Source organism: Clostridium magnum DSM 2767 (genome assembly GCF_001623875.1).
GTDB lineage: Bacteria > Bacillota > Clostridia > Clostridiales > Clostridiaceae > Clostridium_AM > Clostridium_AM magnum.
Genome location: NZ_LWAE01000001.1, coordinates 576596 through 631818 on the forward strand (window position 1 = coordinate 576596; position 55223 = coordinate 631818).

The following is a 55223-nucleotide window of genomic DNA, read 5'->3' on the forward strand; positions in this document are numbered from 1 at the left end:
ACTAAATGAATTTGAAGGAGCCTGTTACCTAGGGATAGATGCAGGGTCCACTACAACAAAAGCAGCAGTCACAGACGAGGATGGAAATTTGCTTTATTCTTTTTATGGCAGCAATGAAGGAAGCCCTCTTAAATCTGTAATAAAAATATTAAAAGATTTATATAGAAAGTTACCTTCAAAAGCAAGAATAGTAAATTCTGCTGTTACTGGATATGGTGAAGGACTTATAAAAGCTGCTCTTTTAGTAGATATAGGAGAAGTTGAAACAGTTGCTCATTATAAGGCAGCAGAATTCTTCCAGCCAGGAGTAGACTTTATTTTGGACATAGGTGGGCAGGATATGAAATGTCTAAAAATAAAGGATGGAGTAATTGATAGTATAATGCTGAATGAGGCATGTTCTTCTGGTTGTGGATCATTTATAGAAACCTTTGCTCATTCATTAAATATGGATGTAAAGAGTTTTGCAAAGGAGGCAATATATTCTGAAAAACCTGTAGATTTAGGGTCTAGGTGTACCGTATTTATGAATTCAAAAGTTAAGCAGGCACAGAAGGAAGGTTCTGCTGTAGGAGATATATCTGCAGGGCTTTCTTATTCAGTAATAAAAAATGCTATTTTTAAAGTTATAAAAATAAGAAATCCTAAGGATTTAGGAAATAAGATAATTGTACAAGGTGGAACTTTTTATAATGATGCTGTTTTAAGAGCATTTGAGATTTTATCTGAAAGAGAAGTTATAAGGCCGGATATAGCTGGCATAATGGGAGCCTTTGGTGCAAGTCTACTTGCTAAAGAAAGATATAAATTAGGATATCAAAGTACTTTATTAGGTATTGAGGACTTAGATAAGTTTACTAGTGAAATATATATGGGCCGTTGTAGCAAGTGTGCTAACAATTGTCTTCTAACAACAAATAGGTTTTCTGATGGAAGGGCTTTTGTTTCAGGAAATAGATGTGAAAAGGGTGCGGGGTTAGAACAGAAAAATAGTGATATACCTAATCTTTATGACTATAAGTACAAAAGAATATTTCAATATGTTCCGCTAAGAGAGGAAGAGGCAAAAAGAGGGCAGATAGGAATACCAAGGGTTCTTAATATTTATGAGAATTATCCATTTTGGTTCACTTTTTTTACTAATTTGGGGTTTAGAGTAGAGTTATCACCAAGATCCTCTAAAAAAGTGTATGAACTTGGAATTGAGACCATACCATCTGAATCAGCATGTTATCCTGCAAAGATAGCTCATGGTCATATAATGAGCCTTGTAAATAGAGGTGTAAAGGCAATATTTTATCCATGTATACCTTATGAGCAGAAGGAATTAGAGGAAGCAGAGAACCATTATAATTGTCCTATGGTTACTTCTTATCCAGAGGTTATTAAGAATAACATGGATGTATTAAGAGATGAAAACATTAAATTTATGAATCCTTTCCTACCTATAGATAATAAAAATAGGCTTATTAAAAGGCTCTGTGATGAACTCAAGGAATTTAATATACCTAAGGGTGACATTAGTGAAGCTGTTGAAAAGGCATATAAAGAGGATGAAAAAGTCAAACAGGATATAAGGGCAAAAGGTGAAGAGGTATTAAAGTATTTAAAGGAAACAGGTAAAAAGGGCATAGTACTTGCAGGAAGACCTTATCATATAGATCCGGAAATAAATCATGGCATACCTAATATAGTTACATCCTATGGTATGGCTGTGCTTACAGAGGATTCTGTAGTTCATCTTGGAGAGGTGGAAAGGCCTCTAAAAGTAGTGGATCAATGGGTATATCATTCAAGATTATACGCTGCCGCAAGTTTTGTAGCTACTCAAAATAACTTAGAGCTTATACAGTTGAATTCTTTTGGATGTGGTTTAGATGCAGTAACTACAGATCAAGTTCAAGAAATATTGAATTCTTATGAGAAAATATATACAGTCCTAAAGATAGATGAAGGAAGTAATTTAGGTGCTATAAAAATTAGGATCAGATCCTTGAGAGCTGCTTTGGAGGAAAGAGAAAGTACTGGATTTATTGCACATAAAAACATTTTGCATGATGAGAAAGTTATTTTTACAAAGAGTATGAAAAAGAAGCATACTATTTTATGTCCTCAAATGTCTCCAATTCATTTTCAATTTCTACAAGAGGCATTTAGATCTACAGGATATAATTTAGAAGTGCTTCCATCAGTAGACAAAACAGCAGTAGATGAAGGCTTAAAGTATGTAAATAATGATGCCTGCTATCCATCTATAATTGTTGTAGGCCAATTGATTGAAGCGTTAAAATCTGGTAAATACGATTTGAATAATACCTCTGTAATGATATCTCAAACTGGAGGAGGCTGCAGAGCTACAAATTATATAGGATTTTTAAGAAAAGCGCTAAAAGAAGCTGGTATGTCTAATGTACCGGTAATATCATTAAATGCAGCAGGTATGGAGAAAAATCCAGGATTTAAAATTACTCTTAGTCTTTTAAATAGGGCAATAATAGCTTTATTATATGGGGATTTATTTATAAGAGTATTGTATAAAGTAAGGCCATATGAAAAGATTCCTGGATCTGCCAATATCCTATATGAGAAATGGATTGAAAAATGTAAAAAGAATGTGGAAAGCGGAAACCATAATGAGTTTAAGAAGAATATATATTCTATAGTAGAGGATTTTGATACTCTAGAAATAAATAATGTTAGCAAGCCTAAGGTTGGTATAGTGGGAGAAATTCTTGTGAAATTTCACCCTACGGCAAATAATAATATTGTAGATATAATAGAAAATGAAGGTGCCGAAGCTGTAGTTCCAGATTTAGTAGACTTTTTCTTATACTGTGCTTATGATGCTAAATTTAAGTATGAATATTTATCGGGAAATAAAAAGAATAAAGTTTCAAGGAATATATTTATAAAAATTATAGAGTACTACAGAAGGCATATGAAAATAGCACTATCCAATAGTAGTAGATTCTCTCCACCTTTAAATATTGAAAAGTTAGCTCAAGGAGCATCACCAATAGTATCATTAGGAAATCAAACTGGAGAAGGTTGGTTTCTAACGGGAGAAATGGTAGAGCTTATAGAGAGTGGAGTGAAGAATATAATATGTATGCAGCCTTTTGCATGTTTGCCTAACCACGTTACAGGTAAAGGTATGATAAAAGAACTAAAAAGAAGATATCCAGGAAGCAATATAGCAGCTATAGACTATGACCCTGGAGCTAGTGAAGTTAATCAATTAAATAGAATAAAACTTATGCTGTCGGTTGCGTTTAAGGCTATGGAAAATGAAGCTTTAAGACTTGAAAGAGAAGCAAAGGCGGAACTTGCGGCAGAAGATGGATCAAATAAATAATAGAGAATGGGGAAGCCCATTCTCTATTATTTACTTAATATCCTTTATTGCTTTTTCACCAAAGGTATTATTTACGATCTTATCGAAGGCTGGTCTTTGAGGGATTAGTTCAGTTTTATAAGATTGGATTATATCCATAAGTCTACTTAGATTTTCAGATTTTAATATAGGAGTTGGTGCAAAAGCGTCTATGCTCCTATAATTTTTTGTAACAGATACTAGAATACTTTCATCAATACCTGGGAAGAAAGATTTTATAGATTTTGCAACCTCTTCATCACTGTGCTTTTGAACCCATAGCTGTCCTTTATAAATAGCTCTTGTGAATTTCTCTATGATCTGTGGATTTTTATCCATATAGGATTTAGTTGAGAAGAAGCAGGTGTAAGGAATAACTCCAGCCTCTTCTCCTACAGAAGCTACCACGTAACCAGAATTATCTTTTTTTAACATACTTGCATTAGGCTCAAATAGAGCTGCATACTCTCCAGTACCGCCTTTAAATGCACCAGTAGTAGCAGCAAAGGCAATATTAGTTATAACATTTAAGTCTTTTCCAGGTTGAAGCCCATGATTTTTAAGTACATATTCAAGAGCCATTTCAGGTACTCCACCAGGTCTTCCACCAATTAGGGTTTTACCTTTTAAGGATTCCCATTTAAAGTTTTTTTCATCTTTTCTTGAAACAAGGAAAGAGCCATCTTTTTGGGTAAGTTGTGCAAAAAGAACAGGATAATCTTCTTTTTTCTGATTATAGATATAGATTACTTGTTCAGGGCCACAAAAACCAATATCTACGCTGCCGCTTAATACTTGTTGCATGGTTTTATCTGCACCCTGTCCAGTGGTTAAATCTATGTTTATGCCTTCTTCTTTAAAGAATCCCTCGCTTATTGCAACATACATTGGAGCATAAAAAACAGAACGGGTAACTTCATTTAGTTTAACAGTTGTTAAATTTTCATTAGTAGTTTTAGTACCACCACATCCAGCAAACAGGGCAATAATAAATATGAAACATGAAACAAGAGAATAAATAGTTAGCTTACTTTTTTTCATATATATCCTCCAATAATATTTGTATACTAATTCATAATATGATAAAGGTAGGATTTATGTTAAATTTTTTATTAATGTAACTTCAAGGCATTTTTGTAGTATTTCGTTACCTTATGAGTTTCTGTAAAGAAAAGTATAACAATTTGTTACATAACTGTAACATTCCAATGTTAAAGTTATAGCATAAAAAGGTAATGCAGGGGGGATACGGATTATATGTTAAGTAAATTAAAAAACTTTAGACTTAAAACTTTGATTATGTCTCTAACAATATCAGCAATTATAGCTACACTAGTTATAGGATTTATAGGTTATTTCAATATGATGGCTTTAGATAAATGTATAAATGAAATGTATTCAGAACGTTTAATTCCAGTAGCTGATGTTGGAAACATAAGAAGTAATTTTTATCAAATTAAAATTGAAGGTATTTTCACTAGCCTTACTCATTCAAATGATGGAGATGCAAAAACAAAAACTTATAAAGAGAATATTGATAAATATTTGAAGGATTATGAAAAATCTACAATGGATGAACGTGAGGCAAAATATATAAATGACTTTAAGCTAACATATAATTCATTTCTAGAATTAGTAGATAAGCTTAATAATAGCAGTTCTGCAGAAAATATCAAACAAATTGAACAATTGGAAACTGAAATAGAAAGTATTTTAAGTGATCTACAAAGTTATGATGAAGAACTTGCAGCCACTCAAAAGAAAAATGCTTATGATGCTTATAGAGCTAATGTAAAACTAATGGGGATTATATACATATTGGCGGTAGGAATATTTACTATAATTTCATATATAATAATTTTGGTTGTAGATAAATCATCAAAAGAAATGATAACAAAATTAGAACGTGTTGCAGATGGAGATTTTACAATAAGCTTAGATAACAACAGCAAGAATGAATTTGGGCTAATGACTAGAGCACTTGATAAGACTAGATCCAATATATCTAATATGATTAAAAGTATAAAGAGTACTGCAGATAATATAAATGTACAAGCAGAAACATTATCTTCAGTATCAGAGGAAATGACATCATCATCACAAAATGTTTCAGCAGCTATTTACGAGGTTTCAAAATCAAATGAAGCTCAATCATTAGATTTATATAGTATCAGTTCAGAATTAAATAAATTTGGTGAAGAAATTGAACGTATAGTAAGTGATATAAAAGAGATTGATGATAATTCAAGAGATATAGATGCTATGGCTAAGGAAAGTGATGTAAAGCTAGGGAGTTTAGTTAGATCTGTAAATAACCTAAGTATTTCATTTGATAATTTTACAGAAAAAATGAATGCATTAGGTATTAAGCTTGGAAAAATAAATGATATTACAAACTATATAAATAATATCTCAAGACAGACTAATCTTTTACCTTTAAATGCAGCAATTGAGGCAGCAAGAGCTGGTGACCAAGGTAGGGGCTTTGCTGTTGTTGCAGAGGAAATAAGAAAGCTAGCAGAAGAGAGTAAGGAGTCGTCAGAGAATATAAGCAAGATAACTATAGATATAGTAAATGATACTACTGAAATAGTAGATTCAACTAATATGATGAATAATGAGCTAGTTGAACAATCAGAAGTAATTCACATGGCATTAGGTTCATTCAAGAAAATTATTTCAGCTATAGAAATAGTAATTCCCAAAATTGATGAGGTAAATTTATCAGCTTTAGGTTTACATGAAGAAAAGAATAATATCATAGAAAAAGTGAGCTCTACTTCTGCAGTAGCGGAAGAAATTACTTCTTCTTCACAGGAGATAGCAGCATCATCAGAAGAACTAAATAACTCCACTGATGAAGTATCTAAATCTGCATTAGCTTTAAATAGTGTTACAATAAAAATGATAGAAGAGGTAAATAAATTTAGGCTACAGGAAGTTTCAGTTTAGATAACTATGTATTTACTATTTATAAGGGTATTGACAGTTTATGAATTAACGTTATAATAATACTTAAAAGTCAAATATATTAAAAATGACTGTGAAAAAGAGGAGTAGAAGTAAGAATAGTATTAAGAGAGGAAAGTTTATTAGCTGAGAGACTTTCTATACGAATCACTTTGAAGGTAGCTTTGGAGTTTCTTTACTGAATTTATAGTAGGTAAAGACGGTTTTCTTAACCGTTAATTGTATTAAGAGCCTGTAACTTTACAGGAAAAAAGGTGGTAACGCGGGTCTTCGTCCTTTTATGGGATTGAAGGCTCTTTTTATTTTTATTATGAATGCTAAATATGCTAATGAATATATAGTGGCAAGATACAAAAACATTTAATAACTTAAGGAGGAAGAATGATGTCAGAAAAAAGAGAAATGGCTACAACTTACAATCCAAAAGAATTTGAAAAAAAACTTTATAAAAATTGGGAGGAGAAAGGATATTTTACTCCAGAAGTAGATGAGAATAAAAAGCCTTATACAATAGTATTACCTCCACCAAATATTACAGGAAAGCTTCATTTAGGTCACGCACTAGATGATACTATCCAGGATATAATCATAAGAACAAAAAGAATGCAGGGTTACAGCACTTTATGGCTTCCAGGACAGGACCATGCAAGTATAGCTACAGAGGTTAAGGTTGAAAATGAACTTTTAAAGCAAGGTCTTAAGAAAAAAGAAATGGGAAGAGAAGCATTCCTAGAGAAGGTTTGGGAATGGGCTGATGAGTATAGAGTAAGAATAATGGATCAGGTAAAACAATTAGGATGTTCTGTAGATTCTACAAGAGAATGTTTTACTATGGAAGAAAAGGCAAACAAAGCTGTTAGAGAATTCTTCGTTAGACTATATAATGATGGATTAATTTATCAAGGAAATAGAATAATAAACTGGTGTCCAAAATGTCAAACTGCTATATCTGATGCAGAAATTGAATACAGTGAGCACGAAGGTCATTTCTGGCACATTAAATATCCAGTGGTAGGAAGTGACGAGTATTTAGAAATAGCTACTACAAGACCAGAAACAATGCTTGGAGATACTGCTGTTGCAGTTAACCCTAAGGATGAGAGATATGCTCATTTAGTAGGAAAAACTTTAATGCTTCCACTGGTTAACAGAGAAATTCCAATAGTGGCAGATGATTATGTTGATTTAGAATTTGGTACAGGTGCAGTTAAAATAACACCAGCTCATGACCCAAATGATTACCAAGTAGGTAAGAGACATAACTTGCCAGAACTTATAATAATGCACGAAAATGGAAATATTAATTTACCAGGAAGCAAATATGATGGGTTAGATAGATATGAAGCTAGAAAGCTTATAGTTGAAGATCTAAAAAATGAAGGCTTCTTAGTGAATGTAAAAGATCATTCTCACAATGTAGGAACTCATGATAGATGCAGCACTGTTATAGAGCCTATGGTTTCAAAGCAGTGGTTTGTAAAAATGGAGTCTTTGGCAAAACCAGCTCTAGAGGTTGTAAAAACTAAAAAGATTAAATTTGTACCTGAAAGATTTGAAAAAACTTATTTCAACTGGATGGAAAATATTCAAGATTGGTGTATTTCAAGGCAGTTATGGTGGGGCCACAGAATTCCTGTTTGGTATTGTCAAGACTGTGGAGAAGTTATTGTAGCTTCAGATGAGCCAACAAAATGTACAAAATGTAATTCAGAAAAACTTCAGCAGGATAAGGATGTACTTGATACATGGTTTAGTTCTGGATTATGGCCTTTCTCAACTCTTGGATGGCCAGAAAAGACACCAGACTTTAAATATTTTTATCCAAATAGCACGTTAGTTACTGGATACGATATAATATTCTTCTGGGTAGCGAGAATGATATTCTCAGGACTTTATTGTGCAGATGATATTCCATTTGAGAATATACTAATTCATGGTATAGTAAGAGATGCTAACGGAAAGAAGATGTCTAAGTCCTTAGGAAATGGTGTAGATCCACTTGAAGTAATAGAACAATATGGTGCTGATGCTTTAAGATTCACACTTATAACAGGAAATGCTCCAGGAAATGATATAAGATACTATCCAGAAAGAGTTGAAGCAGCTAGAAATTTTGCAAATAAGATATGGAATGCTTCAAGATTTGTTCTTATGAATATAGACGAAGAGATAATGAACAAATATAAAGACTGTAAGAAATATACTGCTGCAGACAAATGGATATTATCTAGAATGAATACTTTAGTAAAAGAAGTAACAGATAATATAGAAAAATTTGAATTAGGAATAGCATCACAGAAAGTTTATGACTTTATATGGGGTGAATTCTGTGACTGGTATATAGAACTTTTAAAACCAGTAATGTATGGTGAAGATGAAGAGGCTAAAGGTGTTGCATTTAACGTATTAAACAAAGTGTTAACTACAAGTTTACAGTTATTACATCCAATTATGCCATTTATAACAGAAGAGATATACACTCATCTTTACACTGGTTACGAATCAATAGTTATATCAAAATGGCCTGAATATGATGAAGCACTTAGGGATGAAAAAGCTGAAAAGGATATGGAATATATAATAGAAGCTATAAAATCCTTAAGAAATGTAAGAACTGAAATGAACGTACCACCATCAAGAAAAGCTAAGGTAATGGCTTATGTAACTGAAGAAGCTGCATTAGAAGCGTTTAAGAGCGGAGAAACTTATTTCCAAAAGCTTGCTTCTGCTAGTGATGTAGAATTCTTAAATACTAAGGATGAAGCTCCAGAAAATGTAGTTTCAGTAGTTACAAGAGGCGCAGAAATGTTTATGCCTTTACTTGATTTAGTAGATCTTGAAAAAGAGCTTGAAAGACTAAATAAAGAAAAAGAAAAACTAGAAAAAGAAATAGACAGAGTAGAGAAGAAACTTGCTAACGAAAAATTTGTAGCAAAGGCACCGCAAGCAGTAGTTGATGAAGAAAAAGCTAAAGGTGACAAGTATAAGGAAATGCTAAAAGCTGTTATTGAAAGACTAGAAAGCTTAAAATAATAATATAAAGGAAGAACCTTCAGGAAGGTAAAACTGAAGGTTCTTCCTATTTGATTAAATAGTAAAATTTTGATAAAATAAAGGAAAAAACGTGGGGATGTGACATTTATGAACTATGAAGAAACGATGAGCTATATAACCAATACAGCTAAGTTTGGAATTAATTTAGGATTAAGCAGAACAGAAAAAATATTAGAGCTCTTGGGAAATCCACATAAAAAAATTAAATCCGTACATGTAGCAGGTACAAATGGAAAAGGCTCAACTACAGCAATGATTACAAAAATATTAGTGGATGCTGGATTTAAAGTGGGTATGTATACTTCGCCTTACCTCGAAGTATTTGAAGAAAGAATTCAGATAAATGGAGAAAATATTTCTAAGGATGATTTAAGCCAAGTAGTTACAGAAGTATCTAAGGCAGTAGATAAAGTTATAGAGCTAGGATACGATGAACCAACGGAATTTGAAATAATTACATGTGCAATGTTTTATCATTTTGCTAAAGAGAAAGTTGATTTTGCAGTTGTAGAAGTAGGATTAGGGGGAACATTGGATTCTACAAATGTGATGCAGGCATTTTCAACAGAAGAAGCTGGCGGAGTGATGGCTAGTGTAATTGTTTCAATAAGTCTTGATCATACACAAATTCTGGGAAATACTCTAGAAAAAATTGCTTGTGAAAAAGCTGGAGTAATAAAGAATGGTGTTCCTGTAATAATGTATCCGCAAGAAGAAGAGGCGGAGAAGGTTATAGAAAGGGTATGTAAAGAAAGAGGTTGCCAATTAATAAAAGTTTCTCACAGTTCAGGAGAGTACATAGAAGATAATAAGATAGATAAAAACAGCTTAACATATACCCAAAGAGTTAGAATTAAAACAACTGAGAATATTTACGATGTTCAGTTAGCGCTATTAGGAAAACATCAGGTTTTAAACTGTGCTACGGCAATTCTTATTATAGAAGAACTTATAAAACAGGGAGTAAAGATAAAAAAGGAAAATATAATTAATGCATTAAAAGAAGTTAAGTGGATTGGAAGACTGGAAGTAATCAAAAATAAGCCTTTAGTAGTGATAGATGGGGCACACAACATTGATGGTATAACAAAGTTAAAGGAAAATGTAGAACAGTATTTCAATTATAATAAGATGGTTCTAATCCTTGGAATACTTGCTGATAAGGAAGTAGAAGAGATGGTAGCAACTATTGTTCCTTTGACAGAGAGGGTTATTGCAGTTACTCCTAACAGCTATAGAGCAGAAAGTGCTGAGGAGTTAAAAAATGTTATACAAAAATATAATGAAAAATGTGATGCTGTGGACAGCTATGAAGAGGCATATGAACTAGCTCGTTCCTACTGTCAAGAAGATGACATACTGCTTATTTCTGGCTCTCTATATATGATTGGAGATATGAGAAAAATTATAAGAAGTATGTAGATGGGTAACTACATACTTCAAATTAATAATATTAAACAAGTGAGGATATCTTTTGAAAAAGGTATCCTTATTTGTTTGATATAAATAAGTCAACTTTCGTCCGTGTTTATTTATATCAAATTAAGATAACTATTTTCCTATTACTAATTCTTGAAGTGCTGTTGCAAACTGGTCAGGGCAAGATGTAGCTTTTCCACCACAGGGAATGCCTTTTAATTTTTTCACAGCTTCATTTACATCCATACCTTCTAAGAGACTAGACAACCCTTGAAGATTTCCATTACAACCGCCTTCAAAGCTTACGTTAATTACTTTATTATCTGCTATATCGAAATTTATTGACCTAGAACAAACACCACTAGTTTTATATGTATACATGAGAATACCTCCCCCCCTATATAAGTTTTCAGTTGACACAAATATTATATACAATATGTCCATATTACTCAATACGAAAAAACTATATAATTCTTATTACCCATTTTAGCTAACTTTCATATTATATTTGTAAGGAGGTGATAATGTTGAACTATTTGTATGTGTGTAATACTTCTTCTGATTGTATATCAAAGGTTAACTTAAATAACTTTACTGAAGACAAGAAAATTTTTTTAAGCTCAAATAGTATGAATGGAAGAGTTGGACCACATGGTGTGTGTGAGAATAATGACAGGCTTATAATAGCTAATAATTATAGTGATAGCATATCTATATTAAATATATCGAAGGAAGTAGAGGAGAATAATTACTATATAGGAATACATTGCAACGATGTGGTGGTTTTTGAGAACAATGCTTATATAATATGTGGTGACATTAATAGCTTAGTAGTTTTTGATCTTATAAGTAAGAAAATTACTGAAGAAATTCCATGCGGAAGCTTACCACATAGTATATGTTTGAATAGAGAAAAAAAACTTTTATTAGTGTCCAATATGGAAGACGATAGCATAACATTAATCGACTGTGCTAATCATGAGAATATCAAAAGAATACGAGTAGGAGCATATCCTACAAAGGCATTATTTACAGTAGATGGACAATATTTTTTGGTATGTGAGAGTAATATAGGATCCGATTGTAAAGGAAGCATAGCGATAATGTCTTTAAAGAATCACAAGGTTATTAATAGAATAACTGTTGGAAATTCACCAATAGATATGTATTGTGATGAAAATTTTGGATTTATATCTAACTTTGGTGATGGAACTATAAGCATAATTGACATAAACCGTTATAGAGAGAATAAAAAAATAATTGTTGGAGGTATGCCTAGAGGAATAATAAAATGTGGTGGAAATATTTATGTAGGGGACAACTATAATAATTTATTAATAAAAGTAAATATACAGGATGAAAATAAGAAATATATACCTATAGGAGGAGAACCTACAGGTATGATCTTAGTTTGAATCAACAGAAGTAGATCACTCCTGTATTAATAATTGAATAATACTGTTGTAAAGATCAGAGGAATTGCTTTTCCACTTTTCACATAAACTTCTTGCTTGCTTATTAGAACCTACATTAATTTTGATATCTATAAGAATAGAATCATTTTCTATAGCTTTTAAGTTTACAATAAAATTATCTTTATTTTCAATAGTATAATCAGCAGTTACAGTAACTTCCTTTTTTATACTCTCCATTTGATTGTCTAAATAGTTATCTACTATATCGGTTTTAGTATTAGAAATTCTGTTTCCAAATAAAGATAGAACCTTGATACCTCTATCTGTTATTGTGAATCTATGATTACCTGATTCATCTGTATACTTTATAAAATTAGAGGTAACTAGTTCAGTTAAATATTGCTGAAGAGTAAAATAGTTTATAAGATTATTTTCTAAAATAATCTGTGTTAGATGGTTGTTGGAAACAGGAAATTTAATTTTGTTAAATATATATAGAATTAATAATTTATTTTCTGCTAATTCTAAAGTATTATCAAACATTATTTATCCTCCCCATATGAATAAGTTACTAATTTATATTATAACATAAAATATATGAAAATAAATAAAGCACTGAATATGCTGGGTGCTTTATTTTTTTCACATGTTTTTCCATGGATTGAGGGATATGAAAATAAAATAAAATCCGTAAAAAATATTTAATTTGTGTAATATTTGTAAAAAATACTATATAAGTTTATAATGGTAACTATATTTTGGAGGGGGAACTTTGAATCTGAGAATATCAAAAAAGATTATAATTATTTTTAGTTTGCTTTTTATTGGAGCGGCATCTTCTGTCTTTATGAATTATAGGAATACAACTACATTTATTAAAATTGATAGAAGCTTGCCAATTTATTGCATTGATACAAAAGAAAAGAAAATCGCTTTAAGCTTTGATGTAAGCTGGGGAAAAGATAATACTGAAAAGATTTTAGAAACCTTAGATAAATATAATGTAAAAGCCACATTTTTTGTTGTTGGTGGATGGATAGATCAATATCCCGATAAATTAAAAGAAATATACAAAAGAGGTCATGAAATAGGGAATCATTCTAACATGCATCCAGATATGACCAAGCTATCAAGAGAAAAAATTATTCAAGATATAGATATTGCTGATGCTAAAATAATGCAGGTAACAGGTGAACCTACAAAGCTTTTCAGATGCCCTTCAGGTTCATATAATGATACAGTAATAGAAATAGTAAAGGAAACAGGACATTATTGTGTGCAATGGGATGTAGATAGCGTAGATTGGAGAGAAGAAGGTTCTGATTTAGAATATAATAGGGTTATTAAGAATACGAAATCAGGATCTATTTTGCTATTCCATAATAATGCCAAATATACACCAGATAATCTACCTAGAATTATAGAAAAGCTTCAAAGTGAAGGATATAAATTTGTAAAAGTAGGAGATTTAATTTACAAAGACAACTATAAAATAGATTATTCTGGTAAGCAAATTGCTAATTGAATTAATATTTTAAATATTTGAGCTAATTATAGTCTTTGACATATAACAATTATTGAAAGATAGATCAAATCTGTATTATAATGGAAAAGAGGAGTGGCTTTAAGGAGGAGATTCATTTTAGGATAGCCAATGATGTGGTATAAAAAACTATAGCCTGCTAAAAATAATTTTAAATCAATTATTTTTATCAGGAGGTAAAGAAATGAAGAAAATAGCTATTATTGGTGATAGTAAAACATTTCATTCTTATTTACTGAAGATTTTTAAGTTAACAGGTGTTGAAGCTGAGTTTTTCACAAAATATGCTGTGAAAAATGAAAAACAGTATGATTATGTAATATTTGAATCCACGAGCAATATTAAAGATATATTGATAAATGGTAGTTACTGTTTAATTAATATGGATTTAATAAATTTTAAAAATAATAATAATATAAATATTTACGGGAATTTAATAACTTATGGATTAGGAGGTAAAAATACAGTTACAGTTTCAAGCATGGAGGATAATAACAGTTTTGTTTACTGTTTACAAAGAGATGTTAATCATAATGCACTAGGAATAATTGAACCAGAAGAAATACCTGTAAATATGACTTTTGGTAATGATCAAGAATTATATGCAGCAATGGTAGGAATTACAATAAGCCTAATTGAAGGAAAAGATATAAGTTTTTTAAGTAAAGGAAAAAAGCTTACGGTATTAAGTTAAATATAAGGATTTAAATTTTAATAAGTATATTTTTCGGATTTTTTGAATAATTATATGTTGATAGATAATATAAAACTAAGGGAAAGAGGGGTTATGATGGATAATTTAATGTTAAATAACAAGATTTACCTAGAAGGAGAAGTTGTTTCAGAGCTAGAGTTTAGCCATGAAATGTATGGGGAAGGATTTTATAATTTTTATATTGAGGTTCCAAGATTAAGTGATGCAAAGGATGATTTATTTGTCACTGTATCAGAAAGACTTATAGGAGGCATGGATATTAAAATTGGCTCTCCGCTTATAGTAGAGGGCCAATTGAGGTCTTATAATAAATTTGTGGATGGAGCCAATAGGTTAATATTAACGGTATTTGCCAGAAATATAACTGTTTGTGAGGAGAAAAGTAAAAACCCAAATCAGATATTCCTAGATGGATTTATATGTAAGGAACCGGTATATAGGACAACTCCCTTTGGAAGAGAAATTTCAGACATGCTTCTAGCAGTTAATAGGTCTTATAACAAATCAGACTACATACCAACGATTGCTTGGGGAAGGAATTCAAGATTCTGTAGAAGCTTGGTAGTTGGTGATAATATAAGGGTCTGGGGAAGGTTGCAAAGTAGGGAATACCAAAAGAAGATTTCTGAAACAGAAGTAATTAAAAAGATAGCATATGAAGTTTCTATATCAAAAATGGAAAAGGCAAGTAAAGATGAAGAGGGAAAAGCTGCAGATGAAGACTATATAAATAACAGTGAAAATTATATATCACAAAAAGAAGAAAACGATGGTAACCTATCAGAGGCTTTATAAGGTGTAAAGATATTTTAAGTAATTATAAAAGCAGTGAATAGTAAAAAATTACCTCACTGCTTTTAATTATAATATGTATTCTATTTTCTTAAATCGTCAAGTATTTGAGTTTTGTCCTTTGTTTTATCATCTACGTTTTTTATGATTTTAGCAGGTACACCAGCTACAACAACTCCTGCTGGTACATCTTCAGTAACTACAGAACCTGCTGCAACTACAGAACCTTTGCCTATTTTAACGCCTTCAAGGATAACAGCATTTGCTCCTATTAAAACGTCATCTTCTATTATACAAGGTGACTTACTAGGTGGTTCTAAAACTCCAGCAACAACGGCTCCAGCACCAAGATGAACTCTTTTACCAAGAGTACCTCTTGCCCCTACAACAGCATTCATGTCCACCATAGTGCCTTCTCCAATTTCAGCACCTATATTTACAACGGCACCCATCATTATAACAGCATTTTTCTCTATTTTAACTTTATCTCTTATAATTGCACCTGGTTCGATTCTTGCCTGAATGTTTCTTAAATCAACAAGAGGAATTGCCGAATTTCTTCTATCGTATTCAACTCTAAATTGATCAATTTTATCTTTATTAGATTCTAGAAAACTTGATACTTCGTCAGACTCACCAAAAAGTACATAGAAGTTAGATCCATTATAACTTTCAATATTTCCTAATTCACAGTTTGAGATGTCACCCTTAAGGTACACCTTAACAGGAGTTGATTTCTTAGCTTCTTTTATGTATCTTGCAATTTCATACGGATCAGTTAAATTATAGTTCATATATTGAACCTCCTAAGTTAAGTATTTAAATCAATAATAACATTATAATAAATATGTTTCATGAATTAAAGGGGTAAAGTGAATTTTTTAGTAACAAAATGATGAATAGAGAAATATTCTAATAGTAGAGTGCTTTAGGAGGTAGTTAAATGGACTATGAAATAAAGGATTGTATTGATGCTGGTAGTGCTTACTGTCCTTGTCATTTAGCAGAGACTGGAGATTGTATAGTATGTTCTCAACTATCAGGGAAAACTTTTTGCGATTGTGTAAATTGGAAAGGTGTTTGCATGTACCAAGAATATATATTGAACAACAAAAAAGCCAAAGAAGGAAGAGATAGTTGCTTATGCACTATAATTAAAAAAGAAGTATGCGAAGATAAACTATGTATTTTCACAATAAGTGCTTCTCGAAGCTTGGTACATGAACTTATATATCCAGGCAGTTTTATATTTGTAAGAAACCCTGAAACTTCAATTTATTATGATACACCAATTTCTATCATGGAAGCAGATACAAAAGATAACACTTTAAAGATAGCAATAGAGATAAGAGGAACAAAGACAAAATCTATATGTAAGCTAAAAGAGTATGAAAAGTTACTTATAAGAGGTCCGTTTTGGAATGGAGTTCTGGGTTTGAAAAATATTTACAAAGCAAAGGAAGGAGTTTCTATTGTTATAGCAAGAGGGATAGGAACTGCACCTGGAGCACCAGTACTAAAAAAACTATATGCTAATGGAAATAGAATTATTTCTATAGTGGATAAAACTCCTTTTACAAATATTTTTGGAAAAGAACATTATGAAATGTGTAACTCTGAAATTCTACAATGTAAGATGCTGCAAAATGGAGAACTTAGCAGTGAGTTTAAAACAATATTACAACAAATCTTGAAAGTAGAAAATGTTAACCTAATTCATTGTGATGGTCCTGACATACTAATTTATAAGCTATTAGATCTTATAGGAGATTCAATAAACTTCTCATGTTGCAACAATTCCAAGATGTGTTGTGGGGAAGGAGTATGCGGCACTTGCAGCACTAGATATAAGAATCGTGTAGTTAAAAGGCTGTGTAAAGTTCAAATTGATCCTAAGCATGTATTTAAGGAAAGAAGGCTTATATAGTTAAAAGTTATGTAGATGGGAGCTTTCAAAATCAATAGCTAAATTTAAGGAGGATATTTGATGAAGGTAATAGTAATTGGTGGTGGATGGGCCGGATGTGCTGCGGCAATAGCTGCTAAAAAGGCTGGAGCTCAAGTAGTACTTTATGAAAAAACTGATATGCTTTTAGGTCTCGGAAATGTTGGAGGAATAATGAGGAATAATGGGAGATATACTGCAGCAGAAGAACTTATTGCACTTGGAGCAGGAGATTTAATAAATATTACAGACAGCAATACTAGGCACAAGAATATAGACTTTCCAGGACATAAACATGCTTGGCTTTATGATGTAAACAAGATTGAACCTGCAGTTAGAAGATATTTAAAAAACATGGGAATTGAATTAAATATGATTTCAAGAGTAGTGGATATACAAAAAGAAGGGGATAAAATAAAAGGTTTATATCTAGCTGATGGAAGTTATGAAGAGGGAGATGTATTTATCGAGGCTACAGGATCTACAGGCCCTATGGGAAACTGTTTAAGATATGGTAATGGCTGTTCTATGTGCGTATTAAGATGTCCAGCCTTTGGACCTAGAGTTAGTATAAGTATGAGGGCAGGTGTTGACGACCTTCAAGGCGAAAGAGAAGACGACATATTTGGGGCATTTAGCGGCTCATGCAAACTCTGCAAGGAAAGTTTAGATGAAGATATAGTGAAAGAGCTAAATGAGAAGGGCAGTGCTGTTATAAAAGTTCCTGAAGAAGATGTAAATATGGATAAATTAAAAGCAAAAGTATGTCAGCAGTATGCTTTAAAAGAATTTGCTGAAAATATAGTTTTGCTTGATACCGGACATGCTAGAAGAACTAAACTGCAACATTTGTTGTTGCAGTTCATCATCTGGCAACTCAACTTCCTCAGAGTCTTCATCATCAGTTCCTATAAATTTAATTTTAATCTTTCCTTTACCATTGCCTGAACCATACCAATAAATACAGTCTATTAAAACATCAATTATTTCTTTTTGCTCATCTTGTGTAAGAGTATCAATTATCTCACACTTATTAATAATTGATTCGATCAATTTCAGATTTATATTTTTAACCTTTTCATGCTTTGCTAAATCTTGAAAATTTTCAATTTTAATTTCTATATCAGCACATTCCTTTTTCAAAGTTTTTATTTTGTCTAGAATTATATCCTCTATACCTTCGCTTTTAGATAACGTTGTAACCAAAGTGTCAATTTGTTTTCTTTTTTCATTTAAAGATTTCTCTAAAGAAACTTTTTCAATAGAAGTCTTATTTGTTTTTAAGGTAGATGTGTATGCGTCTTTTAGTTTGTCGATAAAATCTCGTTTTGATGTAGCCAATAGCTTTAGACTCTGGATAACTAGATCTTCTACATATTTAGCCTTTGCGTTGCCATTGCTGCATAATTTTTTATGAGATTTTCTTTTTAATGAACATGAATAATAAAATATTTTTTCACCAGTATTTTTAGAAATTCTACCATGTTGAACAAGCATATGTTCTTTGCAGTTGCCACATTTTAATTTACCCACCAATAAGGCGTTATGTGTCTTTCCAAGGCGCGGAAATGTATCTCTATTCTTATCGAATTGTCTTTGTACCTGTAACCACAAATCGGCATCCAAGGCCCCTTTTATATTACTTACAGCTGCAAACCTTTCAGTTTTAGGTTTTAAGGATTTGGTGTATTTACCATTCTTAATATTTTGCTCCGTCTTATTATAGGTTAAAAGAGAATGTAAGTTATCAGGCTTGCCATAAATATTCCAATTATTTTCTTGTAAATAATCAGTTACCTCTAGGGTGGCTTTTACATAAACAGGATTTTGAAGTATTAATTTTAAACTGGATTTCTCAAACATTATGCCATTTCTGGACTTTAATTGGTTTTTTGTTATATATATTTCTAACTTGTGTAAACTACCTAATTCTAAATATTTTTTATATAAAAATTCTACAAAGTCCATTTCTGTCTTATTAATTTCTAATATTGGATACTCCCTTTGTAAACCATCAGGATCATTATATTTTACCCTTTTTGAGATAAAGCCTAAAGGTATTTTACCACCAGTCCATTTGCCGTTTTTCGCAAGTTCAAGCATATTATCTTTAACACGCTCTGCTATTGTTTCTCTTTCTAATTGAGCAAAAACGCTTGCTATATAAATCATTGCGCGTCCCATTGGTGAGGTAGTGTCAAATTCTTCTTTTATGCTTATAAAATCACAATCATTCTCTTGTAGTATAGCCAGTGTAGAGGAAAAATCAGCAACAGTCCTTGAAATTCTATCAAGTCTATAACATACTAAAGCACTTATTTTTTTAGATTTTATATCTCTAATTAATTTTTTAAATTGAGGTCGCTCTATTGTGGCACCACCAAAACCCTCATCTTCATATATTAAAAATTCAACATTACCTATTTTTTTTAGTATATATTCTTTACACATCTCAATTTGATTTTCGATAGAATCACCCTTACCAGTGAATTTAGATTTTCTACTATATATTGCTATAGTTTTCATTTAACTATTTATTCCTCCTTCTTCTTCTTATGTTATTTATAGCCACTGCAAACAAATCTTTTAATTCTTCTTTTTCATCAGAATTTATTAAGACACCATCTAATTCTAATTCATCTGATTGAAAAACTGCATCTAATGTTTCTTCTAAATCAATAACGGTATATTCAACTACATCAATTCCTAGCAACTCATTTGTGGTTACATCTAGAGCTTTAGCTACTTTTTCAAGATTTGAAGAATTTAAATTTTGGCTTTTACCATTCTCTATATCATGAAGTGTTGCATAGCCAACTCCACTTTCTTGCTTCAATTTGTTTAATGTCCAGCCTTTTTGATCTCTAACTTTTTTTATATTTTGACCTAACTCTGATATGTTCATTTTTTCACCTCAATACAAATATTTAACTATTTATATTATATCGGTAAACTGATAATTAGTAAAGTGCAAAGATGCTCGGTTTACAGATAAATTATCGGCATATTTATCTATAAACCGATAAAAAACTAAGAATTATGTAGAAAATACAAGTATTTGGAATTTATTTTAAGCAAATAAGATAAAAAGGCGGGAAATTACAGTTTGAATTATCGGTAATGTGATATAAAATTAAAATATAATCGCTTAAGCGATAAGGGGGCGATAAGATGAATGTAGAAAAAATAAAGCAAAAGATGAAGATAAAAGGATTTTCTTTGTACAAGCTATCTTTGGAAAGTGAAATATCGTATTCAACGTTACACGACCTAATAATAACTAAGAAGGCGAAAAATCCTAGAATAGATACATTAGTTAAAATTGCTGAATCTCTAGAAGAAAAAGTTGAAAATTTAATTTAAATGAGGGGTGGAAGATCTGTGAAAAGGATAGTACTTAAAATCAAATATAAAAGTGGAGAAAAAGTGACAACAAAAAAACATGATCAGAATATTATAAAATGAGGAATTATTTCGAGGTAGGTGCTTTATGAGTATAGTAACATTAATTCTTCCTAAAGACAAAACTTCCTTAAGGAAAAAATATGCAGAAAAGTTAGCGGAAATAGTTAGTAGAAAACTAACAGCAGATGAACTTCAGTATTTAATTACAGAGCTTGAAAAGAAAGATGTAGATGATAAGTAATTACATTGTTTCTTATCAAAGAGTATTTGGATAAACATACATATGATGAATAGGCTGAAAAGCCTTTTTATAAAAACTATTTTTCATAAAAATAGAAACACCACACAATTTATTATATGTTCTAGATTTTAGAATAGAACAGTCAAGTAGTACAAGCTTACAAAAGGAGGTAGTAATTTTGAAACCAATAAGAGGGAAAAGATTAACGTTAGCGGAGAAAAAAATAATAAAGCAGCAGGGATATGATCCAGGGGATTTTTTAAGACGTAAGAAGACTTCAGAGTGTTATATATTTATTCACAGAATTACAGGTGTGGAATTGCTAATTAAGAAGATAGGTTAAATGAATACAAAAGCAATTTGGTAATATGTCAAGAACAAAATGAAAAGAAAATCAAATGATTTCTTTAAAAATGGGTAACCTTAATAAACATACAGTCCAATGAGAAAGTATGTTCGTATAATTTATATAGATTAATCTACTCTATTTGAAGAGTAGAGCTGATTTTTAGCCAGCAATCCAAAAATCATACGAATAAGTTTACGAGATGTTAGCGCGAGTGCTCGTTTGTGCTGATGTGTAGTTACTTCAGCAAATTTCTTCTGATAGAACTCTTGATATTCAGGAATATGGCAAACAACACTTCCTGCAGCTTCTATGAGATAATAGCGTAAATAACGGTTACCAGCTTTGTTCATAGGTGTATTTTCAGCTTTAAAACCTCCAGATTGATTTTCTTTCCACACGATGCCAGCGTATTTAGCAATAGCATCATTACTAGGAAATGCATGCACACTTCCTAATTCAGCAAGAATGCCACTGGAGTAAACAGGGCCAAAACCAGGAATAGACATTAATATTTTGTATTCCACAGGATTCATTCCCATAACAGCTTTTTCAATGGCTTTGTTAATACCTTTAAGTTCTTTATCAAAAGCCTGAATACAGTTGAAAGAACAAGCAATAGAGGTTGTTAATGGCTCATACAAACATTTATCAAGACGGTATGAATTACGTGCAGCTTGCTGCAAAATTTCAGCAGTCATCTGAGGATTAGAAATCCTTTTCCGACTTTTTCTATTGACGAAGTCAACAAGTTCTTCAATTGATGTATTTGCAATATCTTCGGAAGATAGAAATTCAGTAAGTATTGAAGATGCGGTAGCACCGTATTTATTAGAAAAAGGATGATCTTCTCCCTGTAATAATGCAAATTCGCTGAACTTAAGAAATACATTGGATAACATGTAAGTTTTTTCTCTAGTTAAGCATTCAACAATATGAAGTCTGTGCCTTGTAAGTCTTTGCAGAGCAAGATATTGAGAACCACGCCAAGGTTCAATATGAATTCTGCCAACTCTTGCAAAGTCAGCAATAACAAAAGAGTCAATGCCATCATTTTTATCAAGAGAATTAAAGGATTCTTTGTAGTTAGCAACTTCCTTAGGATTCAAGCAGTAAACATAAGGTTTGTAAGTCATAAGTTTTTCACTAGCAGATAAAAAATTGGCTATATGTACTCCATAAAAGGAAGTAGATTCTAAGCCGATTATAACAGCTTTAAAAGTATTGTTTTCTAAAACCTTAACAAGCATGGATTCAAGTTGCTCTGCACCAAATTGCGTATTAGGAACAGGTTTCATCTTAATCAAGAATTCCTGTTCAAAATTAATAGCAGAGACAACATTTTGTCTCGCACCAATATCGATACCAACAAATAGAGTTGATAAGTAATCTAATTTCTTCATGAAATCACCACCTTTCAAAAATAATGAGGAAATTAGAAAGGATTATCCTAATCCAAAGTACTAACTGCAACCTCGCGTAATTAGCATTCATCCAGACGCAAAACCTTGCTGGTGGCTGCGAAAGGAGATGCAACATTTGTGTAAGCAGAATATGATACTTTGGTCAGGCTGCAAGCTTTACAGGCAATAACACAATGTGTTTTGCAGGAGGAATACAGCAGTAACCTTCGCTAAAGTTCCGTTATGACTATTTTAGCATTAGAAAATCCTTTAATAAATAGTAGGTTAAAACAGTATAGATCGGAAAGTATAAGAATCAGCAATACTGAATTGGGAGAATCCCCACTAGAAAAATTGAGATGCTTTCTTAATCTATACAAAATATAAAAAATAAATAAGTTTATAGGCAGTAAATAACTGCTATAAACTTATTATACGAGGAGGAATAGCATGCTGAAAAAATTTTTAGAGAGCAAAATTGGACAACCTATTTCGGATGTGGAATTTAAAGAAATTAGGAAGATGACAGCTGATGATATAAAGTTTAATTTTAAGAGCTTTGGCAAAAAGCCTAGTCATAATGATGCAAAAATAATTGCTGAAAGATGTGCTATAGCTCTAAAAAGATGTTCGTAGATAGGAGCGTAAAATGGTAAATGTTTATGATTTTTATATAACTCCTGAAGAATATGAGATGGCTGAAGCTAATGGAATAAGTAAAGCTCTATTAGAAGTAAGAATCCGTAGATTAGCGTGGAATAAAGAAAAAGCAATTAGTATTTCGCCGAGTAGACATAAAAGATTAGGATCAGATTGGATAAAGTTAGCACAAGAAAATGGAATTTGCTACAGTACTTTTAAATACAGAGCAAATGAACTTGGATGGGATTTAGAGAGAGCTGCGACTCAGCCGTTACAAGATAGAAAAGCTCAGGCAAAGCAGGCATATGAAAAAAGTCGAAAATATCCAAAAGAGTTTAAGGAACTTGCTGAAAAAAATGGGATTAGTGAAAGAACGTTTCATAGAAGGTTAGAATCAGGATGGGATATTGAAACAGCTGCTACAAAACCAATAATGACACCTAGAGAAGTAGGGCTACTTACAAAAGAAAAACGTCAAAAGAGTTTAACTCGAATATTTTGTCATAAGAGAGGAGTGAATAAACTATGTTTGGTATAACTGCAAAGCATAAAGTTCTTAATGGTATGGAGGTTGGAAAGTGATTCCGATTGAGTATGACAAAATGGGAAGAATGAAGTATCATCCAGAGTTTCATAGTAAACATGGTCAACCTTGGAGCCAGGAAGATTTGCAATATTTAATTGATTGGTATTATATCATAGGCCCAGAAGAAATGAGCCTAGCCTTAGATAGAAGAGCAACAACAATATCTAGTAAAGCTACATATTTAACAAAAATAGGAGTTATGAAGAAGCCATCTACTAGGTACCATCATAAAAGAATGTGGAAAAGATGAATGTTGAACTAGGGAGATCATGGCAGAATAAGGAATCGTTAAAGGGAATAAAAATGGTTTTCATAAACAATAAAAATGGTAAAGAAAAACGCTTTGCATATATCCGGCCAGATAAATGTAAGGCGTTTTAATAAAAATTCATCGCTTTAATAAAAAATCTCTATTCCCATTATATCAAATTAAAGCGGTGAAGGTCAATAAAATACGGACTTTAATCAATCTTTTTACGGCTTGTATAGGGTATTAAGATTATAACGATACTATCTAATTATATATATTAAGAAATACTAATAACTAATTAATAAGAGATAGGGACTGAAAGTATATAAGAGAGAGGATAGATATTGTTTATAAGATACATACTCCTTAGTTGACAGAAAGGAGAAGAGAGAAAAGACATGAAGACTTTCACAAGAGAGAAGAAGATATATTGTGGAGAAAAGTATTTAGAAGTAGATATATATACTTACACAAAAAATCAGGAAGAGGTAAGTAGAAGAGGCAAGAGATCTAAGAGAAAAAAAGAGAGTGAACCAAAGCAGAAGAATCTGAATGATAAAAATGCAAGAAGATATTTAACACAGTTAGCAAATACAAATTTTGGAGAAGGTGATTTACACGTTGCTGTAACATATAAAGATAAGTTTTTACCAGAAACAATAGAAGCGGCTGAGAAGGAGATATCCAACTATTTACGCAGAATTAGTTATAGAAGAAAAAAAGATGGACTGGATTCCTTAAAGTATATACTTGTGACAGAATACAGCGTTGAAAAGGATGGAGAAAAACCTGTAAGAATACATCATCATATTTTTATGAATGGTGGTCTTAGCAGAGAGGTCATAGAAGACCTTTGGAGCAAAAGAAAACAAAAAGGACAAAAGAAGGGTGAAAGCATAGGCTATATAAATGCAGATAGATTGCAGCCAGATGAAAATGGAACTGCAGCTCTATGTAGATATCTTACAAAGTATAAGAATAGAAAAAAGCGGTGGAGTTCGTCACACAATTTGAAAAAGCCGTGGTCCCGAACTAATGACCATAAATACAGCAGAAGAGAAGTTGAAAAAATATGTAAGGAAATACCTAGCAGGTCATACTGGGAAAAGAAATACCCAGGATGGACCCTTACAAACAGTGATTATGGATTTAAAGCTGAATATAACGATATAACCGGATGGTCCGTATATTTAAAGATGAGACGACTAGAATGAGAAATACACACAAACTATTAACAGGTTATACACAGGTTATCAACAAAAAAAGAAAGGAGGGTAAGGGCAAAATGAAAAGTGTAATTATTGAAAATTTTCTCGATGAAAATTATGAGTGTGTTAGTAAACTTTATAAATTTAATAAACGTAATGTAGGATATATTAATTTTCCTATGTTTGCTGTATATGAAAATCCTATAGATTTTCCTAACAAAAAGGAAAGAGCTCGAAGCTATTGAAAGTAAAAATAAAGAGGAACTAACAAATAGAGAAGTAGAAATTGAGAATCTTAGAACTCATATTAAAAGTATAAATGAGCAGCTAGCCAAGGCTCAAGTATCTGGAAACAATGAGGATGTTGAAAAGCTTCAAGCATCTCTTCATGAAGCTGAGGATAAGCTATTAGATGCAAGTAAAAAGATAGAAGATTTAGAGAAGGCACTTAAGGAAAAACCTATAGAGGTTGTTGCTTCTCCAGAGGTTATTGAAAAGATTCCTGAAGAAGTTGAAAAAGAGCTCCAGGATCTTAGAGAAAAGGTAAAACAAAGTTCTAGTAATAATGAGCCGGTAGTTAAATTTTCAATATATTTTGAGGAATTAGTCAATACATTCAAAGCATTACTTGGTGCTTTATCAGATATAGAAGAGGATGAAGTTAAAGAAAAGTATAAAAAAGCGGTTATGGGTGTTATAGGCAAGATGTCTGAAAAGCTGTAAATGAGGTGATAACGTGGAAGACTATAAGCAGGATGCAGAAAACTATATTAATTTAGTTAATGAATTTAATACCTTACAAGATGTAGAGTACGCAAGGGCATATAAGATGCATAAAAGTGCCCTTGCCCAGTATGAAAGATGGAGCAACATACTAATTGAAGTCAGAGACCTTGAAAAGGTCACAAAAACTAAGCAAACAACTTTAAAAGGCAGAATAGAACACATTATGAGAGTATTAAATAATATTTACACAAGCTGCAGGATGATCTGGAATAAAGGTGAGCAAGAGGAAAGGATAAGGTAGTTTATAAGTAATCGAAATATCCCATTTGAAAATAAGGGGGAAAGAATATGCCAGGGCTGATGATAAAAGTTATATGTATTAGGTTTAGAAATTTTAAGGAGAAAATTAGACTAGTAAAAATGTATGAGCGTAAAAAATATAAGGTGGAAATAATAGATGATAAGTTCGTTTATGCAGAAAAAATAAGATATGAATGATTGGATAGAGGAGGATTAAAGATGTTATTAAACGTTATTTTAATACTAATTGCTTTAGAAGGTGCAGCTAATATAGGACTAACATATAAAAATTACAAAGAAGTGAAGGAACTTAAAGCTAAAATTAATGGATCCACTGAAATTGTACAAGAAGTAAAAATAACAGTAGATGGAGCTGGTAAAAGCATCTCTGAAGAGATAAGAAAGCAAATTTATAATTTATCATTTATGGGGATAAAGATGAAATAACTCAAAAGGAGTTGATATTTTGCCTAATGTACACTATTTAAAAACATGGACACCATTTTTTAATGATATTAAAAGCGGAATTAAGCAGTTTGAAGTACGGAAAAATGATCGAGATTATGAGGTTGGTGACACATTAATATTAGAGGAGTTTGAACCAAACAAAGAAAGGTATACAGGAGCATGGATACCCAAATTAGTAACTTATAAACTTGATGATATTCGCTTTGTAAAAGAAGGTTATGTAATTTTGGGAATGGTAGATATTAAATTTTGATGTTACGCAAAGTAAAGGATCTGTAAGAAAGATGGTGATAATCATAGTTATTAAAGAGTTAACGCCAATAGAACTACTAAAACTATCGCTTGAATACAGCATATCAAAGAAACATCAAAAATCACTGATTGAGAGAATAAATAAGCTGGAAAGAAAACCAGTTAAAGAAGATAAGCCTAGGAAAAAAGTACAAGCCACTCAGGAGAGTTTTTTATAAAAAAAAGAAGGGTGATATGATTGAAAATCATAATAATGAACTGTAGCAGGGAAGGGATTTGGTATAAAAATAAGATAGGAAAAACTTATACTGTTCAGAAAGAAAATACAAAAGACTATATAGTAACTACTAAAGATGCTGGAGGAAAACTTGGGCACGTGTTAAAGCAGGATGCTGAAGTTATAGAAAAGTAGATAAAGTGAAGAAAATACGACAGAAAGTTGGTGAGAAAATGAAACAGATTAGTATACTAGATGAAATAATAGTGGATAATTTTGCAGGCGGCGGGGGAGCATCCACTGGAATAGAGTTAGCCATAGGGCATAGCGTAGACATAGCTATCAATCATGATCCTGCGGCTATAGCAATGCACAAAGCTAATCATCCAACTACAGAGCATTATCAGGAATCAGTTTGGACTGTAGACCCAATTAAGGCTGTAAGAGGTCGTAAGGTAGGTTTAGCTTGGTTTAGTCCAGATTGCAAACACTTCTCAAAGGCAAAGGGTGGGAAACCTTGTGATAAGAAGATAAGGGGATTGGCATGGATTGTTCTAAAATGGGCAGCACTTGTTAGACCAAGAGTGATTATGTTAGAGAATGTAGAAGAATTTCAGACTTGGGGGCCTTTAAATAGGCGCAGACATCCTATAAAAAGTAAGAAGGGTCAAACATATTGGAAATGGAGAGGACAACTCGAAGCATTAGGATATCAAATTGAATCTAGGGAGCTTGTGGCAGCTGATTATGGAGCACCTACAAAAAGAAAAAGATTCTTTATGGTTGCGAGGTGTGATGGTAAACCTATAGTATGGCCTAAACCTACTCATGGAGATAGACATAGTGAGGAGGTTAAGGATGGATTATTAAAGGCATATGTACCAGCTGCTGAAATTATCGATTGGGATATCCCTTGTAAAAGTATATTTGGCAGAAAGAAGCCACTTGCGGAAAATACCATGAAACGTATAGCAAAAGGAATAAAAAAATTTGTAATTGAAAGTCCAGAACCTTTTATAATGCAGATTGGTCAAACTGGGTTTACAAAAGATAGGAATAAATCAATTCATGAACCATTAACAACAATAGTAAGCAAAGCTGAACATTGCCTGGTAACTCCGTATTTGATTCAATATCACTCTGAAACAACAAAGGATGGAGTGAGGGGACAATCTATTAAAGAACCAATTATGACATTAGATAGCTCACCTAGATACGGATTAGTAAGTGCTTTTATTATACAAATGAATAAAAACATGATAGGAACAGATATGAAAGAACCATTGAATACAATAGTTGCTGGACCTGGTCATATCGGTGAGGTAAGAGCATTTCTAATTAAGTATTATGGTCAAGGAGTAGGGCAGGATATCAAGGAGCCTTTAGATACTATAGTGAGCAAAGATAGATTTGGATTAGTTACGATTTATGGCCAAGATTACCAGATAGCTGATATAGGAATGAGGATGTTAGAACCTCATGAACTATTTGCAGCTCAGGGATTTCCAAGCAATTATGTTATAGATCGTGATTATGAAGGGAAAAAGTATCCCAAAACGGCACAGGTAGCACGTTGTGGTAATGCGGTACCTCCACCATTTGCTGAAGCACTAGTGAGAGCGAATTTACCAGAGTTGTGTGAAGGTAATGGAAAGTTTAGAGAAGCAATTTAAATATTATTTTATCTGTATATAAAGATAAAACGATAAACAGATAATTCAAAAATATACATCAATAAAAAAGATATTTTATCAAGACAAATTATGTAAATAATGCGTATTAACAAATAAGAAAGGAATGATTGGTTTATGGGAAAATGTAAGTATTGCGAACAGTATCCAAGAGAATTAGTAGATAAAAAAATAGAGGTGTTAAGTTCTGATTCAACATTGCATCTAGTGAGTTCAATATGTGGGGATAGGTTTAATGTTACTTTACTAATTGACAAATTTGGCAAGAGGTTTATAGGCTCTGGAGTTGAAGAAGCATGTGATGAACAAGGGAATTTAAATGTTGAAAGTTCAATACCTATTAAGTTTTGTCCTATGTGTGGCAGAGAATTGAAATAGTCGCATTACAAGATATAGCTGAAGATCTTGATTATATTAATTGATATCAAGGAGAGAAAAATTATGAATGAAGATCAGAATAACTTAGATGAATTTGAAAGAGTTGGGCTATATCTAACCGAAGCACAAAAAGACTACTATAGATATGTGGGGATAACACCTCAGATGATTATACAAGCTATGGTAGTTGATTTGGAACCTTTGAAGAGTTTAGGAATTTTTATAGAAAAACAAGAAGTTGCATTTAAAAACTTACATAGGAAAAAAACAAACAGAGTTGGAACAAAATAAGATTCTTTGATTAGGTTTCTAGAAAAGTCAAAATGCAAATACCAGGTGAAGATCTTGAATATTATGTGACTTATTTAAAGGAGTGATTTTATGGGGTGTAAATTTTGTTTTTTAGGGTGCGACATAATAAATTCCGACAAGTGTTGTTTTGAATGTGAAGAACAACAAAAATGTGATAAGGATTGCAAAGGTATGCCAAAAGAATATAAAGACTGTGAGTATTACAGGGATTAGTTCATAATCCAACTAAGTATTACCTGGCTATTGTAAATTTATGATAGATGGGTGATGTGAAAATTATAAATTCTTAAAGAGGTAAGTCTAATGACAAATAAAGAAAGGTTTATGGAATATGCCAAGAAAAGACTTAAAGAGAAAGAATATAAAAGAAGAAAGTTTTTAGTTGATTTAGCAGATACACAAAATAGCGGGATTGAAAAGTGCGCCAGAGGTAGGTGGAGACGTGGACAACCATAGATAAACTCTCTTAAAAAATAATCGTATAGAAGTGATTGACGTAGGAGGTAATACAGTATGGGAAAAAACAACATAAATGTGGACGAGTTAATAAGTAAGGCTACAAAGGAAGCTATAAAGGAATATGATAAGGAGAAAAGACAGGAGCAGAGGAAGAAGGTGTTTCACAATACAAGATTACTTTTAAGTCATTACAATGATTTAAAAAGCCATGTAAAAAATGCAATAAGTGATGCTACTAGGCTAGAAACAGATTTGATAGATATAGGAGAAATAGATCGTGATGAATTGTATATTCTATCTATAAAGAAAAGTAAGACTAAAACATTAATTATGATTGCTCATATAGATGTATCTATGGAAACTCTTGGAAATAAACAACGTAAACTATGTTCTCCAGAAAAATATGAAGCTTTAAAGATGTTCTTTATAGACGAAATGACATATGAAAAAGTTGCGGAACAGTTAAGCTGCAGTGTAATAACTGCTCGAAGGTGGATAAACGAAATGATTAATGAATTAAGTATAAATCTATTCGGTATAGATGGCATGAAATTAGATATGATATAAAAATGATAAAAAGATGGTATTTTAATGATAATATGGATATGCTAGAATGATAGTATGAAAATATTGGGGTGTGCCACAGCAGGGATTACAAACTGGTGGCACAGTAAAGAGCACTTGGTTAATTCTAGTGCTCTTTTTATTTAATGAGGTGGAATAACAATGAGCAAAAGAGATGAAAGCATAGTTAAAATGAGAGACTTGTTTAGAGAGACGGCAGATATTATAGATGAGATGTTAGAGTTAGAAACAAAAGAGGCAGCGGGTCAAGATGTAAGTAAAGAAGCGGAGAGTGTAGCAGGTAGGTTTATGTTTAAGATGATGGAAATAAGTAGCCTTGGTGATTAGTAATGCTAAAGAGTTGCAAGTATTGTGGTAAGATACATGATAGTAAGTATGATTGTGGTAAGAAACCACAGAGAAAAAAACAGAATAATCATAAAGATAAATTCAGATGGACTAAAGCTTGGCAAAAGAAAAGGGAAGAGATAAAGCAGAGGGACAATTTCTTATGTCAGGTGTGTATTAGAAAGCTGTATGATACATATAAACAATATGCATATGATAATCTTGAAGTTCATCATGCAATAGCACTTGAAGAAGACTTTGAAAAGAGGTTAGATAATGACAATCTTATTACAGTATGTGGACATCATCATGAGATGGCAGAGAGCGGAGAGATACCGTTAGATGTTATATTAAAGATTATTATTGAACAGGAGAATAAAAGTTTATGAAACTAGATTTTATTATTAAACAATGCCAAAAGCATCCCCCCTAGTGGCAAGGTCAAAAAATAGCAGGGGTCAGAACACCACATGCCCCCATCTGTAAATAAAATATTCCCACATCAACTTTTTAAAAGGAGAAAGTATGAAAATTATTATTCAGCAAATAAGGTTAGAAGAAATTTATTCTTCAATAAATGATATATATAGGACACATAGTCGGAAAATAAAGAAAGTAAATAGGACGAAACGTGAAATAGAATTTATGAACGGTGATAAGATAAAATTTACTACTACAGAATCTAAAAATGTAGATGGACTAAAATCAGATGTAGCTATAGGACCAGATGCAGAATGTATTACTCTTGCTTCAAAACATGAGAAACGAATCTGGGGTTTTTCTGATTTATATAATTATTTGAGAAATCTATAATTGAAAGGAGGCTTTATTATGCCTACACCACCCAAACCTTTTTCGGTTTTAAAAACTGAAAAGAAATCTCATAGAACTAAAAAAGAATTAGCGTTACGAGAAAAAGGAGAAGCTGCATTAGCTACTGGTGTAGCTATAAAAGAGCGTCCAGAAGTTAAGAATAATCCTGTAGCACATAAAGAGTTTTTAAGAATAAATAAGCTACTTAAAAATATAGAAAAGAATGATTCTATTTATGAGCCTGTTATAAATAGGTACTGTATAATTCAAGCCGAGTGTGCAGATTTTGAAAAGAAAAGGGAAGAACTATATAACCTTATTGAAACGTTAAAGGAAACTTTTTATTCGGTTATTGATGAATTGGAAGGAAAAGAAAAATCAAAGGAACTTAAGAGCTTCAGCAATAATATGGCTTGCCTAGCAGGAAGCATGATAGAACTTGATAAGCAAGTGCAATCTAAAAGAAGAATGCTTTTAGATATAGAAAAGGAAAATGTAATGACTATAGCTTCAGCACTTAGAAGCATACCTAAAAAAGAAGAAAAATCAACTAATAAATTGTTGGAAGCACTAAATGGAAGTTAAAGAAAGTAAGGCTTACAAATATGCTGAATGGTGTATTGTTGAGCCTAATAGAAAGGTTCCAAGGTATGTAAAAAAACAAGCTAAAGAGTGGCTAGATATTGCCGATGGGAAAAGTAATGAAGCTTATGTGGACGAAAAAGAACTTAATAAAATAAATAAACTTTTAAAGTTAATGGTGCATCCTGATCTAATGTGTCCAATGGATGAAGGATTAGAAGATTATGCCTGGTTGCTTATAGTAGCAACTCTATGTACTAAGTTAAAAAATGATGAAAACAAGGATATAAGGTACTACATTACAGCTGTATTAGAGATAAGTCGTAAAAATTTTAAGACTTTCAATAGTGCGGTTATTTTTATACTTTTATTACTTACGGATAAGCCCTTTTCACGTTTCTTTTCGGTTGCTCCAGATTTAAAGCTATCATCAGAACTTAAAATTGCTATAAGAAAAATAATAAAAGTTAGTCCTTTATTGGCAGAAGAAGATGTATTTAAAGTACTTAGAAGTGAAATAAGATGTTTATTAACAGATAGCGAATATGTACCTTTGGCATATAGTGAGGACAGAATGGATGGTAAACTTGCTAATGCTTTCCTTGCTGATGAAGCGGGTGCAATGGACAGTTACCCTATTGAGGCTATGAGATCCTCTCAGATAACTTTATTCAATAAGTTAGGAATTATAATAAGCACTCAGTATCCTAATGATAACAACGCCATGATAGATGAAATTGACATATCTAAAAAAACATTAGATGGCCTTATAGATAATAGACGAAGATTTGCATTACTATATGAGCCAGATGATGAATTTTTAGTTGAAGATAAATGGCAAACAGAAGATTTAGTAATATATCAAAGTAATCCTGTTGCTGTAGCACATGATTATATATTTCAGGCCATAAAAGATATGCGAATAATGGCTATTTTATATGAAAATAAAAGAGAAAATTACCTTTGTAAGCATAACAATATTAAATATAAAGGGCTTGGAGTAGAAGGATATATCGAAATCACTAAGGTTAGAGAGTGCAAAATCAAAGAAGATTTGTCCTTTTGGGAGGGCAAAAGAGTATATTTAGGATTGGATTTATCACAAACTGATGATAATACCTCAGTTGCAATGGTTACTGAACATGAAGGAAAGATTTATGTTAAAGTATGGGGGTTTATACCTAGTGATAAAAAGGATTATAAGAGTAAAAGAGAAAATGTTGACTATAATAAACTGATAAAACAAGGTGTTTGTTTTGAATGTGGAGATGAGGTAATAGACTATGGATTTGTTGAAACATTTATAACTGGAGATAACGAGCATGACTTAAAAGGACTTGAAGAAGAATATGGTGTAGAGATAACGCAAATAGGATATGACAGATACAATGCAATAAGTACAGTGCAAAAGCTTGAAGCAGCGGGATATGAATGTGTAGAAATAAAACAACATTCAAGTGTGTTGCATATGCCTACAAAGCTAATAAAGGAACATATACTTAGTAAAAATTTCTGTTATGATGAAAACCTTATGCTTGAGATAAATTTTCAAAATGCACGTTGCACAGAGGATACAAATCTAAATAAATACGTTAATAAAAAGAAATCTGCAGGGAAGGTTGATATGGTCGTATCAACTATAAATGCGGTTTATTTATTGCAGCAAGATATGCTATTTGGAGAAGATGATTTTGGAGCGCAAGTCATATAGAAGGAGGTGATAATATGGGGTGGTTTAATCGAAAAAAAGAGAGTAGAGCTGACGAAACAACAGTAACTCCTCCAGCGGATGATGTATTATTAAAGGCGTTACTAGGTTCAACTACTATTACTAAGGAGCAGGCACTGAATATTCCAGCTTTAAAAAGTTGCATAAACTTTGTAGCGGATGCAGTATCAATGTTACCTATTAAATTGTACAAGCAGGAAAATGGAAAGGCTATTGAGGTAAAAGATGATATAAGAACTAAGCTATTGAATGATGATACAGGTGATACATTAGATGCTGTGCAGTTTTGGAGAGCATTGTTATCTGATTATTTTCTTGGTAAAGGTGGATATGCCTATATAGGCAAAGAAAAAAATCAATACAGAGGGTTATATTATGTTGATGAAACTAACATATCTATTATAAAAAACGTAGATCCTATTTTTAAAGATTATGATATTTTAGTTAATGGTAAAACATACAAGCCTTATGACTTTATAAAACTACTAAGGAATACTAAAGATGGTGCTCAAGGGATAAGCATTATTGAAGAAAATAGCTTAATTCTTAGTGTAGCTTATAATTCGCTTGTATATGAAGAAAATCTAGTTAAAAAAGGTGGGAATAAGAAAGGATTCTTAAAATCACAAAGAAAACTGGGAGAAGTAGCTATAGAAGCATTGAAGACAGCATGGAGGAATCTATATAGTAATAATAGCGAAAACGTAGTTGTATTAAATGATGGATTGGAGTTTCAAGAAGCTTCTAATACTTCTGTTGAAATGCAGTTAAATGAAAATAAAGAAACTAACTCAGCAGAGATTTGCAAATTATTTAATATTCCAGTTAACATCATAAAAGGGACTGCATCATCTAAGGAATACACTAATGGTTTTAAAATGGGAGTTATGCCTGTATTAATAGTAATTCAATGTGCTTTAAATCGAGAACTACTTCTTGAAAAAGAGAAGAGTTCTTTTTATTTTGCTTTTGATACTAAAGAAATGCTAAAGGGAGACATTAAGGAACGATTTGAAGCTTACAAAACAGGCATTGAAGCTAATTTCCTTCAAATAGATGAAGTTAGATTCATGGAGGATCTTCCAGCATTAGGTCTAAAGTGGATTAAGCTAGGGCTGGATTCGGTTTTATATGATGTTGAAACTAAAACTATTTATACACCTAACACTAATCAAACTTCAAGTATTGATAATTTGAAAGGGGGTGAAAATGATGCGAATAGAAATAAGGAATGATAGTGTCCTTTTGGATGGGTATGTGAATGCTGTTGGAAGAGATTCAAAGCCTATTATAACTGCAAAAGGGAAAATGGTTGAGCAGATAGAACCAAGAGCTTTCGATAGAGCATTGGAAAGAGCAGATAATGTTGATTTGCTACTTAATCATGGTAAAGAATTAGGCTCATTTAAATATGGAAATTTGCAATTGTTTGAGGATAATATTGGACTTAGAGCAATATGCACTGTTACAGATTCAGAAGTTATGCAAAAAGCTAAAGATGGAAAGCTTAAAGGCTGGTCTTTTGGAATGTATGTTAATAAAGACCGGATTGAAGAAAGAGCCGGAGATATACCACGGAGAATTGTTTCGGATTTGGATTTATTTGAGGTATCTATAATAGACGATCGAATGTCTCCTTGTTATGTTGGTACTTCTATTGAGCAAAGGGCAGACCAGGAAGTAATATCAGAGCAAAGAGGTGATGAATTTAGAGCAGTTGTTGTTGATGAAACCACAAAGACACCAATCGATTATTCGGAATTTGAAAAAAGAATTCAAAAAGTGAAGGAAAGAAAGGAAGATTAATAAATGAAAAACGTAAAAAAAAGAATTGCAGAATACAGAGCTAATTTAAAAAGTCTAGTTGAGCAAAGAAATGATAAAGTAGTAGAAATGCAGGCGATTGTCGATAAGGCAAAAACTGAAACAAGAGCTATGAATGATGAAGAAATGACAAAATTTAATGTACTTGAGAAGGAAATAGCTAACATTGATGCAACAATTAAAGCAGAGGAAAGAGCAAGAGACTTAAATCTTAATGTTGTTGACCCTAAGAAAAAAGAAGAGCTTAGGGCAGAAGAAGCAGAGGAAAGAGCTTTTGCAAACTATATCAAAGGAGTAGTTGAGCAAAGAGCGGACATTAATTTAACCACTGGCGATAATGGAGCCATTATTCCTTCATCTATAGCAAATAAGATCATAAAGAAGGTATATGATATCTGCCCTATATACCAACTTTCAACTCGTTACAATGTTGGCGGCACTTTAAATATTCCTTACTATGATGAATCAACTCAGACAATAACAATGTCATATGCTACTGAATTTACAGAGTTAGAATCTACTTCTGGAAAACTTAAGAGCATTGAATTAAAGGGTTTCCTAGCTGGGGCGTTAAGCAAGGTTTCTAAGTCTCTTATAAATAATTCTCAATTTGATATTGTTAACTTTGTTATAGGGGCTATGGCAGATGCTATATCAAAATGGATAGAAAAAGAATTACTAAATGGTACTGTAGATAAGGTTGCAGGACTTAGCACTGTTACTCAAAAGGTGGATGCAGCAAGTTCCACTGATTTGACTGCAGATGAATTAATTGATGTTCAAGAAGAAGTTCCTGATGTATATCAAGGGAATGCTATCTGGATCATGAATAAAAAAACCAGAAAATCAATCAGAAAATTAAAAGACAATGATGGAAACTACCTATTGAATAAAGATGTATCTGCAAAATGGGGATATACTTTACTTGGTAAAGATGTTTATACATCTGATAATATGTCAGAAATGGCAGCTGGAAAAACTGCAATTTACTATGGAGACATGAGTGGCCTCGCTGTTAAGCTATCTGAGGATATATCTATTGAAGTGCTTAGAGAAAAATTTGCTACTCAGCACGCTATCGGTGTAGTTGGATGGATAGAAATAGATTCAAAAGTTGAAAATGCTCAAAAGATATCTAAGTTAGTAATGAAGGCAGCGGTTTAATTAGAGATGGGGGTAATCCACCTTCTCAGTTCTATGAGGTGATCAATTTGAAGGTTAGTGAAATAACAATAGAAAATTTAAAAGAATATATAAAAATTGATACTAATGAAGAGGATGTATTTTTACAAAGTATTTTATTAGGTTCAAAGGCTTATATAAAAGGCTATACAGGATTAGATGATGTTAAGGTTGATGAAAAAGAAGACTTGTCTTTAGTAGTTTATGTACTTTGTAGTGAATTGTATGATAATAGACAGTATACAGTAGATAAAGATAAAGTTAATCCGGTTATAAAATCTATACTAGATATGTACAGTATTAACTTGCTATAGTAGGAGGCATACATATGAATGCTGGTGATTTAAAACATAAAATTGATATATGGGGAAATGTAGAAGTTCAAAATAATGCTATGGAAGTTGATATATCTCCAAGAAAAATAAAAAATGTATGGGCATCTATAATCCCTTTAAGTGGAATAGTACAAACTAGTCAACCTAATATATTAGTTGCAAAAACAAGTCATAAATTTAGAATAAGATCTAATGCATTTCCACTTATAAAAAATGATAACTGGATAATTTATAAAGGAATAAAGTACGAAATTAAATATGTTCAACCAGATTTTAAAAGCAATCAATTTATAGAGATATTTACAGAAGTAATTACAGAATAGGTGATGTAATGGCAGATGGATTTGATTTATCTGAACTTATGGAATATGCAAAAACAATAGAAAACACTTCTAACAACATGAAACAAGGCACTTTTGCTAAAAAGTTTTTAAGAAAAGAAGGTAATGAACTTAATAAACTTAATAAAAGCACTTATAAATCAAAAGGAATTGGAGAAGTTACTGGGAATCTATTAAGAGGATTTAAAAGAGGAAAAATATATAAATATGACGGAGCATGGAGTGTAAGAGCTTTAAATTCATCCCATCATGCTCACCTACTTGATAGAGGATGGATTCATAAAGCTAGCAATGGAAATGAGAAATTTATTCCAGGATTTAATTTTATGGAAGAGGCAAGACAAGCTTTTGAAAGTGGATATTATAGTGATGTAGAAGAGTTTTTAGAAGAAATTATAGAAAAAGGATTGTAATGTAGCATAAAAATATAAAGTTTTATTAATTTTAAAAATAATTTTTCCAACAGAAAGAGGGTGGTTTAAATTATAACTTTGAAAGATATTAATAAAGCTGTGGTAATACAAGTAACACAAGGATTGATAAATACTACATTTAAAAATGTCAAATTTACATCTACAGATATAACAGAAAATTTAACAAGACCATCCTTTTTCATTGATTTTGAAAATAATAAAACAGGTTTAATGAATGCTTTTAACAAAGAAAGAAATGTAGAGTTAAAGCTTTTTTATTTTTCTAAAACTAGAAAAAATAATAAGCTAGAATTAATGGATATGCAAGAGCAATTAGAAAATATTTTTCTAAAATATATAAAAGTAAATGATGATTTTTACATTCCAATAAATAATATAGACTTTGATGTGGTTAAAGAGCAAGGGTACTTGCTAGCTACAATTGAATTATACACACTTGAGTTGTTACCAGAAGACAGTCAAAACGATTCTGGAAGTGGAGAAATGATCGAGGAACTAGATATAAAAATAAATACAAATATGTGAAAATAACTTCTTTTACTAGGGTTATTTTTTCATTTTAAAAATTTGAGGGGGTAGTGTTATGGCGATAAAACAGCCAGATATAGATATATCTTTCAAACAGAGGGCAAGTTCCTTCGTTGAAAGAAGTGCTAGAGGTAATGTTATCTTAATATTAAAAGATGATACAGATAAAACATTTAGTACAAAGGAATACAAATTAATTACAGATGTTGAAGCTGATAGCACTAAATATACATCTGATAACTTGCAGTATATAAAAGACTGCATGGAAGGCACTCCAAACAAAGTAATAGTTGTTAGAATAGATACAATAAAAACTATAACAGATGCTTTAAATATAGTAGCTACATTGAGCACCGGCTGGATTTCCACAGTGGGGGAAAAAGCTGATTATGATACAATCTCAACCTGGACTAAACAAATTAGAACACAGAAGAAAACTTTTAAGTCAACTGTTTGCGACACTACAACAGCACCAAATTGCGAAGGTGTAGTAGATTTATTTAAAACTAAAGTTACTTTTAAAGATAATAGAGGGGAGCAGGACTCACAGAAAATAATTCCAACTATACTTGGTTTATTAGCTGGTGCCAATGTAACTAAAGGTACTACATATTTAGAAGTTCCTAATTTAGCATCTGTTGTTGAACCTGCAGATGTGGATGCTGAAATTGCAAAAGGAAAAATGGTTCTTGTGAATGATGAAGGTACAGTTAAAATAGCACTGGGCATAAACTCTCTGACAACATTCACAACGGATAAAACAGAAGATCTTGCTTTCGTTGAAATTGTAGAGGCACAGGATTTAATGTTTGATGATATAAGAAAGACTTTCAAAAGTGATTTTATCAGCAAATATAAGAATAAATATGATAATCAAGTCATTTTTTTAAGTGCTGTTAATTCCTATTTAAAGGACTTAGCTAAGACAGATGTTTTAGATAGTGAATATGAAAATAAGTCTAGTATAAATGTTGAGTTACAAAGAGCAGCTTGGATTGCAGCAGGATACCCTGAAGCACAGAATTGGGATGAAACAAAAGTAAAAAATATGAGTTTTAAAAGACAAATGTTTTTATCTGGACAAGTTAAAATATTGTTTTCTGTTTGTGATCTAAAATTCGACATAAACATGATGTAAGAGTGTGTAAAACCACTCTTTTTATTTTAGAACAAATTAGTTTTAGGAGGTAATTATATGACAGCTGCAAATAAAGGCAACAAAGTACTAAGTGCGAATGAATGCAGTATTTGGGTAAATAACGAATTATGGAGTGATATAGCCAAGGCAACAGCTAAGGTTAAAGCTAACTTTGAAAAGGTAAATTTCGTAGGTGATCCGAAAACATATCAGCGTTATCAAGGTTATGAAGGGGAAGGGTCACTCACACTAAATAAAACTAATTCAAAAGCCTCAGAATTAGTTTTTGAAGGATTTAAAACTGGTAATTTTCCAGATATAAAAATAATAGCTAAACAAGGTCGTGTTGATGGAAAAGCTGAAAGATGGGAAGTTAGTGGAGTAATATTTAATGAACTTACGCTATTTGATATGGAAAGTAGTAAGTTGATACAACAAGAATTGCCATTTACATTCGTAGAAGCTGATTTAGGCGATAAAATAGATGATTAGGAGGAATTTGTATGAGTAAAGTAACATTTCAGGACTTTTTAAATAAAGTTAAGCAAAAACAGGAAAGTAAGGTAAAAATACTAGATTTAGAAGTTTCTAGTTTAGGTTGTTCATTAACATTTACAAGACCTAGTGATGATGAACTATTAGATTATTCTAATGAAATGGCTAATAGTGTTACTGTAAATGCTAATAAAGAAATAGTGGATCAAGACATGAAGAAAATGTACAAAGCTAGTAAAAGTTTAGTTTATAGCTGTTGTAATTATTTAAAAGAAAAAGAGTTGCAGGAAGAATTAAAACCAGATGAGCCTTGGGATGTTGTAGAGAAAATATTTGACCAAAAGGAAGTCTTAGAACTAGCTACAGACATTTACAAGGCTTTTGCTAATGGAGATATAGGTGAAACAATAAAAAACTTGTAAGAGGTAGAGGAGATACTGGAGGGGAATTTTATTGGGTTTCCTACTACCTCCAAAAAGGATTTAAATTGGAGTATCTTATAAATTTAACACCTACAGAAAAACAATTTTATATTGAAAGTATGGAGTTTGAATTTGAACTTGAAGTAAAGAAAGATGTGAAAAGAATTAAACTATTAGTAAGTGCTCTATTTGGCGAAAAGAGGTGAGAATATGGGAAAAGTTATTAGTACCATACTTAACCTGAAGGATAATTTTAGCAATGTTCTTAGTAAGACCACAGATAATGTTAGAAAATTTCAGGATCAAACTAAAAAGTCACAAGCAGCTATTAGTGGAATGAGTGGAGCTGTTTCTAAGGCTGGAAATCATATTACTAGTACACTTGCGGGATTAGGGATAGGCTATGCAATAGAGGAAGCAGGAAGAAAGAGTATAATGTTAGCATCAGATTTAAATGAAGTCCAGAACGTAGTTGATGTTACATTTGGAAACAGCAGCAAAGTAATAGATCAGTGGTCAGATAAAGCTTTAAATGCGTATGGACTATCTACTTTGCAAGCTAAACAATTTAATGGTACGTTAGGTGCATTAATGAAGTCTAGCGGTATAAGTTCTGATAAACTTGTAGAAATGTCTGAGAACATGACAGGGCTTGCTGGGGATTTTGCTTCATTCTATAATTTGAGACCGGAAGAAGCCTTTGAAAAAATCAAAAGCGGAATATCTGGAGAAACAGAGCCTTTAAAGGCTTTAGGTATCAATATGTCTGTAGCAAATTTAGAAACAAGCGAATATGTAAAGACATTAGGCAAGAAATGGGACAAGATGACACAAGGCGAGCAAACAATGGCTAGATATATGTATCTCATGAAGGCCAGTAAAGATGCACAAGGAGACTTTAATAGAACTTCCCAAAGCTTTGCTAACCAATTAAGAATAGCAAAAACAAGTGCAGAGCAGGCAGGAGCATCTATTGCAAGCATATTTCTTCCATCTTTAAACAAGGTATTGCTGGCTGTAAATGCTGGTGGATTAGATCAAAAAATACTTAAGGTTAAAGATTCTGTATTTAGTGTTATAAATTACATAACGCCTAGTTTTCAAAACTTATGGTCATGGATTGTAAAGTTTGGAGATGCTACAGGACTTTCAACTTTTATTAATAATATAAAAACAGATGTAGCAACAGGTAATCTAGATACATTGAAATGGATTTTAAAAGATGTGTTAGACGGAGCAACTGCAGTTGTGAGCTTTGTAACAAATCATTGGGAGGAAATAGGACCAGCTGTTTATACTGCAATCGGTGCTTTTGTTGCTTTTGAATTGGCAGTTAAAGGCGCTATGATAGTAGAAAGTTTATCAGGATTAATAACCGTTGCGACTATCATCTGGGATGGTTATACGATGGGTGTGGGTGCAGCAGCAATTGCACAGGATCTATTAAATTTAGCAATGAAAAGTAACCCAATAGGAACAGTAATTACCTTGCTTGGATTATTAGCATTGGCAATAGCAGAAGTTGTTACTCATTGGAAAGATATATGTGCATGGGTAGAGAAAGCATGGAATTGGCTAAAAACATGGAATGGAACTAAAGCAGAAAATAAATCAGTAACATTTACACAGACAAGGATAGATGATAACCGAACCATTGGAGAAAGACAAGCAGAGCGTATAGGTAAAAATGCTACTGGTACTTCATATTCTCCAGGTGGTTTAACTATGGTTGGTGAATATGGTAGGGAATTAGTAGAAATGCCTAAAGGTTCAAAAGTTCATACAGCTAGTCAAACAAAAGATATACTTGATAGTAATAATAAAGGAGTATATATATATGTGACTATACAGGGCAATGTGATAGGAAATGAAGAGTTTGCTGATGAGGTTGGAAATCATATTTACAATAAAGTTAGTTTAGCAATGCAGAGGTAAAAAATTACCTCTGTTTTTTCTGGAGGTGATTAAAATAGCTGATATTTTTATAAGTGATAAAGATAGAACAAAAGTATTTCAATTACCTATTCTCCCAGAGAGGTTTCCAGAGTTCTCAAGAGCAGCTAAGAATGAGGAATTTGAAACATGGGAAGATGGAGTTTATACACTTATTGGTAATGTAGATGCTATTAAATTTAGCTTAGAGTGTTGGCTTCCAGGTATGGATAAAGAATATTCTTTTGCTAAGAGTAAAATAAATCCATATGATTTAATTAATTTAATGCATAATGCAATGTTAGAAAAGAACCCAATTCGGTATGTAGCTAATAGAAACCCTAATTTGAAATTACCAGTTGAAATTACAAATATGTTAGTTACAGTGGAAAGTTTAAGTTGGTATGAGGATAGATTGGGAGATGTACAGTATAAAGTAGATTTCAAAGAATACAGGGAGATAACTTAATGTGGTATTTATATGGATTACATAAAGACAAATGGGTTGATATACTGCCGAAATGTAATAATGTTACATGGAGCTTTGATAAGGATACATTTGTTTCAGATTTAAATTTTGATAGTTTATATGATTTACCAGAGAGTATGCATATTTCTTTGTTTAAAGACAGTAGACCTGTTTGGAGAGGAATGATTATAAAAAAGAATAATAAGAAGACCAGTGCTAGTTATAATTGCTTGGATTACGGACTATATTACACTAAAAATAAAATGAGTGTAATACAGTTTAATAATATTAATACTCATTTAGCTATAAACCATCTATGCGAATATTGGGGCCTAGAGCATGATGTGGTGGCCTTTGTATCTAAAGTTGACAAGATATACAAAGCAAAAACATTGATTGAAATGGTTGATGATATGCTTGATATGGCAAGTAAAGAACTTGGTGTTGAATTTATAAGGGAAATGAGAAATAAGCATCTATATGTAAATGCCTTTGAAGATATACCAGTATTAACATCTAAATATAAATTAGGTTCAGACTTTTCTATAACTAGAAGTATGGAGAATATGAAAAATAGAATTATTATGATGACCAATAAAGATGATGATTATAAGATATTAGATACATTGGAATATACTAACGGAATTAAAACCTATGGAGCATTTACGGATGTTATAGAATTAGACGAAAAAGATGAAAGTCAAGCTAGAAATATAGGACAGAACTTACTCAACAAAAATGGAGGGACTGAAAGAGAAGCAACATTTAATGTTTTAGGATTAGAAGATGCAGAACTAATAAGGTGTAATAGAAAACTTCCGTTAACCATAAAAAAGTATGGACTAGATGGAGTTTTCAGGATTAAATCTTGTTCTCATACATTAAATAATAATAATCACAAAATTAATATAACAATTACTTGGTAGGTGATAATATGGATTATAGCATAGGATTTGCGAAAGCTTTTAATGAAAGAAATAATGTAGAAAAAATAGGTGCTATAACTGGCGATGTAGTAAGTGTTGATCCATTAGAAATAAGTACATTTGGAGGGAACGTATTATTAAATGAAACTCATATAACAGTTTGTAAGAGTGCAACGGAATACACTATGCCAGTAACTATAAATATTACTAGTGAAACCTACACAGGTATTGTTACACATGAAGGTATAAAAAAAGGTGATAAAGTGCTACTTATTGCCTCTGAAAGTGGAAAAAGATTTTATTTAATAGATAAGGTGGTGTAGGTTACTATGGACACTATACCTTTAATACCAGATTTAGAAGAGCAAATTAATACAGAAAATCAAACTTCTACACTAAAAATAGGTAGGAGTTTTTTATTTGATTTTACTGAAAATAAATTTGTAATTAAAGATGGAAATATGATAGAAATAACTGGTCTACAAGCTTTGGAGCAATGGATAAGATTATGTCTTAACACTTTGGTAAAAAAATATAAAGTGTATGAGGATACAGAGTTCGGATGCAAGATAGAAGATCTACTTGGTAGTAGATTAAATTCTTATACATATTCCGAAATGCAGAGAGAAATAAGAGAGGCTCTTATTAAAAATGAAAATATAAAGGATGTAAGAAATATAGTTATAACTCAAGAAAAAAGAACTTTTACAGTTGCTATGGATGTTGAATTAGTAAATAAAGAATTATTATATCAAAGTGTGGTGATATAGATGTTCGAAGATAAAACTGTAGAAAATATAAATAAAGAAATGCTGGATAGCATAGATGATAGTTATGAAAAGTCAGTTGGAAATCCAACAGCAGATATTGTAAAGTCTTTTGCCATAGAAGAGGCATCCATATATGCAGCATTAAAATTAATATTTGACAAGATAAATGTAGATAACCTAACCGGCGATGAACTTGAAAGATATACTAAGCAGCGTAAAGGAATAACTAGAAAGCCTGGAAATGCATCTATAGGTGTATTAACTGTAAATGGCACTGGTACTATAAATATAAATGATTTATTTGAAACAGCTTCAGGAGTACAGTTTATATCTCTAGAAACTAAAAATATAACTGGTACTGGTTCAATTAATATACGAGCGGTTACTATAGGATTTAGTAGTAATGTTCCGGCAAATACTATAACACAGATGCCAGTTACATTAGCAGGAATAACAAGTGTAACAAATACAGCTGCAACATATGATGGATATGATGCTGAAACTGATGATTCTCTAAGACAAAGGTACTATGAAGCATTGAGAAAACCTCCTACTAGTGCTAACAAGTATCATTATTTGGCTTGGGCTAAGGAAGTTACAGGTGTTGGAGGTGCAATTATCTTTCCTACATGGAATGGAGATAACACTGTCAAAGCAGTTATAGTGGATGACAATAAGCTTCCTGCAAATTCTGATTTAGTTAGTAGAACACAAGCACATATTGATCCATTAAATGAAAGTAATATACCTAAAGGGGATGGAAGCGGAGAAGCTCCAATTGGAGCATATTGTACAGTAGAAAGTGCTACAGCTAAGAACATTGTCATAAAAGTTAAAGTAACAAAAGCGAATGCTAATTATACAGATGATGAGATTATAGCTAATATAACAAATAATGTTCTTCTATATTTCAAGGGAATCGCCTTAGATGAAGATAACAACTATGTTTCTTATGCAAAAATAGGTAATTTGATAATAACTTCTGATGGCATAGCTGACTATGATAACAGTACTTTTACTATAAACGATAGTAACACAAATATTCATCTATCGTTAAGCGCAACTTTATGCGAAGTTCCAGTATTGACACAGGTGGTGTTATTACCATGACAAAAGATACCTTAATTAAGAATCTACACAAATTATATAGAGAAGATCCTTGGATAAATGAATTGTTCAATAGTGCAGGCATAACATTAGATAAAATTAATGCAGCAATTGAAGATTTAGAAAATCAATATTGGTTTGATACTATGACATGGGCTATTCCAGTAGTAGAAAATATGCTTCAGTTTAAAACAGATAGTAATGCAGCAATTGAAGATAGAAGAAGTCAACTTGAAGCTAGGTGGAAAAGTAATGGTAAAGCAGATATATATTTATTACAAGCAGTAGCAAATTCATGGAGAAATGGAGATGTAACTGTTTCTTTTGTTAATGGAAAAATAAAAGTCACATTTGTAGGAGAATTTGGAGTACCAAAAGATTTAGAGGGCTTGGAAAAAGCATTAGAAGATGTAAAACCAGCACATTTAGCTTTGGTATATTCATACAGATATCTATTAATTAAAGAGATAGATAATACAATGACTTTATCGGAGTTGGAGCAAAGAAAACTAAATGAATTTGCAGGAGGTGAGTTGATTGGCCAGTAATACTCCCAACTTAAATTTATACAAAGCAGATCCTTCTGTAGATGGTAATTCAACGTTTAATATAAAACAAATGCTAAATGATAACTGGGATAAAATAGATTCTGATAAAGCCAATACTGATGCTAAAATAGATGACTTAAAAAAGCCTTATACATGGGGTAAGCTCATTGGTAAGTAGTAGGTGAACATAAATGTTAATAATTAGTAATGTAGAGTACAGCAAAAATCCAGTTAAAGTTAATGAAGCTTTTTTGATTTCTGTAACTATAGTAGAACAAATAGCCTTATGGAGTGATGCTAAAGGCACAACATGGGGAACTATTAAAAATACAACTTGGCAACAAGTAAAATTAAAATATTTTTAGGAGGTACTTTATGGCAGTTCAAACAGTTCAAGTTTTAATAAATGGACAAACATATAATTTAACTTATAATAGCACAAGTGGTAAGTGGGAAGGAACAATAACAGCTCCTAGCACTACCTCGTATAATGTAAACGCAGGACATTATTATCCGGTAACAGTAACAGCAACAGATCAAGCTGGTAATATCACAACAAAAAATGACACTGATGCTACATTAGGCAGCAGTTTAAAACTAGATGTAAATGAGACAGTTAAACCTACAATAACTATAACAGCTCCTTCAAGTGGGGCAAGAGTTGTAAGCTCAACCCCTACTATTACATTCCAACTAAGGGATGCTGATTCTGGAATAAAAATTAGTTCTCTAGCACTTAAAATTGATGGTGGTTCAGCAATTGGGAATACATCTGCTGGAATGACTTGTACTAGCGTTGCTGGAGGATATGACTGTTCTTATGTTGTTCAAAGTGCTTTAGTTGACGGTTCCCATAGTATAACAATAGATATTCAAGACAATGATGGAAACCAGGCAACTACTGTAAGTACAAGCTTCACAGTTGATACTGTTCCGCCAGCATTAAATGTAAGTAACCCTACAAATGGACTTATAACTAATAATCCTAGCTTAACTGTATCTGGAACAACCAATGATACAACATCTTCTCCAGTTACCGTAACAATCAAACTTAATGGCACAGATCAAGGAGTTGTTAATTTATCAAGTGGAAGCTTTAGCAAAGCAATTACATTAGCTCAAGGTACAAATACAATCATAGTACGATCAACAGATGGTTCTGGATTATATAGCGAAGTAACAAGAACAGTAACACTTGACACAACACCACCAACTATATCGACAGTTACAGTAACGCCAAACCCTGTTAACACTGGATCAACTATTACTATATCAGTTACAGTGACGGATTAATATGAAGCTTGTAGGATATATAAACGGGATAGAAGTCAGATTTGACTTTTATCCTCCAAATCAATTCAAAGCTGAAATTCCTAAGAGAATGAGCGGCATTTATTTACTTGAACTTCATGCTATAGATGATGCTGGTAATCAATCAAATATGTGTGATATGGCTGTATTAATAGATTTTGATAAGCTTACATTTAAAGTTTTAGATAGTGAATTTATACATGAAACAAATAATGAAGAGTTTGGATATAAAGAGCTCCAACCAGAATTTTTATACAAGGAGCTGGTGTAATGTATTTTAAAAAAGGAGAAGTTAGAAAAATAGGAATAGAAGTAGTAAGTCAGCTGAATCAAGATTTTATAATTGAAGCAGCTGACTTTTCAATCATAAAAATTAATGGAGAAATAGTTGAAAATGGAATACCAACAATTGAAGAACATAAAATCTTAACTCTATTTGCTGCTAATGAAGTGGGCAAATTTTATTGTGAATTTACCTATAGGATTGGCCCTGAAATATTAAAAGCAAAAATTTATGTGGAGGTTATGTAATGAAGTATACAACTAACTTACAACTAAAGAAACCGGACTACACTGATCCAGCTGATGTACAAGATTTTAATGATAATATGGATACTATCGATGAAAAGATTTCGTCGCATGAAGCTGATATTATAACCCCTTTATATCAAAATACTGTTACAACAACAAATCAGATAAATTCTATAATAACAGAATTTTGTAAACAGATGAAAATTACAAAGATTGAAGGATTAACTGTAGTTAATTTACTAGGTACAGATGGGGATTGTGAAGATGTAGGCAGGTGGTCGCAAAGTAACGGAACACCAAGTCTTGATTCCAGTAATAAAGTTATAGGATCTAACAGTATAAAGATAACCTCACAGACAATAGGGTCTTGCGGTGTCTACCTAAATATAGTGAGCAAGAGTCTGGATGCTTCCAAGTATTATTGCGTATCAGCTTATTTAAAAAATGGGAATGCAACCAATGTTTACTTAATGAAGTATAATGGTTCCAACTATACTTCATTAGCAGGCACCACTATAACAGATGCTACCAAGTTTAACAAAGTGATGTACAAATTTGCAGGAAGCGAAAATATTCAATTCTTAATGGTTATGTTAACAAGTACAGCCAGCGGTCAATACGCTTACGTAGACGGAATAATGTTAGAAGAAATAACAGCTACACAATACGCAGACGCTAACTTCGTGCCAAGTCCTTACGTGAATGGTGATTATTCTGTAGGAGAAAGCTTCACTGTAATCAAGACACGCGGAAAAAATAAACTTAACTTAGTGCAGGGGAGCTACGGAACTAGCGGTAATTTTGTAGCTTACGTAAAAAGCTTAACACACCGTGATGGTGTTATAACAGCGAAACCTGGCACTACCTACGCCGTAAGCTTAAGTAGCCCGTTGAAATACGCTGTACACGAATTTGATTGTAACCGCAACTTATTAACCACAGCTGTGTCGTGGAGTGCGTCAGCAGTTAGCAGTTTCACATATACCACAGGGTCTAACACAAGATATATAGCAATACAGTTTACGATAGACGATACAACTAGAATGTATGCAGAAGACTATCAGATACAACTGGAGGAAGGAAGTGTGGCTACAGCCTATGAGCCTTGTAAAGAAGCTTATATGAAAATTCCATACCCTTTAAGAAGTGTACCTAGCGGAACAACAGATGAAATAACAGAGGGTAAGTGGATAAAGCGAATAGAAAAAGCTGCACTAGATGGTGCTTTAAGTTGGTCTTTATTTGCACATGGCACTGGCTTTAAAAGAGTAGTAGTTTCATTAAGTAATATATACGGTACTTCAACATCTGTGTTATATAAGCATAACAGCAAAGTCTTACCTGTAAATGGCAGCGGTACTACCGCCGACAGTTATATGTTGTTCTCTAATTTAGACGCGTCCTTCCCTAATCAATTGTTTATTACCATTCCGTCAGCTGATTCAGGCTGGGCAGACGCATACACGCCATCCGTTGACGAATTGAGGGCGTATTTTAACGGTTATAAAATGTATCAGTTAGAAAGTGGCGGTTCAATGACACCGTATAACGGCACTGGTACTAAAGCGTGGGCTAAGATAAATCAAGCGTCACCAAGTGTTAGTGGTGTAGACTACAGTTTAACTACGTGCCCGACTGCGCTATGTGGTAATGGTTATATACCTTACCGCCTATACTATCAATTAGCTACACCAGTAATACTAGAGATAAACCAACCTAATTTAGTAACTTTCCCTACCGGGGATTTAGTTATAGAAAGCAGTTCGAAAAGTTGGGTACGCCCTGCGTCTATAACTTATCAAATTGCAGGCAGTTTAAAAGCTAACATAGACGAAGTTATGAAGGGGTTAAGCGCTAGTAGAAGGTTAAATCACACATATGTAGTGGCTTCTCGTAATTTTACAAGTAGTATAGTTATACCTAATGCTACTGATATAAACATAGATAGCGCTAATGTTACAGTTAACACTTATGGGGTATATGTAGCTGTAATTAGAGCAACATGGGGACCAAATGCTATCAGTGCGAACAGAAAAGCATGGATACTAATAAACGGCGCTGGTTACGATTGTTCCATTGTTTCAGCGCCCGACAGTTACACAGAGCACTTTATTGTAAGTGTAATAGGGTTGGCAGCAGGGGACAAAGTGGGCGTGAGAGTATGGCAAAATTCGGGGTCTTCCCAGCCTTTAGCCTTTGCTAATGTAACCTTATGCAGAGTGGGCGATTATGTAGAAATGAAAGAAGGTGACTAAGTATGATAGAGAAACAATACGAGAAAGTTAACGTATGTAAACTACAAGACGAACTAATAGCAGCGGGCTTGCTAGCAGGGAGTTTTACAACTTTTGAAGTAGGGGAAGACGTAGCGCAAATACAGTTTCCCGACGACGTTGATTTAGAATTAGTTGAGAGTGTAGTGGAAAAACATGATAAAACCCCACTACCTCCACCAAAAACAGATTTAGAGTTAGCACAAGAAACTATTAACTATTTAGGAACACAACTGTTTGAAACGCAAACGCAATTATTTGAAACGCAAGTTCAATCAATGCAAATTGAGCAAGATAAAAATAGTTTGGGAAGCCAATTATTTGATTTACAAACTCAATTAATGATGAAAGGGGTAATTTAAAGTATGAGTAATTTTGATTGGTGTAAAAAAGCATATGATAACCATTGGGCAACGGAGACACAATTACAAACGTGGGTTAGTTTGAATAGATTAACCCCACAAGAGTATTTTACAATAACTGGCGATACTTTGTTTTTAAAAACATTAGTGGTTGATGGAAAAATAACAACAGAAGAATATAAAACAATTACTGGTATTGATTATGTCGTATAGGAAAACTTAGATGAATAAATCGTAAATATTAAATATAAGTATTTTTAGAGTTTGGATATGGCCAGACTCTTTTATTTTTGTGAAAACAGGAGGTATGTAATGGAACATTTTTTAGACTATCTTAATGAATACTTCACAGGTAAAACAGGAGCCATCGGTGCAGCAGGAGCTGGAATGGGAACATTATTTACCTGGCTATTTGGATCTTGGGAAATTGGTTTAAAAGTTTTACTAACGTGTATGGTCTTAGACTATATTATGGGACTTATGTGTGGTACAAAAGATAAACAGTTGAGTTCTAATAAGGGTTATCTAGGCTTGAAAAAGAAATTTACTATGCTCATAATCCTAATATTAGCTGTACTTATAGACAGATTGCTTGGTCAAGGGTGGATGTTTAGAACATTAGTTATTTATTTTTATGCGTCTATGGAAGGTATAAGCATTTTAGAAAATGCAGCTAAATTAGGGGTTCCAATACCAGAAAAATTAAAGGAAATATTAGTCCAACTAAAAGAAGGTAATAAAAAAGAACTCAAGAAAGAGGAGGAGTAAAAATGTTAAGTTTAAACACTATTATTGCAATGGATATGGGACATACACTTTCAGGACCAGATTACGGTACTAGTGCAATTAAGGAGGAAAGCTTACTAACTAGAGAAGTTGGTGAGAGGGTAATAGCTAAACTAAGGGCCTTAGGATATAAAGTTGTAAACTGTAGTTGTGATAAAGCTACTAATATAGATGCTTCTCTATACTATAGATATGATACAGCTAATAATAGTGGTGCAGGAATATTTATATCTATACACTTTAACGCTACTATAGGAGGATTTGGGACCGAGATTTATACTTATGGATCAAAAGAAATACCAGAGGCAGTTGCAGTTTTAAATGCTATTTGTGCTTTAGGTTATAAAAATAGGGGGATTAAAGATGGTAAGGGATTAGCGGTTATCAAACATACCAATATGCCAGCTATGTTGGTTGAGTGTTGCTTTGTAGATTCTCAGCATGATATGAATATATATAATGCTGAAGCTATAGCCGATGCAATAGTGAAAGGTTTAACTGGACAGACTGTGTCAAATACAGTAACGTCAACTACTTCCACAGTAAAGATCAGTGATGCTATAAAAGCATTGCAGTATGATTTGAATATAGACTATAATGCAAAATTAACACTAACAGGAATTGCAGATGCTGCTACTATTGCTGCATTAAAAGGAATACAAAGCATTATTGTTAAGAGACATAAAAGCAGCGTAGTTAAGTGGATTCAACAGAAGCTTATAGGGTATGGTTATTTAGATAAAGGGACAGATACAGGAATCTATGATGAGCCAACTTTCCAGGCGGTAACGAATATGCAAAAGAACTGGGGAAGGCCTACAGATGGCATTTTACGTATAGAAACCTGGAATATATTCTTAAACAATTAATGCAAGAGAGCTGTAAAAGGCTCTCTTTTAAATTAAAAAATAAAATTCTGGAGGAATGAAATTATGATAAGCGTACAAACAATTCAATTAGTAACTACAGGAGTAGTTACTGGTGGAGTTTTAAGTTTTTTAGGTTTTACATTCTATGCAAAGAAAAAGGGCATAAAGCTAGGGAGTATTTTAAATAAAGCAGAAGAGGTTGTAAATACAGCAGGAGCAACATTAGATACTATAGAGCCTGTACTACCACCTGCAATTGCAAGTAATTTAGAGTATATAGAGAAATGGGCTAAAATAGCAGTAGGTAAAGCACAGCAGTTATATCACTCCGGAGAGATAGGAAAAGATGATAGAAAGACTAAAGCAGAAGAGGTAGTAAATGACTTACTAAAAGAGCTTAATATAACTACTACAGATTCTATAAAAACACTTATAGATGCAGCTATTGAGTATGCAGTAAATGAAAGTGGTCATGTTGAGAAAACCGAAGCTGAAAAAGAAATTGAGAAACAAGCATTACAAGCTCAAGTTGCACAACTTACAACAGAAAATACTACTCTTAAAAATGCTATAACTACTGCAGCTAGTACAGTGCAAACAACAACTTCAGCTGCACAATAATAATTTATCCCAGGCTTAGGCTTGGGGCTTTTTTATTTTTTGTAATTAAATATGCTTAAGTTATACTTATTTACAATTTCTTTACAAAATGCATGTAAATTTGATATAATTAGTACAAAATTTACATATTAGGGGGGAATCACAAATGAGTAAAATGAAAAATTGTAAAGTGTGTGGCAATCAAATTGCAAAAGGGGTGAATAAATGCGTTCACTGTGGAAAGGATCAACGAAACTTTTTTATGAAACATAAAATAATAACTATAATTCTTGGATTAGTTATATTAGGTGGAATTGGTTCAGGTATGGGTGGTGATAAAGACAATGCTACTAAAACTTCAACTGCTAGCACAAAAGAAACAACTCAAAGCAAATCAGCAGAATCAAAGAAGGAAGATCCAGTTTATAAAGTAGGAGATGTAATCAAGACGGATAAGTTTGAAGTTACTATTGTTTCTATTGAGGAAAAAGCTCAAGTTGGAGGCGAATATATTAAAAAAACACCATCTGAAGGTGGAACATATATAGCTGTTCAGTTTCAATACAAAAACATTAGTGATAAACCTGTTGGGAGTTTTTCTAAGCCTAGTATAAATTTAACAGATAAAAGTGGAACTAAATATAAGGCTGATATTGATGCTTCAAGTACATTTGCAACAGAGGTTAATCCAGATAGAAAAATTGTAAGTGATTTAAACCCTGGCATTACCGTAAAAGATGCTGACGTATTTGAAATCTCTAAGGATTCATATAGTAAAGGTGGCTGGAAGCTTTTAGTTGCTGAAGGTAGTAAAAAAGCAAATATAAATATTAATTAAAAATATATTTTCACGAAGCCCTTAGGGGCTTTTTTCTTTTTGGAAAGAGTACGTATGTCAATAAATTGTGATTAAGTTGTGGGAAAAGTGTGGATAACTATAATCCGTATGTGTAATTTAAACATATGGAATTCAGGAATTTTATACCCATACCATAGGCGGATAATACCACACGTGGGAAACCCACATCTATAATAATACTATAGTTAAATAAGACTTTATATAAATGATATTATATATAAACAACTACTATATAAAACTATATTATATACCTAAAGGTATACTATAAAATAATAGATAGCGGTTGTTTTGTCAAGTGTAAATTTTATAGATAACAATAAAAATATATATCAACATAACAATAAATGTGGTATAATATACTTAAGAATTAAACGGAGGGATTGGTATGGCAAGAAAAGCTATAAATACAACTATTGATGAAAAGTTAATAAAAGATATAAAACGGTTAACGGTAGAAGAAGAGTGTAACATAAATGATTTAATTGAAGAAGGATTAAGACTTGTACTTGAAAAACGTAAAAGCAGTAACCAAGGTGAATAAACCTTGGTTTATTTTTTTATTTAAAAATATGTTGTTGACAACATAACAACATGAGTGATATACTTTATTTAACAACATAACAACATAACAACATAAAGTAAATTAAGGAGGTGGCTACATGACTACTAAAGGATTCACTAAAATAAACAATTCAATAATTTTTAATGCAGACCTATCTTTAGAAGCTATAGGGCTTTATGTTAAGCTACAATACTTATCAACTATAGATAACTTTTCTATTAAAAGAGACTACATAAGATCCATTAGTGGTTATGGTGAGACTGCCTTCAGAAGAGTTTGGAAGGAGTTAAAGGACAAAGGTGTACTTATAGAAACTAAATCAAGAAGTAAGGGGAGATATGAGTATAAATACACTTTAAAAACCGATAACACAGCAAAGGTTACTGCTCCAACGGAAGAAAAGAAACCTAAACATATAGATAGTGATGGGAATACTCCACTAGATGGGCAAGTAAACATTGATGATGTCATAG

The 55223-nt window shown here is 32.2% G+C and carries 73 protein-coding genes, 1 pseudogene and 1 other annotated feature (2 of these 75 running past the window's edge); of the genes and pseudogenes, 67 read left to right on the forward strand and 7 right to left on the reverse strand.

From position 1 onward, the window contains the following. On the forward strand, positions 1-3355 hold the 3' portion of the coding sequence (locus tag CLMAG_RS02740; protein WP_066617608.1) for a 2-hydroxyacyl-CoA dehydratase. Its footprint begins 938 nt before the window's first position; the window shows 3355 of its 4293 coding nt (coding positions 939-4293); its start codon lies beyond the left edge, outside the window; its stop codon occupies positions 3353-3355. Positions 3356-3385: 30 nt separating this feature from the next. Here CLMAG_RS02740 and CLMAG_RS02745 read toward each other — a convergent pair whose 3' ends face one another. Next, on the reverse strand, positions 3386-4414 hold the full coding sequence (locus tag CLMAG_RS02745) for an ABC transporter substrate-binding protein (RefSeq protein ID WP_066617610.1): 1029 nt from the start codon (positions 4412-4414) through the stop codon (positions 3386-3388). 216 nt (positions 4415-4630) lie between these two features. Here CLMAG_RS02745 and CLMAG_RS02750 point away from each other — a divergent pair, with 216 nt between their 5' ends. The 3 genes from CLMAG_RS02750 to CLMAG_RS02760 all read left to right on the forward strand — a co-directional run bounded on the left by CLMAG_RS02750 (position 4631) and on the right by CLMAG_RS02760 (position 10819). Next, positions 4631-6325, forward strand: a complete 1695-nt coding sequence (locus tag CLMAG_RS02750; protein ID WP_066617612.1) for a methyl-accepting chemotaxis protein — start codon at positions 4631-4633, stop codon at positions 6323-6325. Between the two features lie 82 nt (positions 6326-6407). Further along, positions 6408-6624, forward strand: a binding site (T-box leader). 103 nt (positions 6625-6727) lie between these two features. Further along, positions 6728-9376: a valine--tRNA ligase gene (locus CLMAG_RS02755; RefSeq protein WP_066617615.1), complete on the forward strand. Its 2649-nt coding sequence runs from the start codon at positions 6728-6730 to the stop codon at positions 9374-9376. Positions 9377-9484: 108 nt separating this feature from the next. Then, positions 9485-10819, forward strand: coding sequence for a bifunctional folylpolyglutamate synthase/dihydrofolate synthase (locus CLMAG_RS02760; RefSeq protein WP_066617617.1), 1335 nt, complete (start codon positions 9485-9487; stop codon positions 10817-10819). 129 nt (positions 10820-10948) lie between these two features. Here CLMAG_RS02760 and CLMAG_RS02765 read toward each other — a convergent pair whose 3' ends face one another. Then, positions 10949-11197: a TIGR03905 family TSCPD domain-containing protein gene (locus CLMAG_RS02765; protein ID WP_066617619.1), complete on the reverse strand. Its 249-nt coding sequence runs from the start codon at positions 11195-11197 to the stop codon at positions 10949-10951. A gap of 146 nt (positions 11198-11343) precedes the next feature. On the opposite strand from CLMAG_RS02765, the gene CLMAG_RS02770 reads away from it, so the two are divergent. Beyond that, on the forward strand, positions 11344-12231 hold the full coding sequence (locus CLMAG_RS02770; RefSeq protein ID WP_066620296.1) for a YncE family protein: 888 nt from the start codon (positions 11344-11346) through the stop codon (positions 12229-12231). 15 nt (positions 12232-12246) lie between these two features. On the opposite strand, the gene CLMAG_RS02775 is transcribed toward CLMAG_RS02770, so the two are convergent. Further along, positions 12247-12774 carry a DUF4364 family protein gene (locus CLMAG_RS02775; protein WP_066617620.1) on the reverse strand — a complete coding sequence of 176 codons (528 nt, stop codon included), beginning with the start codon at positions 12772-12774 and terminating at the stop codon, positions 12247-12249. Positions 12775-13003: 229 nt separating this feature from the next. Between CLMAG_RS02775 and pdaB the strand changes: the two genes are divergently transcribed. From pdaB to CLMAG_RS02790, 3 genes are all read left to right on the forward strand, one after another. After that, positions 13004-13756 carry a polysaccharide deacetylase family sporulation protein PdaB gene (gene pdaB / locus CLMAG_RS02780; RefSeq protein ID WP_066617622.1) on the forward strand — a complete coding sequence of 251 codons (753 nt, stop codon included), beginning with the start codon at positions 13004-13006 and terminating at the stop codon, positions 13754-13756. Between the two features lie 202 nt (positions 13757-13958). Beyond that, positions 13959-14468: a hypothetical protein gene (locus CLMAG_RS02785; protein ID WP_066617631.1), complete on the forward strand. Its 510-nt coding sequence runs from the start codon at positions 13959-13961 to the stop codon at positions 14466-14468. 96 nt (positions 14469-14564) lie between these two features. Further along, entirely contained in the window at positions 14565-15284 is a 720-nt protein-coding gene (locus CLMAG_RS02790; RefSeq protein ID WP_066617634.1) for a single-stranded DNA-binding protein, read from the forward strand. A gap of 80 nt (positions 15285-15364) precedes the next feature. On the opposite strand, the gene dapD is transcribed toward CLMAG_RS02790, so the two are convergent. Beyond that, entirely contained in the window at positions 15365-16075 is a 711-nt protein-coding gene (gene dapD / locus CLMAG_RS02795; RefSeq protein WP_066617638.1) for a 2,3,4,5-tetrahydropyridine-2,6-dicarboxylate N-acetyltransferase, read from the reverse strand. A 149-nt stretch (positions 16076-16224) separates the two neighbouring features. On the opposite strand from dapD, the gene CLMAG_RS02800 reads away from it, so the two are divergent. Beyond that, entirely contained in the window at positions 16225-17208 is a 984-nt protein-coding gene (locus CLMAG_RS02800) for a sulfide/dihydroorotate dehydrogenase-like FAD/NAD-binding protein (protein WP_066617641.1), read from the forward strand. A 60-nt stretch (positions 17209-17268) separates the two neighbouring features. Then, positions 17269-18057, forward strand: a pseudogene (locus CLMAG_RS30515) (FAD-dependent oxidoreductase); the annotation flags it as partial. Here CLMAG_RS30515 and CLMAG_RS02805 read toward each other — a convergent pair. Further along, on the reverse strand, positions 18007-19752 hold the full coding sequence (locus tag CLMAG_RS02805; RefSeq protein ID WP_066617643.1) for a recombinase family protein: 1746 nt from the start codon (positions 19750-19752) through the stop codon (positions 18007-18009). The pseudogene CLMAG_RS30515 and the gene CLMAG_RS02805 overlap by 51 nt on opposite strands. Before the next feature lie 4 nt (positions 19753-19756). Beyond that, complete coding sequence (locus tag CLMAG_RS02810) at positions 19757-20131, reverse strand: helix-turn-helix domain-containing protein (RefSeq protein ID WP_066617645.1); 375 nt, start codon at positions 20129-20131, stop codon at positions 19757-19759. A 266-nt stretch (positions 20132-20397) separates the two neighbouring features. On the opposite strand from CLMAG_RS02810, the gene CLMAG_RS02815 reads away from it, so the two are divergent. The 3 genes from CLMAG_RS02815 to CLMAG_RS32190 all read left to right on the forward strand — a co-directional run bounded on the left by CLMAG_RS02815 (position 20398) and on the right by CLMAG_RS32190 (position 21215). Next, a complete protein-coding gene (locus tag CLMAG_RS02815) occupies positions 20398-20589 on the forward strand; it encodes a helix-turn-helix domain-containing protein (protein WP_066617647.1) in 192 nt (63 codons plus the stop codon). 127 nt (positions 20590-20716) lie between these two features. Continuing rightward, positions 20717-20872, forward strand: coding sequence for a hypothetical protein (locus CLMAG_RS32880; protein ID WP_169809782.1), 156 nt, complete (start codon positions 20717-20719; stop codon positions 20870-20872). A 178-nt stretch (positions 20873-21050) separates the two neighbouring features. Further along, a complete protein-coding gene (locus CLMAG_RS32190) occupies positions 21051-21215 on the forward strand; it encodes a DUF6906 family protein (RefSeq protein ID WP_161486913.1) in 165 nt (54 codons plus the stop codon). Between the two features lie 131 nt (positions 21216-21346). Here the strand turns inward: CLMAG_RS32190 and CLMAG_RS02820 are convergent, their stop codons facing one another. Continuing rightward, on the reverse strand, positions 21347-22621 hold the full coding sequence (locus tag CLMAG_RS02820) for an IS110 family RNA-guided transposase (protein WP_066616512.1): 1275 nt from the start codon (positions 22619-22621) through the stop codon (positions 21347-21349). Between the two features lie 450 nt (positions 22622-23071). On the opposite strand from CLMAG_RS02820, the gene CLMAG_RS02825 reads away from it, so the two are divergent. The 54 genes from CLMAG_RS02825 to CLMAG_RS03055 form a co-directional block, all read left to right on the forward strand. Then, positions 23072-23257, forward strand: a complete 186-nt coding sequence (locus CLMAG_RS02825; protein WP_066617650.1) for a hypothetical protein — start codon at positions 23072-23074, stop codon at positions 23255-23257. 13 nt (positions 23258-23270) lie between these two features. Continuing rightward, positions 23271-23801 carry a hypothetical protein gene (locus CLMAG_RS02830; protein WP_066617653.1) on the forward strand — a complete coding sequence of 177 codons (531 nt, stop codon included), beginning with the start codon at positions 23271-23273 and terminating at the stop codon, positions 23799-23801. 40 nt (positions 23802-23841) lie between these two features. After that, positions 23842-24099 (forward strand): hypothetical protein, encoded by a 258-nt coding sequence (locus CLMAG_RS02835; RefSeq protein WP_242872912.1) that lies wholly within the window; start codon positions 23842-23844, stop codon positions 24097-24099. Between the two features lie 398 nt (positions 24100-24497). Beyond that, positions 24498-25313, forward strand: a complete 816-nt coding sequence (locus CLMAG_RS02840) for a hypothetical protein (RefSeq protein ID WP_066617657.1) — start codon at positions 24498-24500, stop codon at positions 25311-25313. Between the two features lie 71 nt (positions 25314-25384). Continuing rightward, positions 25385-25552 carry a hypothetical protein gene (locus tag CLMAG_RS32195; RefSeq protein WP_161486914.1) on the forward strand — a complete coding sequence of 56 codons (168 nt, stop codon included), beginning with the start codon at positions 25385-25387 and terminating at the stop codon, positions 25550-25552. A 491-nt stretch (positions 25553-26043) separates the two neighbouring features. Beyond that, positions 26044-26334, forward strand: a complete 291-nt coding sequence (locus tag CLMAG_RS02850; protein WP_066617661.1) for a hypothetical protein — start codon at positions 26044-26046, stop codon at positions 26332-26334. A gap of 47 nt (positions 26335-26381) precedes the next feature. Beyond that, a complete protein-coding gene (locus CLMAG_RS32200; RefSeq protein WP_161486915.1) occupies positions 26382-26531 on the forward strand; it encodes a hypothetical protein in 150 nt (49 codons plus the stop codon). A 21-nt stretch (positions 26532-26552) separates the two neighbouring features. Further along, positions 26553-26780: a hypothetical protein gene (locus tag CLMAG_RS02855; RefSeq protein WP_066617664.1), complete on the forward strand. Its 228-nt coding sequence runs from the start codon at positions 26553-26555 to the stop codon at positions 26778-26780. Between the two features lie 19 nt (positions 26781-26799). Next, complete coding sequence (locus CLMAG_RS02860; RefSeq protein ID WP_066617666.1) at positions 26800-27054, forward strand: DUF3850 domain-containing protein; 255 nt, start codon at positions 26800-26802, stop codon at positions 27052-27054. Positions 27055-27085: 31 nt separating this feature from the next. Beyond that, positions 27086-27271 carry a hypothetical protein gene (locus tag CLMAG_RS02865; protein ID WP_066617668.1) on the forward strand — a complete coding sequence of 62 codons (186 nt, stop codon included), beginning with the start codon at positions 27086-27088 and terminating at the stop codon, positions 27269-27271. 20 nt (positions 27272-27291) lie between these two features. Further along, entirely contained in the window at positions 27292-27465 is a 174-nt protein-coding gene (locus CLMAG_RS32885; RefSeq protein WP_169809783.1) for a hypothetical protein, read from the forward strand. 38 nt (positions 27466-27503) lie between these two features. Beyond that, the gene (locus tag CLMAG_RS02870; protein ID WP_066617670.1) at positions 27504-28943 is read left to right on the forward strand and encodes a DNA cytosine methyltransferase; all 1440 of its coding nucleotides are present in this window, start codon (positions 27504-27506) and stop codon (positions 28941-28943) included. A 135-nt stretch (positions 28944-29078) separates the two neighbouring features. After that, positions 29079-29339 carry a hypothetical protein gene (locus CLMAG_RS02875; protein WP_066617672.1) on the forward strand — a complete coding sequence of 87 codons (261 nt, stop codon included), beginning with the start codon at positions 29079-29081 and terminating at the stop codon, positions 29337-29339. Positions 29340-29402: 63 nt separating this feature from the next. After that, positions 29403-29630 carry a hypothetical protein gene (locus tag CLMAG_RS02880; RefSeq protein WP_066617674.1) on the forward strand — a complete coding sequence of 76 codons (228 nt, stop codon included), beginning with the start codon at positions 29403-29405 and terminating at the stop codon, positions 29628-29630. Between the two features lie 90 nt (positions 29631-29720). Beyond that, positions 29721-29864, forward strand: coding sequence for a hypothetical protein (locus CLMAG_RS32205; RefSeq protein WP_161486916.1), 144 nt, complete (start codon positions 29721-29723; stop codon positions 29862-29864). Positions 29865-29954: 90 nt separating this feature from the next. Continuing rightward, positions 29955-30107, forward strand: coding sequence for a hypothetical protein (locus CLMAG_RS32890; protein WP_169809784.1), 153 nt, complete (start codon positions 29955-29957; stop codon positions 30105-30107). Positions 30108-30164: 57 nt separating this feature from the next. Beyond that, the gene (locus tag CLMAG_RS02885; RefSeq protein ID WP_066617676.1) at positions 30165-30677 is read left to right on the forward strand and encodes a helix-turn-helix domain-containing protein; all 513 of its coding nucleotides are present in this window, start codon (positions 30165-30167) and stop codon (positions 30675-30677) included. Positions 30678-30836: 159 nt separating this feature from the next. Then, a complete protein-coding gene (locus CLMAG_RS02890) occupies positions 30837-31022 on the forward strand; it encodes a hypothetical protein (protein ID WP_066617680.1) in 186 nt (61 codons plus the stop codon). A gap of 2 nt (positions 31023-31024) precedes the next feature. Further along, positions 31025-31411: an HNH endonuclease gene (locus CLMAG_RS02895; protein WP_066617683.1), complete on the forward strand. Its 387-nt coding sequence runs from the start codon at positions 31025-31027 to the stop codon at positions 31409-31411. Between the two features lie 136 nt (positions 31412-31547). Continuing rightward, positions 31548-31835, forward strand: a complete 288-nt coding sequence (locus CLMAG_RS02900; protein ID WP_066617685.1) for a hypothetical protein — start codon at positions 31548-31550, stop codon at positions 31833-31835. Between the two features lie 18 nt (positions 31836-31853). Beyond that, positions 31854-32420 carry a hypothetical protein gene (locus CLMAG_RS02905; RefSeq protein ID WP_066617688.1) on the forward strand — a complete coding sequence of 189 codons (567 nt, stop codon included), beginning with the start codon at positions 31854-31856 and terminating at the stop codon, positions 32418-32420. Then, positions 32410-34128 (forward strand): terminase TerL endonuclease subunit, encoded by a 1719-nt coding sequence (locus CLMAG_RS02910; protein ID WP_066617691.1) that lies wholly within the window; start codon positions 32410-32412, stop codon positions 34126-34128. The genes CLMAG_RS02905 and CLMAG_RS02910 overlap by 11 nt, the downstream gene beginning before the upstream one ends. 14 nt (positions 34129-34142) lie before the next feature. After that, on the forward strand, positions 34143-35381 hold the full coding sequence (locus CLMAG_RS02915; protein ID WP_066617700.1) for a phage portal protein: 1239 nt from the start codon (positions 34143-34145) through the stop codon (positions 35379-35381). Further along, positions 35356-35952, forward strand: a complete 597-nt coding sequence (locus CLMAG_RS02920) for an HK97 family phage prohead protease (RefSeq protein ID WP_242872913.1) — start codon at positions 35356-35358, stop codon at positions 35950-35952. The genes CLMAG_RS02915 and CLMAG_RS02920 overlap by 26 nt, the downstream gene beginning before the upstream one ends. Before the next feature lie 3 nt (positions 35953-35955). After that, positions 35956-37134 (forward strand): phage major capsid protein, encoded by a 1179-nt coding sequence (locus CLMAG_RS02925; protein ID WP_066617705.1) that lies wholly within the window; start codon positions 35956-35958, stop codon positions 37132-37134. 38 nt (positions 37135-37172) lie between these two features. Continuing rightward, positions 37173-37466: a head-tail connector protein gene (locus tag CLMAG_RS02930; protein ID WP_242872914.1), complete on the forward strand. Its 294-nt coding sequence runs from the start codon at positions 37173-37175 to the stop codon at positions 37464-37466. 14 nt (positions 37467-37480) lie between these two features. After that, positions 37481-37810, forward strand: coding sequence for a head-tail adaptor protein (locus CLMAG_RS02935; protein ID WP_066617709.1), 330 nt, complete (start codon positions 37481-37483; stop codon positions 37808-37810). Positions 37811-37818: 8 nt separating this feature from the next. Further along, positions 37819-38241, forward strand: coding sequence for a hypothetical protein (locus tag CLMAG_RS02940; RefSeq protein WP_066617712.1), 423 nt, complete (start codon positions 37819-37821; stop codon positions 38239-38241). Positions 38242-38319: 78 nt separating this feature from the next. Next, a complete protein-coding gene (locus CLMAG_RS02945) occupies positions 38320-38787 on the forward strand; it encodes a phage tail terminator family protein (RefSeq protein WP_066617721.1) in 468 nt (155 codons plus the stop codon). Positions 38788-38845: 58 nt separating this feature from the next. Next, a complete protein-coding gene (locus CLMAG_RS02950; protein WP_066617723.1) occupies positions 38846-39928 on the forward strand; it encodes a phage tail sheath C-terminal domain-containing protein in 1083 nt (360 codons plus the stop codon). A 57-nt stretch (positions 39929-39985) separates the two neighbouring features. Next, positions 39986-40420 carry a phage tail tube protein gene (locus CLMAG_RS02955; protein WP_066617726.1) on the forward strand — a complete coding sequence of 145 codons (435 nt, stop codon included), beginning with the start codon at positions 39986-39988 and terminating at the stop codon, positions 40418-40420. 11 nt (positions 40421-40431) lie between these two features. Then, positions 40432-40845, forward strand: a complete 414-nt coding sequence (locus CLMAG_RS02960; RefSeq protein ID WP_066617729.1) for a hypothetical protein — start codon at positions 40432-40434, stop codon at positions 40843-40845. A gap of 65 nt (positions 40846-40910) precedes the next feature. Then, entirely contained in the window at positions 40911-41051 is a 141-nt protein-coding gene (locus CLMAG_RS32895; RefSeq protein WP_169809785.1) for a hypothetical protein, read from the forward strand. A gap of 4 nt (positions 41052-41055) precedes the next feature. Beyond that, complete coding sequence (locus CLMAG_RS02965; protein WP_066617731.1) at positions 41056-42780, forward strand: phage tail tape measure protein; 1725 nt, start codon at positions 41056-41058, stop codon at positions 42778-42780. 25 nt (positions 42781-42805) lie between these two features. Then, positions 42806-43246, forward strand: coding sequence for a hypothetical protein (locus CLMAG_RS02970; RefSeq protein ID WP_242872915.1), 441 nt, complete (start codon positions 42806-42808; stop codon positions 43244-43246). Next, positions 43246-44172 carry an XkdQ/YqbQ family protein gene (locus CLMAG_RS02975; protein WP_066617734.1) on the forward strand — a complete coding sequence of 309 codons (927 nt, stop codon included), beginning with the start codon at positions 43246-43248 and terminating at the stop codon, positions 44170-44172. The genes CLMAG_RS02970 and CLMAG_RS02975 overlap by 1 nt, the downstream gene beginning before the upstream one ends. Before the next feature lie 8 nt (positions 44173-44180). After that, entirely contained in the window at positions 44181-44495 is a 315-nt protein-coding gene (locus CLMAG_RS02980) for a DUF2577 family protein (RefSeq protein WP_066617737.1), read from the forward strand. A 6-nt stretch (positions 44496-44501) separates the two neighbouring features. After that, entirely contained in the window at positions 44502-44942 is a 441-nt protein-coding gene (locus tag CLMAG_RS02985; RefSeq protein ID WP_082831769.1) for a DUF2634 domain-containing protein, read from the forward strand. Beyond that, positions 44943-46052 carry a baseplate J/gp47 family protein gene (locus tag CLMAG_RS02990; protein ID WP_066617739.1) on the forward strand — a complete coding sequence of 370 codons (1110 nt, stop codon included), beginning with the start codon at positions 44943-44945 and terminating at the stop codon, positions 46050-46052. Continuing rightward, the gene (locus CLMAG_RS02995) at positions 46049-46597 is read left to right on the forward strand and encodes a putative phage tail protein (protein ID WP_066617741.1); all 549 of its coding nucleotides are present in this window, start codon (positions 46049-46051) and stop codon (positions 46595-46597) included. Before CLMAG_RS02990 ends, CLMAG_RS02995 begins: the two co-directional genes overlap by 4 nt. Beyond that, positions 46587-46775, forward strand: coding sequence for a hypothetical protein (locus tag CLMAG_RS03000; RefSeq protein ID WP_066617744.1), 189 nt, complete (start codon positions 46587-46589; stop codon positions 46773-46775). Before CLMAG_RS02995 ends, CLMAG_RS03000 begins: the two co-directional genes overlap by 11 nt. A gap of 13 nt (positions 46776-46788) precedes the next feature. After that, the gene (locus CLMAG_RS32210; protein ID WP_161486917.1) at positions 46789-46962 is read left to right on the forward strand and encodes a hypothetical protein; all 174 of its coding nucleotides are present in this window, start codon (positions 46789-46791) and stop codon (positions 46960-46962) included. Between the two features lie 10 nt (positions 46963-46972). Next, positions 46973-47890, forward strand: coding sequence for an Ig-like domain-containing protein (locus tag CLMAG_RS03005; protein ID WP_066617747.1), 918 nt, complete (start codon positions 46973-46975; stop codon positions 47888-47890). Between the two features lies 1 nt (position 47891). Next, complete coding sequence (locus CLMAG_RS03010) at positions 47892-48179, forward strand: Ig-like domain-containing protein (RefSeq protein WP_066617751.1); 288 nt, start codon at positions 47892-47894, stop codon at positions 48177-48179. Next, positions 48179-48439: a hypothetical protein gene (locus tag CLMAG_RS03015; RefSeq protein WP_066617753.1), complete on the forward strand. Its 261-nt coding sequence runs from the start codon at positions 48179-48181 to the stop codon at positions 48437-48439. The genes CLMAG_RS03010 and CLMAG_RS03015 overlap by 1 nt, the downstream gene beginning before the upstream one ends. Beyond that, positions 48439-50694: a hypothetical protein gene (locus CLMAG_RS03020; RefSeq protein ID WP_066617762.1), complete on the forward strand. Its 2256-nt coding sequence runs from the start codon at positions 48439-48441 to the stop codon at positions 50692-50694. Before CLMAG_RS03015 ends, CLMAG_RS03020 begins: the two co-directional genes overlap by 1 nt. A gap of 2 nt (positions 50695-50696) precedes the next feature. Continuing rightward, complete coding sequence (locus tag CLMAG_RS03025) at positions 50697-51074, forward strand: hypothetical protein (RefSeq protein ID WP_066617764.1); 378 nt, start codon at positions 50697-50699, stop codon at positions 51072-51074. Positions 51075-51077: 3 nt separating this feature from the next. Further along, positions 51078-51287: an XkdX family protein gene (locus CLMAG_RS03030; RefSeq protein ID WP_066617767.1), complete on the forward strand. Its 210-nt coding sequence runs from the start codon at positions 51078-51080 to the stop codon at positions 51285-51287. 99 nt (positions 51288-51386) lie between these two features. Next, positions 51387-51842: a phage holin family protein gene (locus CLMAG_RS03035; protein WP_082831771.1), complete on the forward strand. Its 456-nt coding sequence runs from the start codon at positions 51387-51389 to the stop codon at positions 51840-51842. Positions 51843-51844: 2 nt separating this feature from the next. Next, the gene (locus CLMAG_RS33410) at positions 51845-52729 is read left to right on the forward strand and encodes an N-acetylmuramoyl-L-alanine amidase (RefSeq protein WP_066617771.1); all 885 of its coding nucleotides are present in this window, start codon (positions 51845-51847) and stop codon (positions 52727-52729) included. A 63-nt stretch (positions 52730-52792) separates the two neighbouring features. Then, positions 52793-53350: a phage holin, LLH family gene (locus CLMAG_RS03045; protein ID WP_066617776.1), complete on the forward strand. Its 558-nt coding sequence runs from the start codon at positions 52793-52795 to the stop codon at positions 53348-53350. A 145-nt stretch (positions 53351-53495) separates the two neighbouring features. Further along, the gene (locus CLMAG_RS03050) at positions 53496-54167 is read left to right on the forward strand and encodes a DUF4352 domain-containing protein (RefSeq protein WP_066617779.1); all 672 of its coding nucleotides are present in this window, start codon (positions 53496-53498) and stop codon (positions 54165-54167) included. 406 nt (positions 54168-54573) lie between these two features. Further along, on the forward strand, positions 54574-54729 hold the full coding sequence (locus CLMAG_RS32900) for a hypothetical protein (protein WP_169809786.1): 156 nt from the start codon (positions 54574-54576) through the stop codon (positions 54727-54729). A gap of 118 nt (positions 54730-54847) precedes the next feature. After that, positions 54848-55223: the 5' portion of a hypothetical protein gene (locus CLMAG_RS03055; protein ID WP_066617782.1), read on the forward strand. Its footprint extends 329 nt past the window's final position; the window shows 376 of its 705 coding nt (coding positions 1-376); its start codon is at positions 54848-54850; its stop codon lies off the right edge, out of view.

What these genes read in the sequence shown, in the direction of transcription:
- CLMAG_RS02745 (WP_066617610.1), bottom strand. Translation starts at nt 4,414, where the DNA reads ATGAAAAAAAGTAAGCTAACTATTTATTCTCTTGTTTCATGTTTCATA.
- CLMAG_RS02750 (WP_066617612.1), top strand. Translation starts at nt 4,631, where the DNA reads ATGTTAAGTAAATTAAAAAACTTTAGACTTAAAACTTTGATTATGTCT.
- CLMAG_RS02755 (WP_066617615.1), top strand. Translation starts at nt 6,728, where the DNA reads ATGTCAGAAAAAAGAGAAATGGCTACAACTTACAATCCAAAAGAATTT.
- CLMAG_RS02760 (WP_066617617.1), top strand. Translation starts at nt 9,485, where the DNA reads ATGAACTATGAAGAAACGATGAGCTATATAACCAATACAGCTAAGTTT.
- CLMAG_RS02765 (WP_066617619.1), bottom strand. Translation starts at nt 11,197, where the DNA reads ATGTATACATATAAAACTAGTGGTGTTTGTTCTAGGTCAATAAATTTC.
- CLMAG_RS02775 (WP_066617620.1), bottom strand. Translation starts at nt 12,774, where the DNA reads ATGTTTGATAATACTTTAGAATTAGCAGAAAATAAATTATTAATTCTA.
- CLMAG_RS02785 (WP_066617631.1), top strand. Translation starts at nt 13,959, where the DNA reads ATGAAGAAAATAGCTATTATTGGTGATAGTAAAACATTTCATTCTTAT.
- CLMAG_RS02790 (WP_066617634.1), top strand. Translation starts at nt 14,565, where the DNA reads ATGGATAATTTAATGTTAAATAACAAGATTTACCTAGAAGGAGAAGTT.
- dapD (WP_066617638.1), bottom strand. Translation starts at nt 16,075, where the DNA reads ATGAACTATAATTTAACTGATCCGTATGAAATTGCAAGATACATAAAA.
- CLMAG_RS02800 (WP_066617641.1), top strand. Translation starts at nt 16,225, where the DNA reads ATGGACTATGAAATAAAGGATTGTATTGATGCTGGTAGTGCTTACTGT.
- CLMAG_RS02805 (WP_066617643.1), bottom strand. Translation starts at nt 19,752, where the DNA reads ATGAAAACTATAGCAATATATAGTAGAAAATCTAAATTCACTGGTAAG.
- CLMAG_RS02810 (WP_066617645.1), bottom strand. Translation starts at nt 20,131, where the DNA reads ATGAACATATCAGAGTTAGGTCAAAATATAAAAAAAGTTAGAGATCAA.
- CLMAG_RS02815 (WP_066617647.1), top strand. Translation starts at nt 20,398, where the DNA reads ATGAATGTAGAAAAAATAAAGCAAAAGATGAAGATAAAAGGATTTTCT.
- CLMAG_RS32880 (WP_169809782.1), top strand. Translation starts at nt 20,717, where the DNA reads ATGAGTATAGTAACATTAATTCTTCCTAAAGACAAAACTTCCTTAAGG.
- CLMAG_RS02820 (WP_066616512.1), bottom strand. Translation starts at nt 22,621, where the DNA reads ATGAAGAAATTAGATTACTTATCAACTCTATTTGTTGGTATCGATATT.
- CLMAG_RS02825 (WP_066617650.1), top strand. Translation starts at nt 23,072, where the DNA reads ATGCTGAAAAAATTTTTAGAGAGCAAAATTGGACAACCTATTTCGGAT.
- CLMAG_RS02830 (WP_066617653.1), top strand. Translation starts at nt 23,271, where the DNA reads ATGGTAAATGTTTATGATTTTTATATAACTCCTGAAGAATATGAGATG.
- CLMAG_RS02840 (WP_066617657.1), top strand. Translation starts at nt 24,498, where the DNA reads ATGAAGACTTTCACAAGAGAGAAGAAGATATATTGTGGAGAAAAGTAT.
- CLMAG_RS32195 (WP_161486914.1), top strand. Translation starts at nt 25,385, where the DNA reads ATGAAAAGTGTAATTATTGAAAATTTTCTCGATGAAAATTATGAGTGT.
- CLMAG_RS32200 (WP_161486915.1), top strand. Translation starts at nt 26,382, where the DNA reads ATGCCAGGGCTGATGATAAAAGTTATATGTATTAGGTTTAGAAATTTT.
- CLMAG_RS02855 (WP_066617664.1), top strand. Translation starts at nt 26,553, where the DNA reads ATGTTATTAAACGTTATTTTAATACTAATTGCTTTAGAAGGTGCAGCT.
- CLMAG_RS02865 (WP_066617668.1), top strand. Translation starts at nt 27,086, where the DNA reads ATGGTGATAATCATAGTTATTAAAGAGTTAACGCCAATAGAACTACTA.
- CLMAG_RS02870 (WP_066617670.1), top strand. Translation starts at nt 27,504, where the DNA reads ATGAAACAGATTAGTATACTAGATGAAATAATAGTGGATAATTTTGCA.
- CLMAG_RS02875 (WP_066617672.1), top strand. Translation starts at nt 29,079, where the DNA reads ATGGGAAAATGTAAGTATTGCGAACAGTATCCAAGAGAATTAGTAGAT.
- CLMAG_RS02880 (WP_066617674.1), top strand. Translation starts at nt 29,403, where the DNA reads ATGAATGAAGATCAGAATAACTTAGATGAATTTGAAAGAGTTGGGCTA.
- CLMAG_RS32205 (WP_161486916.1), top strand. Translation starts at nt 29,721, where the DNA reads ATGGGGTGTAAATTTTGTTTTTTAGGGTGCGACATAATAAATTCCGAC.
- CLMAG_RS32890 (WP_169809784.1), top strand. Translation starts at nt 29,955, where the DNA reads ATGACAAATAAAGAAAGGTTTATGGAATATGCCAAGAAAAGACTTAAA.
- CLMAG_RS02885 (WP_066617676.1), top strand. Translation starts at nt 30,165, where the DNA reads ATGGGAAAAAACAACATAAATGTGGACGAGTTAATAAGTAAGGCTACA.
- CLMAG_RS02890 (WP_066617680.1), top strand. Translation starts at nt 30,837, where the DNA reads ATGAGCAAAAGAGATGAAAGCATAGTTAAAATGAGAGACTTGTTTAGA.
- CLMAG_RS02895 (WP_066617683.1), top strand. Translation starts at nt 31,025, where the DNA reads ATGCTAAAGAGTTGCAAGTATTGTGGTAAGATACATGATAGTAAGTAT.
- CLMAG_RS02900 (WP_066617685.1), top strand. Translation starts at nt 31,548, where the DNA reads ATGAAAATTATTATTCAGCAAATAAGGTTAGAAGAAATTTATTCTTCA.
- CLMAG_RS02905 (WP_066617688.1), top strand. Translation starts at nt 31,854, where the DNA reads ATGCCTACACCACCCAAACCTTTTTCGGTTTTAAAAACTGAAAAGAAA.
- CLMAG_RS02910 (WP_066617691.1), top strand. Translation starts at nt 32,410, where the DNA reads ATGGAAGTTAAAGAAAGTAAGGCTTACAAATATGCTGAATGGTGTATT.
- CLMAG_RS02915 (WP_066617700.1), top strand. Translation starts at nt 34,143, where the DNA reads ATGGGGTGGTTTAATCGAAAAAAAGAGAGTAGAGCTGACGAAACAACA.
- CLMAG_RS02920 (WP_242872913.1), top strand. Translation starts at nt 35,356, where the DNA reads ATGATGCGAATAGAAATAAGGAATGATAGTGTCCTTTTGGATGGGTAT.
- CLMAG_RS02925 (WP_066617705.1), top strand. Translation starts at nt 35,956, where the DNA reads ATGAAAAACGTAAAAAAAAGAATTGCAGAATACAGAGCTAATTTAAAA.
- CLMAG_RS02935 (WP_066617709.1), top strand. Translation starts at nt 37,481, where the DNA reads ATGAATGCTGGTGATTTAAAACATAAAATTGATATATGGGGAAATGTA.
- CLMAG_RS02940 (WP_066617712.1), top strand. Translation starts at nt 37,819, where the DNA reads ATGGCAGATGGATTTGATTTATCTGAACTTATGGAATATGCAAAAACA.
- CLMAG_RS02950 (WP_066617723.1), top strand. Translation starts at nt 38,846, where the DNA reads ATGGCGATAAAACAGCCAGATATAGATATATCTTTCAAACAGAGGGCA.
- CLMAG_RS02955 (WP_066617726.1), top strand. Translation starts at nt 39,986, where the DNA reads ATGACAGCTGCAAATAAAGGCAACAAAGTACTAAGTGCGAATGAATGC.
- CLMAG_RS02960 (WP_066617729.1), top strand. Translation starts at nt 40,432, where the DNA reads ATGAGTAAAGTAACATTTCAGGACTTTTTAAATAAAGTTAAGCAAAAA.
- CLMAG_RS02965 (WP_066617731.1), top strand. Translation starts at nt 41,056, where the DNA reads ATGGGAAAAGTTATTAGTACCATACTTAACCTGAAGGATAATTTTAGC.
- CLMAG_RS02975 (WP_066617734.1), top strand. Translation starts at nt 43,246, where the DNA reads ATGTGGTATTTATATGGATTACATAAAGACAAATGGGTTGATATACTG.
- CLMAG_RS02980 (WP_066617737.1), top strand. Translation starts at nt 44,181, where the DNA reads ATGGATTATAGCATAGGATTTGCGAAAGCTTTTAATGAAAGAAATAAT.
- CLMAG_RS02985 (WP_082831769.1), top strand. Translation starts at nt 44,502, where the DNA reads ATGGACACTATACCTTTAATACCAGATTTAGAAGAGCAAATTAATACA.
- CLMAG_RS02990 (WP_066617739.1), top strand. Translation starts at nt 44,943, where the DNA reads ATGTTCGAAGATAAAACTGTAGAAAATATAAATAAAGAAATGCTGGAT.
- CLMAG_RS02995 (WP_066617741.1), top strand. Translation starts at nt 46,049, where the DNA reads ATGACAAAAGATACCTTAATTAAGAATCTACACAAATTATATAGAGAA.
- CLMAG_RS32210 (WP_161486917.1), top strand. Translation starts at nt 46,789, where the DNA reads ATGTTAATAATTAGTAATGTAGAGTACAGCAAAAATCCAGTTAAAGTT.
- CLMAG_RS03005 (WP_066617747.1), top strand. Translation starts at nt 46,973, where the DNA reads ATGGCAGTTCAAACAGTTCAAGTTTTAATAAATGGACAAACATATAAT.
- CLMAG_RS03010 (WP_066617751.1), top strand. Translation starts at nt 47,892, where the DNA reads ATGAAGCTTGTAGGATATATAAACGGGATAGAAGTCAGATTTGACTTT.
- CLMAG_RS03015 (WP_066617753.1), top strand. Translation starts at nt 48,179, where the DNA reads ATGTATTTTAAAAAAGGAGAAGTTAGAAAAATAGGAATAGAAGTAGTA.
- CLMAG_RS03020 (WP_066617762.1), top strand. Translation starts at nt 48,439, where the DNA reads ATGAAGTATACAACTAACTTACAACTAAAGAAACCGGACTACACTGAT.
- CLMAG_RS03025 (WP_066617764.1), top strand. Translation starts at nt 50,697, where the DNA reads ATGATAGAGAAACAATACGAGAAAGTTAACGTATGTAAACTACAAGAC.
- CLMAG_RS03030 (WP_066617767.1), top strand. Translation starts at nt 51,078, where the DNA reads ATGAGTAATTTTGATTGGTGTAAAAAAGCATATGATAACCATTGGGCA.
- CLMAG_RS03035 (WP_082831771.1), top strand. Translation starts at nt 51,387, where the DNA reads ATGGAACATTTTTTAGACTATCTTAATGAATACTTCACAGGTAAAACA.
- CLMAG_RS33410 (WP_066617771.1), top strand. Translation starts at nt 51,845, where the DNA reads ATGTTAAGTTTAAACACTATTATTGCAATGGATATGGGACATACACTT.
- CLMAG_RS03045 (WP_066617776.1), top strand. Translation starts at nt 52,793, where the DNA reads ATGATAAGCGTACAAACAATTCAATTAGTAACTACAGGAGTAGTTACT.
- CLMAG_RS03050 (WP_066617779.1), top strand. Translation starts at nt 53,496, where the DNA reads ATGAGTAAAATGAAAAATTGTAAAGTGTGTGGCAATCAAATTGCAAAA.
- CLMAG_RS32900 (WP_169809786.1), top strand. Translation starts at nt 54,574, where the DNA reads ATGGCAAGAAAAGCTATAAATACAACTATTGATGAAAAGTTAATAAAA.